Raw genomic sequence first — 57,671 nt, 5'->3', positions numbered from 1 at the left:
CCAAAGCCATCGTTCAGCGTACAGTCGCCCTCACACAAACGATCTTGCGGGCACACGCGGCCACACACTTCCGGCAGCGAGTTGGTTTTGTGTGAAAGCTCGGCTGCTTCAATAATATTGCCTTCCACCACTAGCTGAAGCCAGTTGGGAATGTAGTTATGTACCGGGCACTTCCACTCGCAGTACGGATTGCCGCAGTGCAGGCAACGGTGCGCCTGACTCGCCGCATCGGTGGGCTTAAAGGGTTCGTAAATTTCAGCGAACTCTTTGGAACGTGTATGTGCGGCTTTTTTCTGCGGGTCTTGACGACCCACATCAACAAACTGGAAATCGTTATTTAAACGGTTAGCCATGATTTCTCTCCTCGAAGCGTAGGCTCTGGCGGGTTATTCCGGCTGACGCCGAGATTGATTCAGCAAACTACCCAAACTTGCCGCTTTTGGCTTCACTAGCCAGAAGTGGCGCGCGTAGTCGCCGAAGTCTTCCAGAATCGCCGCGCCTCGAGCAGAGCCTGTCGCTGCAACATAGGCTTCAATCATTTCACGCAAATGACGACGATACGCTTCCATCGCTTCGGTATTGACCCGGTGGATTTCGACCAGCTCGTGGTTGTACTTGTCCACAAAGGTACGGTCTTCATCCAAGACGTAAGCAAAACCACCGGTCATACCCGCGCCAAAGTTAACGCCCGTTTCACCCAATACGCAGACCAAGCCCCCAGTCATGTATTCACAACAGTGGTCGCCTGCACCTTCAATAACAGCAGTCGCCCCAGAGTTACGCACGGCAAAGCGCTCACCCGCGGTACCTGCGGCAAACAGCGTGCCGCCTGTCGCACCATACAGGCAGGTGTTACCAATAATGGCGGTTTTGTGGCTTTCAAACTGGCTAACCTTGGGCGGCACAATCACAATGCTGCCGCCGTTCATGCCTTTGCCCACGTAGTCGTTGGCATCGCCTTCGAGATAGAGGTTTAAGCCACGGGCGTTCCACACCCCGAAGCTTTGACCAGCCACCCCGGTAAAGCGCGCAGTGACCGGGGCTGATTCCAAGCCATCTTCACCGTAGCGTTTGGCAATCGCGCCTGAGCTCAATGCACCTACGCTGCGGTCACAGTTAGTGATGGTGAAATCAAACTCTCCGCCAGACTGACTTTCAATGGCCTCTTTTAGTGCTGCCAGCACTTCCTGGTTCTTAGCGCCTGGATCGTGGGGCACATTACGACTCACCTTACAGAACTGCGGTGCATCTGCAGGCACAAAATCATTCGAAAGCAGCGGGGTTAGATCCAATTTACGCTGAGCGGCCGTATTGCCTTCCAACACCTCAAGCAGATCGGTGCGGCCAATCAGGTCCGTCAACTGACGCACCCCTAGCATCGCCATCAGTTCACGCACTTCTTCAGCAATAAAGCGGAAGTAGTTTTTGACCATATCGACAGTGCCGCGGAAGTGCTCGCCACGCAGGAAGTCATCTTGTGTCGCTACGCCGGTGGCGCAGTTATTCAAGTGACAAATACGCAGGTACTTACAGCCCAGCGCCACCATCGGCGCAGTACCAAAGCCAAAGCTTTCAGCCCCCAGAATCGCCGCCTTAACGACATCCAGACCCGTTTTGAGACCACCATCGGTCTGCAGGCGAATCTTGTCGCGCAGGCCGTTAATACGCAGCGCTTGGTGCACTTCGGGTAACCCAAGCTCCCAAGGAGAGCCCGCGTGTTTGATAGAGGTCAATGGGCTTGCCGCGGTACCACCGTCGTAACCAGAAACAGTGATCAGATCCGCGTAGGCCTTCGCCACACCGGTGGCAATAGTGCCAATACCTGGCTCAGAGACCAGCTTCACGGAAACCTGGGCATCTGGATTGACTTGCTTGAGGTCGAAAATCAGCTGCGCCAAGTCTTCAATCGAGTAGATATCGTGGTGTGGCGGCGGTGAAATCAGCGTCACACCAGGCACCGCGTAGCGTAACCGAGCAATCAACTGGTTCACTTTGCCGCCCGGCAGTTGACCACCTTCACCGGGTTTAGCCCCCTGGGCAACTTTGATCTGCAGTACTTCCGCATTGACCAAATAGGCCGGGGTAACGCCAAAGCGGCCAGAAGCAATCTGCTTGATTTTCGAACTACGGATGGTGCCGTAGCGAGCTGGGTCTTCACCACCCTCGCCTGAGTTGGAGCGCCCGCCCGCCTCGTTCATCGCTTGGGCCAACGCCTCATGGGCTTCCGGAGAAAGCGCACCTAGCGACATACCGGCGCTATCAAAGCGCGGAATCAGCGCCTCAATCGGCTCAACATCCTCTAATGGAATGGGCGCTGCAGCAGGCTTTAGCTTAAGCAAGTCACGAATCGTGGCAACCGGACGCTCGTTGACCAGCAGAGCAAACTTTTTCCACTTTGCGTAGCTGCCTTCTTGCACCGCCGCCTGAAGCGACTTCACGACATCGGGGTTGTAGGCGTGATATTCGTAGCCATGAACATACTTCAGCATACCGCCTTGAGAAATGCCTTTGCGGGCAATCCAGGCATCCTTCGCCAGCAGCTCTTGCTGCATTTGCAGCTCAGCAAAGCCAGCGCCCTGAATGCGGGATGCCATGCCGACAAAGCAGGTATCCATGATCTCATCGGACAGCCCCACCGCTTCGAACAGCATAGAGCCGCGGTATGAAGCTAACGTTGAAATACCCATTTTCGAAAGAATTTTGAACAACCCTTTCTGCAGGCCTTTGCGGTAATTCTCACGAGCATCGGCAGGGTTGCCTGTTAGCTCACCGGTGCGATGCATATCGGCCATGACCTGATAAGCGAGCCATGGGTACACAGCCGTTGCGCCCACGCCAAACAGCACGGCCATTTGGTGGGCATCCCTTGCAAAGCCGGTTTCCACCACAATGTTGGCGTTCGGCCGCAGCGCCAAACGACCAAGATGAGAGTGAACGGCTCCCACCGCCAAAGCCGCCTGGATGGGCAACTGTCCTTTGGGAAGGTCAGCATCGGTCAACACCAGAATCACCTTACCCGCTCTTACCTGCGCCTCAGCTTCCTGGCAAAGCAAGGTGACTGCCCGCTGCAGACTGGTGTGCTCCGGGTCGTACCCGAGTGACAGCGTGTGGCTAGCAAAGGCAGGATCATCCTGGCTGACCAGCGCAGTAAATTTACGCGGTGACAGCACGGGTGTTGTCAGAATCAAGCGGTGGGCATGCTCAGGCGTTGCCTTAAAGACGTTTAGCTCCGCACCACAGCAGGTCTCCAGTGACATAACAATCGCTTCACGCAGGGGGTCGATCGGCGGATTGGTCACCTGGGCAAACTTTTGACGGAAGAAATCAGTTAGCAGACGCGGACGGCTAGACAACACCGCCATGGGGGTATCATCACCCATCGAGCCAACCGCTTCCTGGCCACTTTCTGCCAGCGGGCGCAGCACCTGATCACGCTCTTCAAAGCTCACCTGGAACATTTTCTGCTGAACATTTAGCGCGTCAGTGTCCATTGTCTGGAAACGCGCAAGCTCAGTCAGCGCTGACTCTAGGTAATTGGCTTCCTGCTTGAGCCAGCGCTTGTAAGGGTAAGCTGACTTCAGGCGGTTATCGATATCCTGAGTGTGCAGCACTTCGCCGGTCTGAGTGTCTACCGCCAGCATCTGGCCTGGGCCAACGCGCCCCTTAGCGACGACGTCCTCAGGACGATAATCATAAGTGCCAATCTCAGACGCTAGCGTAATGTAGCCATTCTTGGTAATCACCCAGCGTGCGGGACGAAGGCCGTTGCGATCCAGCATACAAACAGCTTGGCGACCGTCGGTCATTACTACACCGGCCGGGCCATCCCAAGGCTCCATGTGCATGGAGTTGTATTCATAGAACGCACGTAACTCGGCGTCCATGGTCTCAACGTTTTGCCAAGCAGGCGGCACCATCATGCGCACCGCACGATGCAGCTCCATACCGCCAGTTAGCAGCACTTCCAGCATGTTATCCATGCTTGAGGAGTCTGACCCAGTGGTATTAACAATTTCCTCAAGCTCAGCAATATCGGGCAAGCGCTCGTTAACAAAATTGGCTTTACGGGAGTTCGCCCAGCCACGGTTGGCTTCAATCGTATTGATCTCGCCATTATGAGCCAGCAGGCGGAATGGCTGGGCCAGCGGCCAGCGCGGTGCAGTGTTAGTAGAGAAACGCTGGTGGAACACGCAAATGGCGGTTTCCAGACTTGGATCATTCAGGTCTTTGTAGAATGCCGGCAAATCTTCCGGCATGACCAAGCCTTTATAGGAAACAACTTCTGATGAGAGCGAAGCTACATAAAAGTCTTCATCGCTACGTAGCGCTTGCTCTGCATAACGGCGCGCCATAAACAGATCGACATCGAAGCGATCACTGCCTAAATCTCCACGACTAGCTGGCTGAACAAACAGCTGCTCAATTCGCGGCAGACAGTCCAGTGCCATCGGACCACATACGCTAGAGTCAGTGGGCACTTCGCGCCAGCCCAATACCTCTAAACCACGGCTGCTTAGTTCACGCTCAAGGGTTTCTTTAGCATGAGCGGCACGCGCATCGTCATCTGGCAAAAAGATGACACCTACAGCAAAGCGCTCGCCAAGCTCCGCATCAAGCGCTTGCTTCGCGGCAGCGCGCATGAATTGCACCGGCATTTTCAGCAACAAGCCGCAACCGTCACCGGTTTTGCCGTCTGCCGCAATACCGCCGCGATGGGTCATGCAGGTAAGTGATTCAATAGCAGTTTTCAGCAAGTCGTGGCTGGCCTGCCCTTCCATATGGGCAATAAGGCCAAAGCCACAGTTATCGCGAAACTCGCCAGGCTGGTGAAGACCTCTATTCATGGGCGTGCCTCTAGTCAGCGTATTTATTTAGCAGTGTTTTCATGTTATCGTAACGGGTTTTTCTTATTTTTGACTTCTTACTGCCCATTAAAAACAGGGCATTTCCCGCTTCCACCGCTTCAAGAAAAGGTCGCTCAGCATAGCGATTTGCCTACGTGTAGCGCAATCACCCAGAACCTGCCAATCCTTAAAAAACCTTGTCAAATCTTGCATTTGCATTCGCGATTAATAAAAAAACATATTAACTTCAACCACTTGCAAAGCAACTAAACGATGTTTAAACGATCATAGCACGTAATTAGACTTTAGTATCAAACGGCTCAAAAAACCCATGCCGATAGCGCATAAGGCATACGGATTACATACAGAACGATCATCACTTAACGGCCAGACAACAAAAAACCCACGCGATGGTGGGTTTTCCGTGCAGCTTTGCTTGCTAAATCTGTTTAGCAATACGGTCTATCAGTACTGTTTATCCATAAGGGCTGTCGATTGTTTATCTATACGCTAATACGCCTCGGCATTTAGTCGCGCGGATAGTGATGAAGCAGCTCACGCAGCATATCAGGCGGCGTGGCGTCACTTACGCAGGCGTCGCCCAGGGCATTGAGCAGCACCAAACGTAGACGAGTATCAATATTCTTTTTATCTAGCTTCATGCGAGCTAAAAAGTCGTCAGCTGACATTCCGGCAGGCGCCGCTAGCGGCAATCCGGCGCTTTCAACAACCGCCTTAGCACGCGCGAGTGCCTTGCTATCAATCCAGCCAAGCTGATGCGAGAGCGTTGCTGCCATCGCCATGCCTGCACCCACGGCCTCACCGTGTAACCAGTTGCCATAACCTTGATGCGCTTCAATAGCATGACCAAACGTGTGCCCCAGGTTCAGCAACGCGCGAACGCCCTGTTCAGTTTCGTCATCCGCCACAATGTCGGCTTTAATCTGACAACTTTGAGCAATCGCTTCAGCAATCACTGCAGGCTCAACACTGTGTAGCGCCTGCATATGCTCTTCTAACCAGCTTAGAAAGCGCTCATCACGGATTAACCCGTACTTGATCACTTCTGCCAAGCCGGCGGAAAGCTCCCGGCTAGGCAGTGTGGTCAAAGTGTCGATATCCACGATGACGGCTTTTGGTTGCCAAAACGCACCGATCATATTTTTACCCAGCGGGTGATTAACACCGGTCTTCCCACCCACCGAAGAGTCTACCTGGGATAATAACGTAGTAGGCACCTGAATAAAGGCAACGCCACGTTGATAAGCTGCCGCTGCATAACCGACCATATCGCCAATCACACCGCCCCCTAAGGCAATCAGCGTACAGCGACGATTGAAGCCGGCCTCTAACAGCGCATCCCAAATCCGGCTTACCTGCTCGATGGTTTTATATTGCTCCCCGTCAGGCAGCACTACTGTGCGAATGTCTAAATGACCAGGCAGACCGGCGCAAAGCGTTTCTAAATAAAGCGGTGCGATAGTCTCATTGGTGACTACCATCACCTGCTGACCCGCGAGATACGGCTCCAGCATATTGGCGCGCTTTAGCAGCCCAACACCAATATGGATCGGGTAGCTACGCTCACCCAATGCGACGGTTAGCGTACGCTGGGCACTTGTCATTTCAGTCATTGTGATACCTTTTTACTTTGAGCCCGCGCAATTTCCAAAGGGTCCACCATGCGATGGACACGACGCAGAATTTCGTTGACCACCGCACGTGGGCTGCGCCGATCCGTGCGCACCGTAATATCCGATGTCGCTCGATACAGCGGATCTCGTGTGGCGAACATATCGTTCAGCACCTGTTCGCGATTATCACACTGTAATAGCGGTCGATTTCGATCTTTAGCAGTGCGCTTCAGTTGCTGGTCAACGGTGGTCAGCAAATAAACCACGGCGCCTCGCTCACGCAGAGCACGTCGATTCTCTTCGCGCAGCACTGCGCCACCGCCGGTAGCCACTACCACACCAGACAACTGAGTGAGTTCGTCAATCATCTGACTTTCGCGCTGACGAAAGCCGGGCTCACCTTCAACGTCAAAAATCCAGGGGATATCCGCACCACAGCGGTCTTGTATGGCGTGATCGCTGTCAAAGAACGAGCGCGACAACTCAGCCGCGAGTAAGCGGCCTATCGTGCTCTTGCCAGCCCCCATGGGGCCAATTAAAAAAATATTGGGTAACTCTTGCATCAGCGAACCGCCAAACCATCATCAAGTAGTCGTGGAGTAATAAAGACCAATAACTCTACCTTTTCATTGCTCTCTTCGGTATAGCGGAATAGCCGCCCAAGCCAAGGAATATCTCCTAGCAGCGGTGTTTTCGCTATTTGGCTCAACTGCTCTGTTGTCAAAATACCGCCTAACACTACCGTTTGCCCATTATCGACCAGCACTTGGGTCTCTATCTGGTTGGTATCAATCGGCGGCTCACCACCAAACTCACTTTCCCGGAAGCTATCGTTTTTAATCACCAAATTCATAATGATGCGGTTATCCGGAGTAATTTGTGGCGTTACCTCCAAGGAAAGCTCGGCCTCCTTGAACTCTGTATCTGGATTCCCTTCTGTATCTACGCTCTGAAAAGCCCGCTCTTCACCTTGACGAATAATAGCTGTTCGTTGGTTAGCTGTGATCACTCGGGGCTGAGAAATCGTCTGGCTTTTGCCCTCACTTTCCAGCGCTCGCAGCTCAAGATCTAGCAGCACGTCCCCCGATAGATAACCAAAACTAACCCCCGTGTTGGCAGCCGCCGCTGAACCTAGATCTACTGCGAGGCCACCCTGGGCACGGTTAATGTTGTTAGGGTTAATGTTACGCCGAGAAAACGTACCATCATCGTTCTCTAAAAAGCCACGGGTACTCGACACGCCCCAGTTAATCCCTAGCTCCCGGGACGCAGTATCTCGGGCAATGACAATTCTTGCCTCAATTTGCACCTGACGAACGGCGACATCCAAGCGATCTAAAGTACCGATAATAGTGCGCACCTGCTCTGCCGTATCTTGCACCAATAACGTATTAGTACGCTGATCAATACTGACTCGCCCTCGGTCAGTTAACAGCCCAAAGCCGTCGCCACCACGTAACAGCTGAGCAAGGTCTTCGGCGCGGGCATATTTTATTTCAATAAACTCAGTGACTAACGGCGCAAGCGTTTGGCGTTGGTTGCGTGTTTCTATCTCTTGCCGCTCAAGAGCCGCTAGCTCGCTGGCGGGCGCCACTACGATCACATTACCCTGCTCCCGACTTGCCAGCCCTTGGCTTTGTAAGATCAGCGCTAGCGCTTGATCCCAGGGAACATCGTTCAAGTTAAGCGTAATGCGTCCAGCAACGCTATCACTGGCCACTAGGTTTAGGCCAGTAAACTCTGCCAGAGTAGCCAGCACTGCACGCACTTCAATATCTTGAAAGTTCAGGCTTAACCGCTCTCCGGTAAAAGATATTCCCTGCTGCTCTCGCTGCTGTTGTGTAGCTTGACTCACCGGCTGCACTTCAATCGTCAACGTACGCCCGCTTTGCGATGAAGCCATCGCGATGGGGCCGTTCGTTTGTAGCTCCAGCCGCACATCACGCTGTCCAAGATGAGGGGTAATACGGGTAACCGGCGTCACAAAATCAGTGACATCGTAAACTTGGTTAAGCGCATCAGGCAGCACCACATTACGCAGCTCCGCTATAATGCTGCCCTCACTACCTTCACGCACGTTAGCGACCACGCCAGCACGATTAAATGTCACCACGGCACGCCCTGCACCATCACCCCCACGCCGGAAATCAATATCTTCAACACGCAACCCCTGGATGGACGGGGAAGGCTGGGGAACGTTAGTCGCTTGGGGTGCCGGCATAGACACAGAACTACCTGATGCTAGTGTGACTCTTAACTGTTCACCGACTACTCGAGCGGTATAATCAAGGGATTCATTCGAATCAACCACGAGGCGCGTCCGTCCACTACCCTCTAACACCGTCACTTGTTCAACAACACCACTACTGACGCCGATACGGCGTTGGGCAAGCGCACTTTGCGTATCTGCCAAATCCAGCGCTAGACGAGGAGGTGCATCTAGTCGATAGCCACTTAGCTGGGCAACGCCGCCACTGAACTGCAGCACTAGCTCTATGTCACCGCTATGAGTTTGCCGCACATCGACATTAGTAAGCACTGATGCCATGCAGACCGATGGCACTAGCGCAATTAATAACAGCAACGTTCGATAACATATAGCAGCCATAAGCGATATCCATATCTGATAGCGAGTGAAGAAGCTATTCCTCAAGGGTGAGCGTTACCTGGCGTTGTTGCCACCCTTGCTGAGGGCTAAAAACACGTTCAACAATAGTGATTCCTTGTGGTTCAATCTGGTTAATAAGGCCATGGTTGGTGCCTAAATAATCACCTTCTCGAACACTAACAACCTCCCCCTCGGGAGGCTCAATCAATGCAACTTGCTGCGCCCCCATACGTAGCGTACCCACTAAGCGCAACGTCTGGAGTTGAAAACGCTCTAAAGGCTCTTGAGCGCGCTGCTGTTCGGGGGCAAACTCGCTCACTGCCTGCTCCACTTGCAATACGTTTTCGCGCACATCCTCCGGTGCTAAGAAGGGACTGCGCGCATCGCTAAAGCGATAATCGAGCGACTGGTACGTTGGCAATGTCTCCACTACCTCGGGCGCTTTCCCATCAGCAGTACGGCGTATTTCTGCAAGGGTTTGATCTAACTGCCCCAGCTGAGGGTCACTGCAGCCAGCTAAGCCAGCAATACACAGCAGGCCTACCAAACGCTTCATGGTGCAGCCTTTTCGCTGTAAGTGCGTGCAAGCAGCGACATGCGTAGCGTGTCGCCATTCTGCTCAACAGGCGCTAGCGTTAAATCGTGCTGGGTAATAATTCGCGCCAAACCGCTAATGTCCGAAACAAACTGCGCCAATGCATGGTAATCACCGCGTACCTGTATATCTAAGGGGTGCTCTATATAGTGCGTGTTACTCACCGTAGGTCGCAAACGGATAGTTTCAATGGTTAGTCGATTTTCGATAGCGGCATCACTGATGCTATCTAATAAAGAAGGAATTTCTGCACTGGTAGGCAGCATCGCCTGCATCTGCACCATTTGATTTTCAAGAGCAGTCAACTGACTGCGAATATCCGGCAGAAAAGCGGCTTCAGACGCCTTGCGTCGATACTCGACCAGCAGACGCTCCTCTTGACGCTGCTCTGCTGCAAGCGAATCGCGAGCCTCCCCCACCAGCCACCCGTTGATAGCTAATAGAGCAACTAAAAAAGCAAGTACCGCTATCACGGCTTTAAGCAGCCAGGGCCATTCACCTGCTTCTTTGATATCCAACGATTGCCATTCAACGCTGCGCAGACGCAGGCAATCATTTTTTATGCGTTCACGGATAGGCGTCATGGTGCCGCCTCCATGGAAACGGCTTCTTCAGGAGACAGTTGCCTTACTTCAAACTGGAAAACACGCCGACTGTCATCTTGGCCACTAGCAACCTCGGAAAACAGCGGTGCGCCTAACCCTGGTATAGCTGCAATTTGGCGAAGTTGCTCAGAGACCTGACGTTCATTACTGGCAACCGCTGAAAGACTGATTCGCTGTCCGCTACGTGACAGACGCTGATAGACAACCCCATCGGCGACGCTAGCAGCAATATCGTTAAACAGCCTCACTGTACTCATGCGTTCGTTATTAAGCGTGTGGAACAGCGCCAGTTGCTCTTCCAACCGCCCGATATCGCCCTGATAGCGTTGTACATCAGCGATTTCATTGTCTAACTGCTCAATACGAGTAGAGATATGGGCATTGCGCTGCTGCTGGGCAGCTAACTGCTGTTGATATACGTGCAATACCACAACGCCACACGCCACGCCCAGCAGCAACATAAACAACATAACACCGTAAAATTGCCGCGTCCGTCTCTCTCGCCACCCCTCACGCCAGGGTAAAAGATTAATATTAATGCTCATTGGCTAACTCGCATCGCCAACCCACCCGCCGTTAGCATCGCTGGGGCATCGTTTCTTAACGCTTCTTCACTTAGCCGTTTGTTAATGCGCAAACGTTGCAATGGGTTGGCGATACTCACCGACATACCACTATCATCAGCAATACGCTCAGCGAGGCCTGGAATGACACTAGAACCACCCGCAAGTACAGTATGTTGCACCTCATGCTGACGACCCGCGGTGTAATAAAGCTGCAGCGAGCGTCTCCCCTGCTGTACCAGCGTGTCTAGAAAAGGAGTGAGCACTTTCTCTTGGTAGTCGCCTGGAAGACCGCCACGCTTTTTAGCAACTCCGGCCTCAGCGATGTTCATGTGGTAATAGTCGCGGATGGCCTCTGTCAGCTGGCGTCCGCCAAACGCCGTATCACGGCTATAAACAATATGCCCACCCCGCACGACATGGAAAGCGCTCATATTGGCCCCGATGTCGAATAGCCCCACACAAGCAGCTGAGTCGTTTGCCGCGCTTGACTGCTTACGTAGCTCGGCCAATGCGCGCTCTAAGGCGAACGTTTCTACATCGACAGCGACAGGCTCCAGCCCCGCACGCTCCAGCGTTTCGGTAAGCAGAGTCACGTCTTGCTGACGACACGCTACTAAAACAATTTCTTGCTGGCTCTCATCGAAAGGAGCAGGGCCTAGGCACTGAAAATCAAACGCCACCTCACTGAACGGAAAGGGAATATAGCGGTCAGATTCGGCGGTTATTCGCTCTTCGATTTCCTCTTCGCTTAACGAAGCAGGAAAAGTAAGCGTTTTAGTAATGGCAGCGCTCGCTGGGACGGCCACTGCTGCTTTACGAGTAAAGGGCTTTGCACGCTCGACAGTACGCCGAAGCACACTCGCCACTTCATTAATGTCGCGGATGCGGCGCTCAACAACTGCACCTTCGCGCAGCGGTTGAACAGCGTAGCTGTCTACTTGGTAGTTATCGTTAGACTGTTTGAGCTCTAACAGCTTGACGGTCGCCGATGTAATATCGACGCCAATCAACCCTTTACCGGGCTTGAGTAAACGCATCCTGGGTTCGGCTCCGCCTGCCTATCGTGCGAATTTTGAGGTTACATGATTTTTAGTGAAGTCACACGCGAATGGCATTACGGCATATCAACACTGGTGACTGCTGCCTCGCCTTCCTATAATGGCAGCCAATTGCGTGATACGGTCGTTTAGTTACCGTGTCTATTCTCCTTTTCACGGGTGCACTCTGTTCATGACGTTTTTTCGAACCCTCATCCTGTCACTTTTTTCGCTAATCGTTGCGCTCATTGGCGCCACCGTGTTGGCAGTGGTGGGTGCCGCTATCTATTTTTCCCCTGGCCTGCCTGATGTACGCCAGTTGCAAGATTTCGAGCTACATACACCGCTTCGCATCTTCACCAATGATGGCAAACTCATTGGTGAATTTGGCGAAGAGCGCCGTATGCCCGTCGACTTCGCTGATATCCCACAGGACATGATCAACGCGCTGATCGCAGCGGAAGATGCCAGTTACTTTGATCATGCAGGCGTTGATCCTCGTGGTATCGCCAGGGCGGCGGTTGAACTGGTCCAGAGTGGCGGCTCCATTCAGTCTGGCGGCTCGACCATTACCATGCAGGTTGCGCGTAACTATATGTTGACGCTTGACCAGACATTCACGCGGAAAATTCGCGAGATTCTGCTTGCCCTACAAATGGAGCAGATTCTTGATAAAGATGAAATCTTCGAGCTCTACGTCAACAAGATATTTCTCGGTCATCGCGCCTATGGCATCGCAGCCGCATCAGAGACTTATTATGACAAGCCATTGGCGGAATTAACGCTGGCTCAAACGGCAATGATCGCGGGACTGCCTAAAGCACCCTCAGCCTTTAACCCACTGGCCAATTCAGAACGCTCGCTTATTCGCCGCAACTGGATTCTGTTTCGCATGCGCGAGCTAGGACATATTGATAATGATGCTTATCTAGCGGCGGTGCAGGAGCCGGTGACAGCCCGCCGGCACTACACCCAAACTGAAGTCGACGCGGCTTATGTTTCAGAAATGGCTCGCCAATATGCCATCGAACGATTTGGCGATAAGGCGTATACCGGTGGCTACCGAATTTACACCACGATTGATAGCGAAATGCAGCCCTATGCCCACCAAGCATTAGCAAATGGCCTGCTGGCTTACGACCTTCGCCATGGCTGGCGCGGTTCAGAACAGCAAGATATCGCAGCCAGCTTGGTAGAAGCTCAAGAGCAAACCGCTACTCAAGGGCTTGAAGAGGAACTTTCAGAATCACCGGAAATTCGTCAAACCGCTCGCCAAGCAGCTGAGCGTAGCCAAACACAAGTTGAGGGTGTCGATGGTGACGTCAGCAACTGGCTGCAGGTATTAGAGCGCACGCCCAACTATGGCCTGCTTCAGCCAGCGATTGTGGTTGAGAGCAGTGGCCGTGAAATGCAGGTACTTACTCGCGGTGGCGAACTGCAAACGATTGCCTGGAGCGGCCTAAACTGGGCACGCCCCTATTTGAGCCCACGCAGTCGTGGTGCCGAACCAAGTAGCGCGGATCAAATTGCTGTTCGCGGCGACTTAGTCCGCGTGATTGAAAACGAAGATGGATCGCTACGCTTGTCGCAGCGCCCCGACGCCGAAGGCTCTTTGGTTGCACAAGATCCACGCACTGGCGCTATTTTAGCCTTACAAGGCGGGTTTGATTTTAATGCCAGTAAGTTCAACCGTGCTATCCAGGCTCAGCGTCAATCCGGCTCCATCTTTAAACCGTTCATCTATCTGGCAGCCCTAGAAGACGGCGGTATGAACGCAGCAAGCGTGGTCAATGATTCCCCCGTCGTATTAGATGACGGTAGTAATTCATTATGGCGCCCAGTCAATTCAAGCCGTGATTTCCTAGGCCCGATGCGCTTGCGAACAGCGCTTGCTCGTTCGCGTAACTTGGTCACCATTCGTGTGCTTCAAGCCACGGGGTTGGACCATACTATTCGCTACCTAGAAGGATTTGGCTTCTCCCCCGATCGCCTACCACGCGGGCTGTCTCTCGCCTTGGGCAGCGCCAGTTTAACGCCCATGGAAATGACCAACGCGTATTCTGTTCTTGCCAACGGTGGTTTTCAGGTCGCGCCATGGTTTATTGAACGCGTCACGCGTAACGATGATGAGGAACTTGTCGATGAAGCAACACCTCAGGTTGCCTGCCCTAGCTGCGCTGAGGGGCAGGAAACAGTTGAAATCGACGGCAAGGAGTACCCTGTAGCTGCTCGGGTCGCTGACCCTGCTGCTGTCTATATTCTGCGCGACATGCTGCGTGACGTCATTACGTCTGGCACCGGTCGTGGTGCTCTTAGCCTGAACCGCGACGATATCGTCGGCAAAACGGGCACCACCAATAACCAGCGTGATGCCTGGTTCGCAGGCTTTAACAGCGACTTAGTGACCACAGTATGGGTAGGCAAAGATAGCAACGAGTCCACCGCTGAATATGGCTCTAACGCAGCACTACCTATCTGGGTTGACTTTATGGGCGATGCACTAGAAGGCACCCCTTCAGCGATACCCGAACGCCCGGATACTGTTGTTAGCGCACGGGTAGACCCCTCCACCGGATACCGCTTGGCGGATGGTCAGTCAGGGGGCATTTCTGAGCTCTTCCACCGTGACCATCTTCCCGGCTACCAGCAACGTCGCATTAGTCGTGAACTGGAAGAAGCCAGTGGCTCGCAGGGGTCTGGTACCGCAGAGTCCATTTTCTAAGCCGTACCTGCACAAAGCAAAAGCCCGGAGACCTAATGGTCTCCGGGCTTTTTTTATGGCGTACATTAACGCCCTACGATTAGCCGTCCATCGGCAGACGTTCTCGCTTGCTGGCAAACCAGTTGGCACCAATCGCGGCAATCATCACCACCACGCCCGCAATTTCCGTTAGCAGATTTGGGTAGAAAACCCCGAAAATAGCAGCGCCAATCGCCAAACGCGGCAACCAAGACATCTTGGTAAATAGATAACCTTCAAGCGCGGCAGCAAATGCACACAGTGCCAAAATAGCAATCAGCGCATTCCAAACCACCACTGGCACGGGGCCACCGACAATGATTTCTGGATTAAACACCATAAATAGCGGAATTAAATAGAGACCTTTGGCAAATTTCCAAGCTTGGAAGCCAGTCTCCATGGGTTTACTGCCTGCAATTGCGGCCCCCGCAAAACCGGCCAGGGCGATAGGCGGTGTCACATTGGAATCTTGGGAGTACCAGAACACCACTAAGTGAGCAATCAGTAGCGGCACTCCAAACTCAGCGGTCAACGCTGGGCCCACCAGCACAATCAAGACAATATAGCTCGCGGTAACCGGCAGCCCCATCCCCAAAATCAAGCTTGCCAGCAGCACCATCACCAACGCCAACACTAGGTTGCCGCCAGAAAAAGCCAGCATCATTGAGGAAAACTTCAACCCTAGCCCTGTCAGGCCCACAACGCCGACAATAATCCCCGCCACGGCACAAGCCATAGAAACCGCAACGGCATTCCGCGCACCCAGCTCCAACCCCTGAACCAACTTAACGAGCCCCGCCCACACCACACTTTTGGTGCGGCTCATGGTGACCGGCTGACCTTGCTTGGGAGCAATAAAGAAGTACCAAAGCGCATAACGAAGAACCGCCACAGCGATGATGGTGACCACGGCGTAATACCCCACGCGCATTGGCGACATACTCATCGCTAGCAGCCACACTAGTACCGCTAGAGGAAGCAGGAAGTGCCAGCCATCTATCATGACTTGGCGCATTTGCGGCAACTCGCTTTTCGCCAATCCCTGCATTCCCTGCTTCAATGCAATGATATGGACAAATAGATACACCGTTGCAAAGTACATAATCGCCGGCAGAATGCTGACTTTCACGATTTCCAAATAGGGCGTGTTGGTATATTCCGCAATTAAAAACGCCCCGGCCCCCATTAAAGGCGGCATAATTTGCCCACCGGTAGAGGCGGCTGCTTCTATTCCTCCCGCCTGCTTTGGCTGATAGCCCAGCTTTTTCATCAGCGGAATGGTAAATGCCCCGGTGGTCACCACGTTGGCAATCGCACTACCCGAAATAGAGCCCATACCGGCTGAAGCCAGCACGGCAGCTTTCGCAGGGCCGCCCCGCTGGCGGCCAGTGGCAGCATAGGCCATATCAATAAAGAACTTGCCAGCGCCAGTGCTTTCCAAAAAGGCACCAAAGAGTACAAATATAAAGATGTAGGTCGCCGCAACTCCCAAAGGCAAACCAAAGATGCCTTCTTGTCCTAAATAGAGCTGCCCTGCGACGCGCTCCAAGGTATAGCCACGATGCTCTAAAATGCCGGGCATCCATTCGCCTAGCCATGGCAGTTCGCCCCTAGGCCCTGCAAATGCGTAGATAATGGCAAGTAGGCCGATCACCGTCATGCCAAACCCAACGGCTCGACGACTTGCTTCCAACACAGTAACCGTCGCAATACAGGCCACTAAAATATCGGTGTCACTCCAGAAGCCGGCTCGATTGATAATCTCATCCAAAAAGAGCACCAGATAGCCACCGGTAGTCAAAGCCCCAGCAAAGAAAATTAGATCAATGCCCCACCCCAGCACTCCACGTTTGCGCGTTGGCCCAAACACAGGAAACATCAAAAATGCCAGCAGCATAATCAACGCTAAGTGAATACTGCGTTGATAGAAAAGCCCAAGGGGCTGGATACCAGCAGAATAGAGCTGGAAGAGTGAAAGCCCCACCGCAACCACGGTGATACACCACAGAACCATGCGGGGCTGCATCGCATTCGCGCCGGGCATCACAACCGGCGGTGGAGTGGATTCGTTCATGAACGTCCTCGGAAGCGTTAACTACTATCGTTTTTATTCACGCGGAGCGGTGCTAGGTGATAATAATTGGATAATCACACGTTGCCCGGCTGCGTACTCACTTAAACTCACCGGTGAATGCTCACCATTCAGCCACACCACTTGGTGATTGACGGCAGGAGAACCGACTCTTAATGCATAACGGTTATTTGCTACGGGCTCATTAATAGCATTAATCCAATAACCGCCCTCACCATCTGAGACTTGTTCCCCACGGCCAAAGATATGACCAAGCCCTGCGGCAAAGTCTGGTTGATGACTACGCTCAAGTTGCATAACGCCTGCCGCATTACGATAACAATCCAGTACCGTAAAGTGCTCAACAGAGTGTCGCCACTGGATACACCAGCGCCCTTCTGAAGGCACCAGCGCATCCACTAGAACATCGCCTTGTTCAGTCACTACAGCTAAACGCATAGACGCATTCACCGAAGCGGGGGAAGCCCCCACTTCGGTGAGCGGTAGACATGCAAAAAGTAGCGCCATCAGTCGTTGTTGCCACTGCATGGCAATATCCTTATGGCAATGTCTATGGCAAGACCCTTTAACCGTTAAGGGCGCAGACGATCAGGAATATCCGCTCCTACTTCTTCAAAGTAGCGAATCGCTCCCGGATGCAACGGCACAGGCGTAGAGTTCATGGTGAACTCAATGGTAGTGTCGTTGGCGGCCGGGTGAACAGCAATTAGCTCATCAGTGTTTTCAAACAGTAGTTGAGTCAGTTGGTAAGCGAGCTCTTCGTCCATATCAGAATTCACCACCAAGACGTTAGGAACACCGATAGTCTGAACAGACTCGTCCATACCGTCATACATACCCGCTGCCAGCTCGTAGGGCGCGAACACTGCCTCCGCTTCCTGTGCGTTGGCAACTTCTTCATCGGAGAGGCCGATTAAGCGGATATCACGGGTAGCGGCAAGGTTAAGAATAGAACTGGTGGGGGGTCCAACGCTCCAGAAACCGGCGTCGATATCACCATCACGAATGGCATCTGCGGTTTCGTTAAAATTAAGCCGCTGAGGGGTAAAATCTTCATAACTAATGCCGTTGGCTTCCAAAACGGCGCGTGCATTTAGCTCGGTGCCACTGCCTGGTGCACCCACGGAAACGCGTTTCCCAGCCAGGTCAGCAATGGTCTCGATATCCGACTCAGCCAGTGTTACCAACTGCACCGCATTCGGGTAAACAGAGGCCAGAGCACGGGTATTTTCAATCTGACGACCGTCAAAGTCGCCGCTGCCGTTATAAGCCTGATAAACCGTGTCTGCCAGCGCTAGCGCCAAATCGGCGTCGCCACGCATAATCAGCCCCATATTTTCAACTGAGGCACCAGTAACCTCAGCAGTCGCCTGAGCGCCTTCAATATGGTTATTAATCATTTCAGCGAAGCCACCGCCGATCGGATAATAAACCCCGCCGGTACCGCCGGTCGCGATTGAAAGCTGTTGCGCACTGGCTGGAAGTGCAACAGCCAACATGGATGCTGCCACTGTATATTTTAGAGTTCGCATAAGCGGTTCCTCCGTCCTGTTTGGACTTATAAGTATGGTTGACGATAAGGAGGTGTGAAGTCCCAGCCTCTGGTTACCGTAAACGGCAAGCAAACGCGGTGCAATGACGTTAGCACGGCTTTAGCGTGAGATGCTAATGCAACGCTATTCGCCGATGGCATCCGTATAAATGTCGTTACCTGTGCTAAATGTCTAAAATTTATTGATAATAGCGATTAGTTAATGCAGATCGCCACGCCCAACGTTGGCCTAAGGAGATATCATGGAGCACGATGCGCCGCGCCCGAACCTAGCCATCAGTGCCTACCGCGCCCTGAAGCACGACATCATTCGCGGCCGTTATGCGCCTGAAGAGAAGCTTTTAATGAGCCGCCTCAAGGAGTATTACGGCGCCAGTACCGGTCCTCTACGCGAAGCGCTTTCCCAATTAGTTGCCGACCGCTTGGTGATTGCGATTAGCCAACGTGGCTATCGCGTTGCCCCCATGTCGCTGGCCGAGCTGAACGATATTTACGACGCACGCGCTCAGTTAGAGGGCCTGATTTTGCGCCTGGCCATTGAGCGCGGCGACGACGACTGGGAAGCCAATGTCCTCGCCACCGCTCATCGGCTAGCTAAAGTGACCGAGGTCAGCTCCCCCGATGAGCTGCTTGATGGCTGGGATTTGCGCCATAAGGCATTTCATACCGCCATTGCTAGCGGCTGCAACTCGCCACACCTGTTACAGATGCGCGACACGCTGTTTGATCAGGTAGAACGCTACCGCCACCTGTGGTTGCAGGAAACGGTGATGTCGCCCCAGGCACTTGAAATCAAAAGACAAGAGCATGCCGCCTTGGTAGACGTCATCCTGGCTCGTGATACAGAGCAAGCGGCCAACCTCATGCGTGATCACTTAATGACACCGGTCCCGATTATTACCCGTGTTCTCGAGGAACGAGGGATCAATTAAATTGTTTATTTTAAAATGTAGATATTTCAATAAAACGACGATACATTGGATCGTATCAAAATGACTACGTAGGAGTTCACGCCATGACCCGCTTCAACTGGGACGACCCGCTGCTGCTCGAACACCAACTCACCGATGAAGAGCGCCAAATTCGTGATGCCGCTCACGACTACTGCCAGGAAAACCTGCAGCCACGCGTGCTGAGTGCTTTTCGTGAAGAGCGCTTTGATCGTGAGATCATGAGCGAGATGGGTGAGCTTGGCCTGCTGGGTGCCACTGTTGCCCCGGAATATGGCGGCTCAGGCGTGAACCATGTGGCCTACGGACTGATTGCCCGCGAAGTAGAGCGCGTTGATTCAGGCTACCGCTCAGCCATGAGCGTGCAGTCATCACTGGTGATGTACCCGATTGAAGCCTATGGCTCTGAAGAGCAGAAGCATAAATATTTACCTAAGCTCGCCAGCGGAGAAATGGTCGGCTGTTTTGGTTTAACCGAACCTGACCATGGCTCAGACCCTGGTTCAATGATCACTCGAGCAGAAAAAGTTGACGGCGGCTACCGCTTAACCGGTGCCAAAATGTGGATTACCAACAGCCCGATTGCCGATATTGCGGTGGTTTGGGCAAAGTCCGCCGCCCACGACAATCAAATCAAAGGCTTTATTGTTGAGCGCGGTACCGAAGGCTTCAGCACCCCCAAAATTGAAGGCAAGGTGTCGCTTCGCGCTTCCATCACCGGTGAAATCGTACTGGACAATGCCTTTGTCCCTGAAGAAAACCTATTGCCTAACGTTAGCGGTTTAAAAGGACCTTTCGGTTGCTTGAATAAAGCGCGTTATGGCATTGCCTGGGGCGTTATGGGCACCGCTGAGTTCTGTTGGCATGCCGCACGCCAATACACCTTAGACCGCAAACAGTTTGGCCGCCCGCTGGCTGCAAATCAGTTGATCCAGAAGAAACTCGCAGACATGCAAACCGAGATCACCCTGGGCTTACAGGCAGCACTACAGGTAGGTCGCCTGATGGATAGCGGCAATTGGGCACCGGAAATGGTCTCACTCATCAAACGCAATAACTGCGGTAAAGCGCTGGATATCGCTCGCCAGTCTCGCGACATGCACGGCGGCAACGGCGTTTCCGATGAGTACGGCGTTATTCGTCATATGGTGAACTTGGAATCGGTAAACACCTACGAAGGCACTCACGATGTACATGCCTTAATCTTGGGCCGTGCCCAGACCGGTATTCAGGCATTTTTCTAAATAGCGACAAGTGAGGCACTTAATGAGCACAGCAGCCAAGCCACTAGCAGGCATCAAAGTACTCGATATTTCACGTGTACTGGCTGGCCCGTGGTGCGGGCAAATGCTCGCAGACATGGGGGCTGATGTGATCAAGGTAGAGCGCCCCGTCAGCGGCGATGATACTCGCCACTGGGGCCCTCCATGGCTCTCTGGCAGTTCAGAGTCGGCCTACTACCTCTGCGCCAACCGGGGCAAACGCTCGGTCACCGTCGATATGGCCAAGCCTGAAGGCCAGGCATTGATTAAGCAGCTCGTCGCCACCTCCGATGTGTTACTTGAAAACTTCAAAGTGGGCGGTTTGAAAAAGTACGGTCTGGACTATGAGAGCCTGAAGGCACTGAATCCTCGGCTTATCTACTGTTCAATCACCGGCTTTGGCCAGGAAAGCCCTTACGCACACCGCGCCGGTTACGACTTCATGATTCAGGCAATGGGCGGCATTATGAGCCTGACTGGCAAGCCTGATCATGAACCCGGCGGTGGCCCCGTCAAAATCGGCGTTGCCTTTACCGATATTTTCACCGGCCTATATGCCGCCAATGCCGTGCTGGCAGCGCTTTACCAGCGCCGCGATAGCAACGTTGGATGTCATATTGATATGGCGTTGATGGACGTGCAGGTGGGCGTACTGGCGAACCAAGCGCTCAACTACTTAACCTCCGGTCAAGTGCCTCAGCGGCTGGGGAATGCACATCCCAATATCGTTCCCTACCAAGCATTTGCCACTGCCGATGGCCATATGATTGTTGCCGTCGGTAATGACGAGCAGTTTAAGCGTTTCTGCCAAGTGATCGATCAGCCAACGTTGCCGCTGGACCCACGGTTCGCCACCAACGGCGCACGGGTGCAGCACCGCACTGTATTGGCTCCTCTACTGGAGGCTGTATTACTAACGCAGAAAACTGATGAATGGCTGGCTGCCTTTGAAGCCGCCGGTGTGCCTAGCGGGCCAATCAACACCTTGGATCGCGTCTTCGACGACCCCCATGTCAAAGCACGTGGCTTGAAGCAAACGCTTCCCCACAGCCAAGCCGGTCACGTCGATTTAGTCGCGAACCCTATCCGTATCAACGGCGAGTCCATCAGCGCTCAGACTCCCCCACCCTCACTGGGTGAGCACACGCAGCAGGTGCTTGACGAGCTTGGCATTACCAGCGAACAGCGCCACGCACTGCAACAAGCTGGCATTATTTAACGCTCGTTATTCTCCTTTTTTCATATCTACTTAACGATTCATCTTAGCGCCCGCCTGGGCGCTTTTTTGTCGCTACGGCGCACCTATCAATTTCTATACAAAACCTATACGAAAAGTTCACAAGCGACTAAACTGACTTCGTCTATGATTAGATAGTTAAAAAAAATTTTAAATTAACCGGCAACGGCTAACGTAGATTGGCCAGCGAGTAACTTGGCGCACTGCTATAGGGGGATTTCATGGGTCACTGCGCACGGGTAGACGGTAGCTGCAAACGATGCGAGGGGGACCTTCCTTTTGATTTCACTATGGCCTTTCAACCGATTGTAGACGTGTCACTTGCTCGCGTGGTGACACATGAGGCGCTTGCCAGAGGGATTAATGGCGAATCTGCCTGGAGCGTTATCTCTCAGGTGACTGACGGCCTACTGTATCGGTTTGATCAAGCTTGTCGCGTTAAAGCGATTGAGATGGCAAGCGCTTTGAATATGCCAACGGCGTTATCAATCAACTTTTTACCCAATGCTGTCTACGAACCGGAAGCCTGCATTCAAGCAACGCTTGATATTTCTCGACGCGTGGGATGGCCAATGGAGCGGCTAATTTTTGAAATCACTGAAACCGAACGCGTACGTGACCGCCAGCACCTGCGCAATATCATCGAAGCCTATCGCGAGATGGGCTTTAAAACAGCCCTTGATGACTTTGGCAATGGCTATGCCAACCTGGATCTGCTGACTGACCTAACACCGGACAAACTCAAAATCGACCGCGAGCTGGTGATGAACTGTGACCATGATACGCGTCGCCAAGCGCTGTTCAACTCCATCATTTTGCTAGCTAAAGAGTTGAACATGACGCTCATTGCCGAAGGGGTAGAAACACGCGAAGAAGCATTATGGCTAGCGCGGGCGGGCATTGTTCGTCAACAAGGCTTTTTCTACGCCAAGCCGGCTATTAATTCCTTAGGCCCAGACCTAACCTCACAATTATTAGACTTAAGAGAAGAGGTGTACGCAGGCTTAGAAGCATCAAGCTACTGATGCAGACCTGTTATCTACTGCCTATTACCGATTGTCTTTTAACTACCCTCCATTAACTACTATCTTTTAATCAGCGTCTTTTAACGACTGTCTGTCACCTGCTGTCTGTCACCTACTACCCATTACCCCCGTTTTATCGTCTATATAACGAATTTGAAACAATGACGACCGAACCTGTCACATAAACAGTGACACTGCACATTTCTCACAGGCAACATCCAACACCCAAAGGAGTTGAGCCATGAGCAACGCCGAGCTAAACGAACTGAAGCAGAAGTATGTCGCAGCGGGCGCCGCCAGCCCCGCCACTGCTTTTGCGGATCGCGCTGAGAATGCTGAGATCTGGGACGCCGACGGCAATCGCTTTATCGACTTCGCAGGCGGTATTGGCGTTTTGAACGTAGGCCATCGCCATCCTAAAGTGGTTGCTGCGGTGAAAGCCCAGCTGGATAAGGTGATGCACACCTGCCAAACAGTGATGCCTTATGAAGGCTATGTAAAAGTTGCTGAAAAACTTAGCCACCTCGTACCGGTTCGCGGCCACGCCAAAGTAATGCTGGCTAACTCCGGTGCAGAAGCGTTGGAAAATGCCGTTAAAATTGCCCGCGCTGCCACCGGTCGCTCTAACGTCATTTGTTTTGACGGCGGTTATCACGGCCGAACGTTCTACACCATGGCCATGAACGGCAAAGTAGCTCCCTATCAAAGCGATTTTGGCCCGATGCCAGGCACGGTCTTCCGCGCGCCTTATCCGGTGCCCTACCACGGCGTCAGCGAAGACGAAGCCCTTCGTGGTCTGAAAATGACCCTGAAAACCGACGCCAACCCAAAAGACACCGCCGCGATTGTCTTGGAGCCGGTACTTGGCGAAGGCGGCTTCTATCCTGCATCGAAAAGCTTTCTGGAGAAGATCCGCGAAATTTGCGATGAGCATGGCATGCTGATGATCATCGACGAAGTGCAGTCTGGCTTTGGCCGAACCGGCAAAATGTTCGCCATTGAGCACAGCGGCGTTGAGCCGGACATCATGACCATGGCGAAAAGCATGGCTGACGGCATGCCAATCTCTGCGATTGTCGGCACCGATAAGGTCATGGACGCCTCAGGCCCCAACTCGCTCGGCGGCACCTATACCGGTAGCCCTACCGCCTGCGCCGCGGCACTGGCCGTGATGGAAGTATTCGAAGAGGAAAACATTCTTGAGAAAAGCCGAGCGCTGGGTGAAAAGCTAGCGGCTCGTTTTGGCGAGTGGCAGACCAAGTTCGACTGCATTGATAATGTACGCAACATGGGCGCTATGGCAGCGTTTGAACTGGTCTCGAACAAAACGGATCGCACGCCCAATCCAGAACTTGCCGCAGCGCTGTGTAAGAAAGCCCGTGAGGAAGGGTTGATCCTGCTCTCCTGCGGCATGTACGGCAATACGATTCGCTTTTTGATGCCTGTCACGATTGAAGACAGCGTCCTCAACGAAGGGCTGGATATTATCGAATCTTGCCTGGAGTCGCTGGTTTAAAAACTATTAGCGCCAAGATTAACGCCGCCCAAATCGGGCGGCGTTTGACTATTTCTTGTATACGTAGTGCAAGAACCAGTGCAAGGAACCAGCACAAGCCAAAGCCCCCCTCCCAGACCGATTTCAACCGCCCTGTCGCTATTCAGTCCCTTCTCGTCGCTATTAGAAATAGCTGGCTGGTCAATGACTGTAGTTTAAGAAATATCTTCAATAATAAACAGTGGGGAAGATTGCATGATTTCTAAAACTACTATGAAAAACAGCAGTTTTAAACCGGTCAGTAAAGCGTCCATGGTGTTAGGCATGTTGCTGGTTAGCGGCTACTCCTATGCACAGTCAATCAATATGGATTTTTCTAATGAATATAACGCTACGTCAATACATGCTCAGGGAGATGCTTACTTTATTGATAAAGTAAAAGAGCTAACAGATGGCGATATAGGTATTACGCTGCATACGGGGGGAGCATTAGGTTTTAACTCAGGTGACCACTTTTATGCTGTCGCCGATGGAGCCGTTGATATAGCCGATACATTATCGGGCACCATGAGCGGGATCGATTCTATTTTTCTGCTCTCTTCCTTACCGTTTATTGTAGAAGACATCGAAGATGCACGGCGCCTATATGAAATAGCTAAACCCTACTATGAAGAGGTATTTGAAGATAATGATCAAATATTACTCTATGCATCTCCCTGGCCACCCAGCGGTATCTGGTCAAAAACAGCAATAGCCAATCAGAGCGATCTTGAAAATTTGAAAATCCGTACCTTTGATCGCAATGGAACGGAGACCTTTCGCAACGTGGGAGCTTCCCCTGTGAGTCTGTCCTGGGGCGATGTGGTGCCGCAGTTGGCGACCGGCGGCATCAGCGCGGTATTAACCTCGGCAGAAGCCGGCGCCAACGGCAGTTTCTGGGAACATCAAGATCATTTTTCAGCGGTTCAATATGCCATTCCGCTTAATATGGTCCATATGAATAAGGCCGTATTTGATTCATTGAGCGCTGAACAGCAACAAGCCCTTCTTGAAGCAGCCAACCTGACCGACCAGCATAACTGGGCGGCGGTTGAGGTCCGTACCGAAGAAAACTACCAGACGCTTGGCGAGCATGACGTAGCTATCAGTGACCCCGTCTCAGCTGATTTGCTGAATGCCCTCTCTGAAGCATCCACCAGCGTTGTTGAGAACTGGCTTGAAAACACCGGTGATATGGGTCAGTCAATTTTGACTGAGTTCAGAGGCCAGCAATGATCTTGCTAAAAGGCATGGAGCGTATCTCCATGCTGCTTAATAGGATCGGTGCAGTGATTGCTATCATGCTGATTGTTTACATGCTGGGGCATATTCTGCTGGAGATAGCACTGAGGTTCTTTGGCCACTCCACCTATATCCTGGATGAGTATATTGGCTATGCAGTCGCCACTATGTCTTTTCTGGGCCTTCCTTATGTACTTGAAAAAGGGGGGCTTATCAGAGTTTCCCTGTTACTTGAGCGTATCCCGGTGAATAGGCGGTGGCCGCTTGAGTTTTTCAGTAGCCTATTAACTGCCAGCTGCTTTTTATGGATATCTACGTTCTGGTTTCAGAATGTTCAGCGAAGCTTTAGCCGCGGTGTGGTCAGTGAAACACTCGCGGAAACGCCTATCTGGATACCTGAAGGCGCCATACTGATTGGCATGTGGCTGATCTCTTTTTCGCTTCTTGTCAGAGCCTTGAAAATACTGATGCTGCGCTCTCAGTACTTGCCTGTAGCTGAATAAGATTTAACTGATGGGAAGTGACTCATGGACATTTTTTGGACGGCTATCGGCGTTGCGTTTCTGCTGCTTTTCTTACTGACCATGGGGACATGGATTTTTGCCGCCATGTTGGCAGTTTCCATAGGCTCTCTCTGGCTGTTTGGAGATTTCAGTGCAGACCGCATTGGCCTGATTTTATCGCGAATTTTATACCGAGCTAGCAATAGCTGGGAGTTATCTGCGATTCCCCTGTTTATTCTCATGGGAGAACTGATATTTCGCTCCAATATCTCTGAGCGCCTGTTTAAGGGTCTGGTGCCGATTACCAGCCACTTGCCCGGCGGAATTCTGCATACCAATGTTTTGGGCTGCACCCTGTTTGCGGCGGTGAGCGGTTCGAGTGCGGCGACAACGGCCACGATTGGTAAAATTACCACGCAAGAGCTGAAACAGAGAGGCTACGACAGAAACCTATCCATTGGCTCATTGGCGGGTGCCGGTAGCCTGGGTCTATTGATACCACCATCGATTGTGATGATCGTCTATGGTGTTCAGGCCGAAGTATCCATCAGTCAGCTGTTTATGGCGGGAGTTGTGCCCGGGCTGTTGATAGCCTTTCTATACAGCTGCTATATCGGCTTCAGATCATGGATGGCGCCATCATTGGCACCGAAGAGTGTGATATCTGATCAGACGATCTGGCAGTCCTTTGTATTGCTGCTGCCCATATTGGTGCTGATCTCCATCGTGATTGGATCAATCTATAGCGGTATTGCAACGCCTTCAGAGGCGGCAGCGGTGGGTGTCGGCGCCACTTTGCTGCTATTAGGGTTTGAAAGACAGTTAAGCATCAGGCTGTTTGTTGATGCATTTCGTGGAACGCTAATAACGTCGATTATGGTCTGTAGCCTTCTCATCGCGGCCACGCTTTTATCCACGGCGATGGGGTATCTACACCTGCCGCGTGAGTTGGCCGGATGGATTGCCGAGCAGGACTTCAGCCCCATGGTGCTGCTGTTTGCCCTGGCCATTTTCTATATTGTGCTGGGGCTGTTCCTGGATGGCATTTCGATTACCGTGATGAGCCTGCCAATCACGCTGCCGATTGTCTTGCTAGCGGGGTTTGACCCCATCTGGTTCGGTATCTTCCTGATTATCATGATTGAGCTTGGACAAATTACGCCGCCCGTCGGTTTCAATCTCTTTGTGCTGCAAAGCCTGACAGGCGAAAGTATCAGCCGCGTGGCATGGGCTTCGCTACCGTTTTTCCTGCTCATGTGTGTAGCCGCACTGCTTGTCAGTATCTGGCCACAAATAGCCCTATGGTTGCCCAGCGTCATGGCCGGTTAAGTGCAGGTAGCTGTTAAAAAATGCCGCCCGATCCAATCGGGCGGCGTTGCTTTAACGCGGACGTCGGTCGCCTTCGAGGAAATTAGCCGTAAAGACCGCTTTGCCGTGAGTCTCGAACGACCACTTCATCACATCGCTTAAAGCGGTCATCACCGCATCGAACTCTCCGAACACCTGGGTACTCATTCGATTAGGGTGAACTTCTAATCCTGTCGCTTCCAAACGTTTTACCACGTCTTTCACCACTGGCTTAAAATCATCGGCCAGTGGGTAATAGCTTAGCTGTACGGAAAGATACATCCTGCCTCCTTATACGCTTTATGCGCGCTTACTGGCTCCCTGTGAAAAGCTCTGCCATGCCGCCAATATAGCCGCCCGTGTCTCATCAGGATGTTCCATAGGGAACATATGAGTACCGGGAACCTCACTGATAGCTAACCCACGACGCTGAAGCCGCTTGACCCGTGTGGGGGTGAGTAAATGCGACTCCTGCCCTGCTACCAGGTGGATCGGCACACCGACGCGACGTGGCAATCCCGATAGATGATCCGGCAGATGGCGAAATATCTCTACCTCAATACCTGGGTCGAAGGTTAGCTCAGCGCTACCGTCATCCAGCAAGCGCGTGCCTGCTTCAATGTAGTCGTTCAATGCCTCTGGGGTAAAGCGGCGAAATAACCCACGGCGGCGCAGCGAGTCAGCCATGGCTTCTCGGCTAGGCCACACACTGCGCCGCCCCTGGGTTTTACCAGCAGGGGTGATGCGGTCCATAAAACCAAATCGCTTCGCCGCTTTCATCACCCAGGCATCCGGCCCCAGCATCAACGGCGGGTCAAGCATAATGACGCCGCAGAAGCGTTCTGGCTGTTTATCTGCCGCCATGGCCATCAGCGTACCGCCTAACGAGTGACCAACACCCAATAACGGCGCGTCTGTAACCGGCAAGTAGCTCAACAGTTCATCGACTAAATTGCCCCAGTTATGGTTCACCGGGTAATCCGGGTGATGCCCCAATCGATCTAGCGGATGGAGGTCAAACGACTCTGCCAGTGGTTCCAGCAGCGTGCGATAGCTTAAGCCAGGAAAGCCATTCGCATGGGCAAACACTAAACGAGGGCGTTGGGTGGCATGGGCAGACATGGTTAGCTCGCAAGGTAGGAAGACAGGAAAGCAGCGTGGCAGCAGCACCCACGCTAACTAGCTAGCAAGTAGACAAACTATCATACGTCTGTTTTAACGCGCCTTTGTATGAGCGTCAATCGACATAAGTATTAACAGGCTAATTAAAACAGCGAGAGTTGCTGAACGGTGGCTTCTTCTGCCAAACGATAGCCCACGCCTAATAGCCGAACGGGCCTCTCCCCTCGCGCCCAACCAATAGTTAACAGGGATTCGAATTGATCCAGGCTAGGTGCTGGGTCGGCGTGTTCAACCGTGGTTTGGGTAAAGTCGTTGAATTTGACCTTGACCATGACGCCACGCACGCCGGGCGCGGGGTCTAGTCTGGCATAGCGCTGCTCTAAGTCGTTGAGCAGATCTGGTAATTGTCGGCGACAGGCTTCCAGGGTGGGTAAGTCCTGGGAGTAAGTTTGCTCGGTGCTGATCGATTTCCGCTCACGATGAGTTTTCACTGGTCGCTCGTCGCGCCCAAAGCTAAGCTCGAACAGCCGATGACCGAAGCGGCCAAACTGTTCGACCAGCTCAGTGAGCGGACGAGACCGCAAATCCGCACAAGTTTGAATACCCAACCCCGCCAATTTTTCAGCCGTGCGCGGCCCTACGCCGTGGATTTTCTTGACCGGCAGTTGCTGCACAAAGCCATCGATATCGTTCGGCGTGATCACAAACAGACCATCGGGCTTGCGCCAGTCGCTGGCAATTTTGGCAAGAAACTTATTGGGTGCGACACCTGCCGAGACGGTAATGCCTACTTCCTGCTTAACCCGTTGGCGAATCGCTTCGGCCATCCGGGTGGCGCTGCCGTTGCACAGGGAAATATCAGTAACGTCTAAAAAGGCTTCATCTAGCGAGAGCGGTTCAATCAGTTCAGTCACATCGCGATAAATCGCAAATACTTGACGCGCCACCGCTTTGTATTTGGCCATATCACCGCGGATAACGGTCAAATGTGGGCAGCGTTTGAGTGCCTGCGCCATGGGCATGGCCGAGTGGATGCCAAATTCGCGGGCGGGGTAGTTACAGGTAGCGACAACCCCGCGCTGCTCAACGCTGCCGCCTATCGCAATAGGCACATCGTTAAGCGCTGGGTTGTCGCGCATTTCAACCGCTGCGTAGAAGCAGTCACAGTCGCAATGAATAATTTTGCGCACAGGTTGCCCTTGCCTCCGCCCTTACCTGTAGATAATCACAGTTTACCACAGGAAAAGCCGAGGTTACGTACCGCAAAACGTTCTTAGTACCTGCTCGTTTTCCGTTGCGGGGGCTGCAAGGCGGCGTGCTTGTGCGGATTCATCAAAGGGCTGGGTGACCACAGCAAGTAAGCTGTGAAACGGCGCAAAATCGCCCTCGTAAGCCGCATCAATAACTTCCTGAACGCGGTGATTGCGGGGAATAACAACCGGATTGGCTCCCCGCATAGCCGCTAAGCGCTCGCTGTCTTGGCTGGCAACCTGTGCGGCTTGCCACTTATCTAGCCATGCCGCCAACTCATTGGGCTGGGTGGTCAGCGCCAGCAGTGCTTCTTTATGCGTTTCACTTGAGGTGCTGGCGTAATGTGTCAGCGCATCAAAGGTGGCGGTCATATCCATCCGCCCCTGGTGCATCTGGCTTTCCAGCATCTCCATTAGCGGTACCGCTTGGTCGCTGTCTGCTGCAAGGCCGAGCTTATCCGCATGCAGGCGGCGCTGCTCGGCATCAAACAGTGGCCCAAAGCGGCGGATGATATCGGTGGCCTGCTCGACGACGGTATCGCCCTCTTCGCGCATCAGCGGCAGCAGCGTTTCGGCAAAGCGGGCTAGGTTCCATTGAGCAATGGCGGGCTGGTTATCAAAGGCATAGCGCTTGCCTTGATCAATCGAGCTGTAGACTTTTTGCGGGTCAAACTGCTCCATAAAGGCACAGGGGCCGTAATCAATGGTTTCTCCGGCAATGCTGCAGTTGTCGGTATTCATCACGCCATGAATAAACCCAAGGCTCATCCACCGCGCCACCAGCGCTGCTTGGCGAGCAACCACCGCCTCTAACAAGGCTAAATAAGGATCGTCTGCACTAGCGGCTTCGGGATAGTGACGCTCAATCACATGGTCGGCCAACGCTTTCAGGGCAGCTTCATCTCTGCGTACCGCAGCAAATTGAAAGGTGCCCACACGAATATGACTGCTTGCCACGCGAGTAAATACTGCGCCGGGCTCAGGCAGTTGGCGCACGACTCGCTCACCGGTCGAAACAGCAGCTAACGCACGGGTGGTGGGTACGCCCATTGCAGCCATAAATTCACTGACCAGATACTCCCGCAGCACCGGCCCCAGCGGCGAACGACCATCACCACCACGGGAAAATGGCGTGCGCCCGCTGCCCTTGAGCTGAACGTCGCGCCGTATGCCATTCTGGTCGATGACCTCCCCCAGTAACAATGCGCGGCCATCGCCCAGCTGCGGTACAAAGTTACCAAACTGATGCCCAGCGTAACCCAGCGCCCGTGGCTCTGCGCCCGGCGGCAACTGATTGCCACTAAACCACTGGGCAAGGGTGGCATCATCAGGCTTACTCTTCAGCCCTGTCTTAACCCCCAGCGTTTCTGCCAGGCGCTCATTAAATGCAATCAGCGTGGGCTGGCTCACTGGCGTGGGCTGGCAGGCCATCCACAGTGGCTCGGGAAGCGTTGCAAACTGGTGTTCAAATGACAGCACGGGCGACTCCGCTGTTGGTGACAATCGTTGCCTAATACCCTAGCACTTTAGTCAAGTAAACGCTGCTGCAAACAGCCGACAGCATGCTCTAACACTGGTGTTAACGGCGCACGCCACTGATGGGTTAATAGCGCATCGGCGCGAGTGACGCCCAACGACAGCGAGGCCACCGGCAAACCCATGGCGTGGGCATCACGGCAGAAGCGGTAGCCGGAATACACCATCAACGAGGTACCCACAGCCAACACGGCATCGGCGTTTTGCAGCCCTGCTTGGGCAGCCAAGCGCCGCGCTGGCGGCACCACATCGCCGTAATAGACAACCTGGGGCTTTAAGATGCCTTGGCAGCGCGGGCAATCCAGCACCTTAAACGTCGAAAAATCAGTTTCTAAATCCGCATCGCCGTCGGGCGCATGGTGGGCATCTAGCGCTGCAAAACGCGGGTTCATCCTGGCCATTTCGCTGTGCATGGCGTGACGCATAAGTTGATAACCGCATGTCATGCACGCCACCACGTCTGCTCGTCCGTGCAGATCAATGACCTTGCTAGAACCCGCCCGCTGATGCAGACGGTCTACGTTCTGTGTCACCAACAGCTCCACATAGCCCATGCTTTCAAGCGCCGCTAGCGCTTTATGCGCACCGCTCACTTGGGCTTCACGCATGGCTTTGAAACCGATCAGCGCCCGCGCCCAATAGCGCTGGCGCACGGCAAGTGAGGCCATAAAATCGCCATGCTGTACCGGCGGCGGTCGCTTCCACTGCCCGTCGGCATCGCGGTAATCAGGAATGCCGCTGTCGGTGCTTACTCCCGCGCCAGTAATCACCCACAGTTTAGGGTGGCGCTCAATAAACTCCGCCAGCGCTTTCCCCGCCTGCGCGATGCTATCTGTCATTTCCACGGCCTGCGTCAATGGATCACCCTATGCAACACTGCGACAAGTAACCGATACTGTATGACAATAAAGGGGTATGCAATATGCCCTCGTTATTCAACGTAAGGAGTGTCTCATGCAGTGGGATCACGAGATTATCATTGTCGGCGGTGGCATGGTGGGTGCCGCTCTGGCGGCTCGTTTAGGCCATACCGGCATGTCGGTTGGGCTGGTAGAACGCGGCAGCGCCCCCACCCCGCTCAGCGGCGATTATGACCTGCGTATCTCCTCACTCAATGCCCGTTCATTGGCGTTTGTAAAAGCGAGCGGCACCGTACTTCCCGAAGAGCGCTGCTGCCCGTTTCGTCATATTGATGTCGCCAACCAGGATGGCTCCGGCCACTCGCTGTTTTCTGCCCAGGACAGTGGTATGGACGACTTCGGCATTTTTATCGAAAACCGCACCCTGCAATATGCGTTGTGGCAACGTTTAGAGAATCTTCCCAGCGTGACCTGCTACACCCAGTGCGCACCGCTCAGCACCATGGCGGCCAGCACCGGCCGCATGCTGGAGTTAGATAACGGCAAAACCTTAAGCGCCCGCTTGATTGTTGGCGCAGATGGCGCGCATTCGACGCTACGAGAACTTGCTGGCATTGCCGTTAGTAGCTACGACTACCATCAGCGGGCGATGATTATTAACGTGGAAACCGAGCTACCCCAACAGGATATTAGCTGGCAGTGCTTCACCCCCACCGGCCCGATTGCCATGCTTCCCTTACCAGGCCATCGTGCATCGTTGGTGTGGTATGACAGCGACGAAGCCACCAAAGCCCGCGAACAGCTCTCCAACGACGCCCTAAAAACGACCGTTGAAACAGCCTTTCCCAAGCGGCTAGGCAAGCTAACCCGTGTGGTCGCAAAGGCGAGCTTTCCAATTAGACGCCAGCACGCCAAACGCTATATCGGCAAGCGCTTAGCCCTGATTGGCGATGCCGCCCACGTAGTGCATCCGTTGGCAGGGCAAGGGCTGAATATTGGCCTGCACGATGCCGATACCCTGGCAGAGCTGATCATCAAAAGCCGCGACCCAGGTGACGCTATCAGCCTGCACCGCTTCGAATGCCAGCGCCGCTTGGCCAACCAAGCCATGATTGCCGCCACCGACAGCTTCCATCACTTGTTTACCGGTGCAAAACCGCTACGCCAGCTGGGTGATCTCAGCCTACATCTTGCCGAACGCGTACCGCTCGCCAAACGCATGATGATGCAACAAGCTAACGGGCTAAACCCATTTAAAATGCGCTAAAGCCGACTACGCTATGAGGGTGGCAACGCAGCCGTTGCCAACAATAATCATAACAATCCCTCATTTAAGGAAGGCGTATGGTTCTCAAGCAGCGACACTCTTTATTGACCGTGGTGACAGTTACCAGCCTCGGGTTACTTGCAGCATCACCGCTACTGGCCTGGGATGGCGTCGTCGAAAAACAAGTCTTTGAGATGCAAGACTTCACCACCCAAGGCGGCGAAACAATTCCCGAACTTGCGGTGGGCTGGGAAGCCTACGGTGAATTAAACGACGCCCGTGACAATGCTATTTTAATTACCCATTTTTTCTCTGGCACCAGCAACGCAGCAGGTCGTTATGATCCAGATGGCGAGCCAACCGGCTACTGGGATGCCATCATTGGCCCCGGCAAACCACTGGATACCGACGAGTACTACATTATTGCGTCCGATACGCTGGTGAACCTCAACGCCCACGACCCCAATGTCACCACCACTGGCCCCGCCTCTATCAATCCAGACACCGGCGAACCGTGGGGAATGGATTTTCCTGTGGTAACGATTCGTGACTTTGTCGAGGTACAGCGGGCGTTGTTAGAGAGCCAGGGCATTGAATCGCTACACGCGGTCATGGGTGCCTCGATGGGGGCGCTTCAAGCGTTTGAATGGGCCAGTGCTTACCCTGACAAAGTGGATAGGTTGATTCCCGTTATCGGTGGCGGCGTTACCGACCCCTGGTTGCTGGCAACGCTTAGCGCCTGGGCGGCGCCCATCCGCTTAGACGCCAACTGGAATGAGGGCGACTACTACGATGGCGAGCCACCCAGCGATGGCCTAAAAGAAGCCCTCAAGATCGTCACCCTCAACGCCAATCACTGGCAGTGGGCCAATGAAACCTTCAACCGCGATTGGGCCGACGAAGAGCGCGACCCCGCTCAAGATATCAACGCCCGCTACGCCATTGAGCAAACGCTGGATGACGTCGCCGCCGCCCGCGCCGAGCTTTCCGATGCCAACCATCTGCTGTACTTGGTTCGCGCCAACCAGCTCTTTATGGCGGGCCACGGTGACTCGTTAGAAGAAGGACTGGCTGCCATCGACGCCCCGACGCTGATGCTGTATAGCGAAAACGACCTCGTCTTCGCCCCCGAAGGCGTGCGCCGCACTGCCGAGCTGATAGAAGCCGACGGTACCGAAGTGACGCTTGAAACCCTGGAAGGCAACCGCGGTCATTTAGATGGCGTCGTCTCCATCGACCAAGCCAGCGAAACGCTGCGGGAGTTTTTGAAATAGCTTTTGAAATAACGAAGTAAGCACTGGCTTCCCTGGAAGCCAGTGCTTGAAGACTACGAAGCGTTGCTAATCGCCCAGTTTCGGTATCACTACTGATAAACGCGCGGAAAAACTACTCGCCCACCATCTCAGAAAAGTGGCCCGTTTTTTCTAAGGTATATTCGCCAAAATCCCGCGCCAAGAAAAGCGAGCCTGAATAGGCGCCCTCAGCTTCTTTGCGGATGTCCTCGATGGACGGCGACGCATTGGGGCTAAACTGATAACGCGGGCTGAAGTGCGTCAGCACCAAATTAGGTAGCTTTATCGATTCGGCAAAAGCTGCGACAAGCTTGGCGTAACTATGCCCCACATCACCGACCTTCTCAGCCATCTCTTCGGTATAGGTGGCCTCATGCACCAGCACCTGCGCCTCTGCACACGCCTCGTTCAATAAGTCAGGTTGATCATTATCCCCAGCGATCACTACTTTCCTGGGCGTGTTCTTGAAGATTAGGTAGTCATGGCTTTTTAACGGCTCACCTGCAAACTCAATATCAACCCCTTGCTTCAACTGCCCCCACAACGGCCCTCTTGGAATCCCCTTTTGCGCTAGCTTTTCCATGTCCAGGGCAGCATCAACCTTTCGCTCCGTAAATGCATAGGCATAAGACGCCACCCGATGTGAAAGGCTGAATGTCTCAACCGCGATGTTCTCAAACTCAACGCTTGGCAGGTCGTCTGAGGCGATAAACTCCAAGTCAAAAGGTAAGCATAGCTGCGTCACCTCACAGGTTGCCGCCAACCAAGTTTTGATACCTGCGGGCGCAACGATGGTCAGCGGCACTTTCCGGCCCCCCATGGCCGCACTCGCCAGAATGCCCGGCAGCCCGTAGCAGTGGTCGCCGTGCACATGGGTAATCAAGATGGCCTTCAACGAATGGAACGACAGCTTGGTATGCAAGACCTGATGCTGGGTGCCCTCACCACAATCAACCAGGTACCACCCCTTACCTTTGCTTTCACGCAAAGCGATCCCGGAGACATTTCTTTGTTTGGTGGGCACACCGGCGGAGGTACCCAGGAAGAGTAGGTTCATATCGCGTCCGTGCTTTCTCTTTAGAAACCTGAACCTAGTCTGGCGGCATACAGATTTCCAATAAGTTTGGTTGCTCAGCTTTTTACGACAGGATGCCAACGACAACAGTCGCAATCGTTAAGCGGCCTCAAAGTCCAATGGCTGCAGGTCGTCCAAATTAATTGTGCTGCGAGCCACCCATAGGTCATACATGTCCTGCATTGATAGCCAGCTCTCCGGGGTACGTCCGAGAACCTTCGACAAGCGCAAAGACATTTCGGGGCTAATGCCACTATCCCCTTTGAGCAACCGTGACAAGGTGGATGGTGAAACGCCCAAGTTGGAAGCAAGCTGACGGGAGCTGATACCAAAAGGTTCTAGGTACACTTCCCGAATAAATTCGCCGGGATGCGGCGGATTATGCATCGTCATTAGTGATAATCCTCATAATCAAGAATGTACGCATTGCCATCTCGAAATTCGAACGTCATGCGCCAATTTCCGTTGATCCAAATTGACCACCGCGCTTTGTCTCTCCCCTTCAAAGGGTGGAGCCTAAAACCAGGGATATCCATATCTTCTACTGACACGGCCGTGTCCAGAGCGGCAAGCTGCATACGCAATTTCTTGGCATGATCCGCCTGTATACCAGAGGTGCTGCCACTAGCGTAGAACCGCTTGAGTCCCTTGTGGCGGAATGATTTAATCATAAACACATCATAGCTTGTTGCGCACCGCGCAACAAGCAGGCTTATATTATTTGAATTACCCGAGCCCGAGCCCGAGCCAACAACGTACTCTTTCGGGATTTGGAGTAGCGCTAATCTAATTTTTCCAGTGTAGGGAATCGCTCTAGGATTCGTCAGTACATACCTGGCTATACATGGGTTTCCTCTGGAATATGAACCATAAGATCAGTAACCCCGATATCCACACCCGCCTGAGATAGCAAGGTAGAAACTTGCCCACGATGGTGAGTTTGATGATTAAAGAAATGAAGAACCAGGCTCGAATATCGTTTATTTGCAGGAATCCCTTTGCTATTGCGATAGCTGAGAACGACATCCAGGTCACCGTCGGATAGTTCGGCTACCCAATCGATAATCCTCTGATCCAACCAACTACGGTGTTCAGATAGACGACCAAAATCTTCAAAGACAATCTGATCCAACGTAGTCGGCTTTGGAAGATCAGCAACCTCGCGCAAAGAGGCCACACAGGAGGGATGCGTAGCAAACCGTTTGAGCCAGATAGTGTCACCCACTAGGATATGATTCAGGGTTCCTAAGATGGAACCGAAGAAGGCCCCACGGTCTTTGGCTAAATCAGTGGCAGAGAGGTGGCCTGCAGCCTCATAAACCTTTGAGTTCATCCACTGATTGTAGGAAGCCAGCATTGCAAAGTGATCTTTAAGGCTCATCCGAGGTTCCTCTCAGGTATAACGTCGAGTATTGAGGCGCGAGCTTGCGAGCGTCCTGCGCGCGAAGGGCACGTACTGCTGCGCCTAGTCATACTATTTTTCTTTCGGGGTTACCTTCAGCAAGTTAAGTTTGGTGCTCAATACTCTAAGCCCAAGCTCTGACCTGATAAAATTCCTAACCTCAACAACCAACTCAGTATGATTAGCACTTCCTGACAAGGCTATGTCATTCACAAACTTATCGCATAATTCAACTTGTTTGGTATTTCCGTACAAATGAATATAGCTAATCGCTCGCTCAACTTCCCTATAATTACCGAGAATGTCAACATTTCTTCCAAGCTCAATAAAGACATCATATGCTTCAGAAAGGTATTTTAGTCTAATTTCACGCTGCTTATTCCTAACATCACGCGCAGCATTAAGTTTGTGGGCTACAACCCAGCCAATCACTGCCGCCAGAGTGGCAATTGTAGTTGGTATCAATAACTTCCAGTCCATCTTTTGGGTACACCTCACTTAATGTATAACGCCGTGTTAAGTAGTGAGCAACGCTGTCACCAAGCCTAAACCATTGCACCGCAAACACGAAACCCAACCTTGAACTGAAAATACCAAGCGTTGGGTATCACTCTTAAATGCCTTGTTATGTGCTATTTTTACCATCATAGGCTAAAGCAGCACTTTTTAGTTGCTGAATATCTGATGCACACAGATGGCGTTTTAATGCTTCAAATTTTTCTGTAGGCCAATCATATATTTTCAACTGCAAAAGATCATCAATTACAGATATCTCAAAGCGATACTTGACTAGTTTTGCCGGTGTACCACCAACTACACTATAGGGAGCAACGTCTTTAGTAACAACACTATTGGCTGCAACAATAGCTCCTTCTCCGATAGTGACGCCAGGCATTATCATCGCTCTCATTCCAAGCCATGCACCATCACCTATAAAGGTATCCCCTTTACCAACATATGCTTCATCAATGTAGTCCATAAATGGGTATAAACAGAACCAATCTGCTCGATGGGTATGATTTCCGCCCATCAAAATAATGACTTCCGCGCCAATACAGACATAATCACCAATATGAAGCTTATCGATTTCCCAACGCGGCTCCCACTTACGACTCACTTCGTCACCATGTAGATACCTAATAACCGACTCTTCAAAGCCGTTGTCCCAGCAATCACTGTAATAACTGTGAGCACCCTTTATTGAGATATTAGGATTAGTCACTACTTCATGTAGCAACTGATATTTTGACCAATGTTTATTCTGCATACTAAACCTCAAGCTAATATTAAACAATAAAAACTATTGAGTTAACACTTTGCTCGTCAGTGAATTCGAGGTTGATTTAATAGAGGAATAGGTTTCATAAAAACACTCTGAGATAGAAGGTAACTGATGATAGCAAATGACACCAAACTCAGCGGACGATTGAAGCGACGTGTAAACTGTTCCACTGTAGCTGATTGTTTAGTGCCGCACCCTATTCATCGCTGCTGTGTTTATCCTTGTTTTTGCGCATACTCTCGAAGCAATTCGGGAAACTTTTCCTGCGGTGGAAACTTACAAAAACTATGCTCTGCGCCAGTGGTAGCCCACTCCAGTTTTTCATCTGTGTAAGTTTCAATAAATGGTTTGTAGGTTCGAGAATCCTCTAGCAACGTTGAGCGAACATTAACAAAGTTATCCATACCTTCGGGTCGAGTGAACAGCCAGCTCATACAATGCCCGCAGAAATAGTGGCGAGTATTCCCATGCAGCCCACCGATAACAGGCTCTCCGGATTTAATTGAGAATGCCTCGCTCGGATAAAGCGAGCTCAAGCTAAACGCGCTAGATGTCATTTGCTGACATCCTGTGCAGTGACATGCCATGGTGATCATTGGCTTAGCGCCAACCTCAAATTCTACCTGTCCGCAACGGCAATGGCCTTTAACCTTACTTGATGTACTGTCCACTTCAATTTACCTCTTAGCTGGATATGGTTAGCGCTCTCCCCCTTCCCTAGTCCAGAGGTTGGGGAAATGGCTATATGGCGCATAACGCCGCGCTCTGCGGAAAATTTTGAGCCGCGAAACGGTGGAGAAACTGTCCGCCAACCGTGAATTGTTAGAGGGTATGTATACGCTGCAAAATGAACGCAACACGCTCATTAATATTGCCTCGTGGGACTTCTAGTGTTTCGTACCCCCACTGCGAATACCACCTTTTCATACCGTCAAACACCGCTACGGATTCCTCAAACGTTTGATCACGCTCTGAATCTGTATCGTAAATTTCTTTCCATGGAGGCAGAAGAAAGACAACGCTGTTATATGGAAATTTTTGAACGTATTGCGCTATTTCATCTCGCGTTAATGCGCTCTCCGCATCGAGCATATACAGCGCGTCCAGTACTCCGCGATCAAACAACATGACATAGTCGCAGGAGGCTGCATTCTGATACTTTTCGATATCCGCACTAAGTATCTCTTGGGCAAAAGAGACAGGGTCCGGTCGAGGCGATAACCCCGCGGCTAACCGATCTTTGATTATTTTCCTAGCAGACTCCGGTGCGAAGCTATATCCACGCTCCGCTAGAGCACTAAGAATGGTCGTTTTTCCACCGCCAGGACCGCCAGTGACTACGAATCGATGATTCATCTCACTCCTAATGAGGTTGTAGAAAATCCGAGTTCGAGCTGTCTCCACTGCTTAGTAGAAGTCGGTCCCCCCATCACCCGCTCATCCGATTTCAAAAGACGCCACGCCAAACAGGCGAGTTAACGGCAGGGTTGGCGCCTCACCCCGGTACATTCGGGCGGTTTCAAATGACCCCCTCATGCCATGCTGCTCGGCCAATGCCACCGCCGCTGGGTTGATGGCTGGCACATCAAGGAAAATCGGGTCCGATGGCGTCGTGCGGGCCCTCAAGGCGAGAAGAAGCGACTCGGCCAATGCCGGGCTGTCCGCTAACAGGGGACCGACCTTGTAGCCGTTGCGGCATTTCCGGATAACCCCATAGCCAGACAGCCTGTCATGCTGCATCACGCCCAGAGCATGACCATCGGGCTGACTGATCCAGGCGCGGGTGAACTGTTCCCTATTGGCAGGGAAAAAGGGCCGCCCATAGGCGTCAATGGTCTCAAAAGGCAGGCTGGATAGCTCGACGATCCCGGCGTGCTGGGGCGCCTTTCCGCCACCCCTCCCCTCGTAACGAATGTTGCGATAGGCCAGTGTGAAACCGGATTTCCGATAATTTTCCTGCTGATCGACGACACCATCGAGCCCGATGTTAAGGCCTTGAAGATAGCTCATCCCGGCCTGCCAAAGTTGAAGCCCATACCCTTGTCCCCGGTATTCCGGCTTGACGATATAGAAGCCCAGAAAACCAAAGGCGTCATCGTATTTGATCACCGAGATGGTAGCGATAGGCTCGTCGTCAAGCAGACCGACGAGGAAACCCTTCGGGTCGGCGGAAAAATAGCAGTCGGCATCGTGGAGCCCCGGGTTCCAGCCTTCCTTTGCGGCCCACTCCATCGCGAGGTCCAACTCTTCGCGACTCATCGCCCTAATCCTATAGCTGTTATTGTTCATTGGTTACTCTACGGAACATGAAAACGTCTTTATAGATTAGGCCTTATCAGAAAAGCGCGCATTGCTAACTAACAGGCTCGATGAAGGTGCACTAACAAATGTACGCTTAGGCTCGAAACCGATTATTGTCGCCATCTCACCTGCCCCTCCTCCATTCATCCCCTTTAGGGCACAGACAATGTTGGCAAGCTATCCAAACGTCGCTTGTCGGCAAGCCTGTTAGCGGTCAATTAAGGAAGAGCTTGAAATAGTAGAGTTAAGTGACAGCCCTAAGGCTAATGCCAGTCATTTAAGGCTGACTGGCATTATCCCCTAGCCCCATATAGCAAAGCGGCCACCTCCCAAAGCGAGCACCGCACATCATTCCCGAGCCACCGCACTGTCATTCCCGAGTGGGGTTATCGGGAATCTACCTTGACCTTGACCTGGAGCAGCCCGAAATCCCAGGTCAACATGGATTCCCGCTAAGGGCCTGCGGGAATGACGAGGGCGGCTCGGAGGGCTGGGGTGGAGTCATATTCAGGCACTTAATTAAACAAAAAACCCAGCCCATCGGCTAATGCCAGACATTTAAGGCTGACTAGCATTCCCCCCTAGCCCCATAGCAACGCGGCCACCTCCCTAAGCGTGCACCGCACATCATTCCCGAGTCACCGCACTGTCATTCCCGAGTGGGGTTATCGGGAATCCACCTTGACCTTGACCTGCAGCAGCTCGAAACCCCAGGTCAACATGGATTCCCGCTAAGGGCCTGCGGGAATGACGAAGTGGCAGGGCCTGCGGGAATGACGGGGGCGGCTCGGAGGACTTGGGTGGAGTCATTTTCAGGCACTTATTAAACAAAAAAACCCAGCCCATCGGCTAATGCCAGTCAGCCTTAACCGACCGGCATTACAGCCCTAAGACTGCTTTTAACTGAGCGATATACATACTAGCTCCCCTCCAAACCATTGCTGTTTTAGCCCGCGCTGTTTTTCCAGCAGGGCTAAGTATGGGCGTAGGGGGTGGTGGCTGGGCAGCGTAACGTTCCGTTGACGTAGGCGACGTTGGAATGGCAGTTGCTCAGCGGGTTGGTGCAGGGGCGTGACGTGCTGGGTAAGCCACTCGATGTCGGGTAGCAGCAGGTGCGTGGCGCCGCTGTCTAGGGCTAGGGTCACGCCCTTGGCATCGAAGTCACCGGCGTAGAGGTGTGGCCGGTTGGTTTTGCGCCATGCTTCTTTCAGTGCGACAAAGCCACCACCGTAATGGCTGTCACCACGGTAAACGACCAGCGGGTAAGCGTAGCCGCTCAGCGCTGCTATCTCTGGCGAAAACGCGTAGAAGCTATCCAGGTTTTCCACTTGGACGAGCGCACCAAACACCGACAGTTTCAAGCCGCTTACATCAACATCGCGTATGCTGCGCGGCTCTGGCGCAAGCCATGCAGAGGGCTGCGGCGGCAAGTTAATCAGCACGCGTTTTGCACGAGGGCCTTCGCGGCGGCTTTTATCCTCTTCAACCCCTTCAGCTGCTTGGGCGGCACTGCTTAAACCACTTAACGAGCGCCCTAGCGGTGCCAAACGGTCACTCTCCAACATGCTGTTGATTTGCGCCATGAGCGTGGCGTCAAAGCGCAGCGCTTGGTTGGAAATCCGCATGGTCAGATCAATATCTTGCTGATGGCACCATGCCACTACATCTTCGACCCACTTGCCACGGGATTTTTCTACCACGGGCTGGCGGTTAAGCTCTCGAACAACACTGTTAAGCCCGGCACGGGCGCGGCCTGATAACGTCATACTGCCACCGCCAGTGCAACGTCATGAATCAGGCGCAGATCATTAAATGGGCTGGCTGGTGATTCGTCTTGATGTAGGCGAAACGCCTGTTGCTCGCTACGCGGCAAGCCCTGGTATTCGGAGATAACCTGAAACAGCCAAATTTCATCGGGCCAATCGAGCTGGCTGTCATACAGATAAGCGAGGGCGCTGATTGGCTCGGCGGAGGGCTGGTCTAACACCGCGAGGTAAAAGCGTTCGACATCTTGTTTAAGCGCCTGCTGGCGCGCAGCGGCAAGGTTATCTTCCGGTGTGAGCGCAGGCACTGCCGACTCAACGGTTTGCGTGGCATGGCGCGGGGTTGGCAATTCATGCAGCAGTTCTGCCAGCACGCGACTTTCCAGCGCGCGATCTAGCGCTGGCGCAGCGGCGGCATTTAATGGCGCAGCGTGATTGAACAACGCTGGTACGTCGCTGCGTTTGGCGTAATTACTCGGCACAAAGCCTGGATGTTCGCGCATAAGCGCGACCATGCCGCTGATCAGGCGGCTGCGTGCCTGCTGTTTGCGAAAGCGTGCCATTAGCTCAATTAACCGCCGTTGCACTTCCCGCAGGCTGGTGTAATGGTGGCTTAAGCGCTGCTGTAGCTGGCTGATGAGTAGCTTGCGCAGGCTGCCATCGCTGCCTACTAACGCAATCAGCTCGTCGAAGTCGATCAGTGCTAGGCCATCCAGCAACCTAACAATCTGCTTCTGGGCGCGGTCGTTTTCGCGGATCTTATCGCTCAACTGGCTAACAAAGCCGAAATCGCTGTTGAGTCGCTGCCAGAGACTATCAATGGCATCGGCAAAGCGGCCGTTCAGATCGTCGACTTCCTGGCGCAGGCGCAGCAACTGCTGCTCCTGCCGCCAATGTTCACCTAGGCTGCGGGCTTCCCGGTAGCTGTGCACCAACGAACGTACTAACTCAAGGGTTTCGGCAACATCGGCATTTACATGGCGGCGGGTTTCATCGGCGAGCATTTCAGCAATCAGTTCGCGCACCTTGGGGGCGAGCTTTACGCCGCTCTGCTCGTCGGGCCGCCATAACACCCGAGCGGCCAACAGCTTGCGCAGCGCGCTGTCGTTGAGTCCGTCTAACGGCACGTCATCGCGAGTGTAGCCCTGCATCAGCCGTTCGGCATGCTTGCCCAACAGCGCCAGCCGTTCAGCGCCGGTTTTTAGCAGGCGGCTTTCCAGTTCGCTCACAGCAGCGCCTCCTGGGCACCCTCTTCCCGCTCCGCATCGATGGGCAAGTTTTCCTCATCGCGGATAAAGCGCACCACCTCGATTAGGTAATCAATTTTACCGGTGACCACAAACACCTGACGCTCAGTGTGGGGCTGAAGCAAGTAGCCATGCTCTTTCAAGCGCTTGAATAGCTGCTTTACTTGGGCATCCAACTGGTCGCTCTGGGAACCAAAGAAGCTGTCTGTGGCTAGCCGTTCCAAACGCTCACGCAGGCTTTGGTTGTCTTCGCACTTAGCGCTGAACTCGGCAGGTTTGAGCACGTCGCCTGGGGCCGCCAAGGTGTCGCGGCCTAGCGCCTCTTGAACCAGCTGCAGCCATTCCAGCAGCGGCAACAGGCTGTTGACCGTGTCACTCAGCTGGCGCGATAGCTGCTCCCGAGCGGCTTCGTTCAGCTGTCGCCAAGCTAAAAAGTAGACACTGCCTTCATCATTGCTCGCCAGCCTGCGGTTGAGCGGGCGCAGGTAGTCATCAATCGCGTCGCGGGTCTCTTCATTTGCCAGGTGGCGGAAGGCGTTGTCATCACTGACGGCGCAGACAAACTCGCCAGCCAGCAAGCGTTCCAGTAGCGGGCCGTGTTCGATCATGCGGTCACCTCTTGCTGACGCTCCTTGATCCGCTGCGCAAGCGGGCTAAGGCGCGGCTCAATACGTTTTAGCAGGCGCTGGTTGGGCTGGTTAGGGTCCCGCTCAATCAGGTAGCGATTAGCAAACAGCAGCAGCACATCCGATTCTGGGTTGGGGAAAGCCCCCACAATGTGGATACGGTTGCTGTCACAAGCGTCGAACAACTTTTCGACATTGTGATAGGCCAGCGTGCCAATTTCATCAATCGGCCAATGGATAGCGATTTGCGCATCCCCCCGCAGCAGCCGCGTAAACGCTAGCAGGAACTTACACAAAATCAGGTAGGCCATGCCATGGCTGGAAGACTCCAACAACTGGCGGTCGTTTTTGATCACCAGGTCAGTGCCGCCTTCGTTTAGGTGCAGTTCAAGGCGCAGCAGGCTTTCGAAACTGTACTGCTGGTCGCTGCGCAGCAAATCGACCACATCGGCCAGTGCATTAAGATAATCGTCGCTGGGCAGCATCTGGCCAGATTCCCGCCACGCTTTATAACGCTGGGCGAACAGCTTTAAAGGCTCCCAGAAGCCTAGTTCATCAATCGTCGATTGAATGCGCACTTCCGCTTTGCTGATACCTTCTAAACGCAGGTCATCCGCCACTTCGTCGGAAAGCCGACGACTTTGCGCACTGATACGGCGATTTAAATCTCGGAAGACAATAAAGAATTTATCCAGATCATCGCTTAAATTGCGCCCTTCCTGAATCAGCTGCTGCTGTTGATCTTCCAATAGTTTTAGCATGTCGCGCAGCAGCGGCAACACCAGTCGTGGGCTGTCGTTTGGCAGTTTCTCACGTTCGCTTTGCAGTGCATCGGCAAAGCCGCTGCTGGCATCTTTAATCAGCTGGCTTTCTACCTCCAGGCAGCCTCGGCGCAGCTGTTCAAGCTGCTGATGGCGGCTGGTTAACGCTTGGCGAGCACGCTCAATGCGCTCCTCCATGTCACCCACGGCATTCGCTAAGGGCGCACCCTCTGCAACGATGTCCAAGCTTTCCAACTGGGTCAGTAAAGGCTTTAGGGCTTCTACACTGCCGTGGGCATTTGCGCGCTGAATTTTTAGTTCATTAACCGCCGTTTGATGCGCTTCACGTGCGCTATGGAAGTCGTTCTTGAGGCGCGCTTTTTCGCGCTTCAACTGTTGATCAAGCTGAACAAGTTCTGCTTCCTGCGCCACCAGCTGGGGCTTGTGCTGGCTCCACTCCACGCGCATAAAGCGTTGGTACTCGGTGAGTTCTTCCTGGCGAGCGGCGATTTTACGAATGCGTTCACTCTGCTGCTCTAAGCGTTTCTTCGTTTCCTGAAGCTGCGCGGGGTCCACGCCCTGCTCGGCAAGCTCCTGGCTGAAGGCGGCTTCCAGCTCACTACGCTGGCGCTGATGCTCAGCGTTGGCGTCGTTGAGCTGCTGCTTGTACTGGCGTAGCTGCGCATCCAGGCTATCCAGCTGGCTTTGCGCGTCGGCTTTTAACTCCAGCAACTGGCCTTGATGCGTCTCAGCAAGCTCGTCAAGCGCCTGGCGTTTCTCTTCGCGCAGTTCGGCCTGAGCCTGCTCTTGGCGAGTCAACGCCGCTTGGTGCTCGGCTCGGCGAGCCTGCTGACGCTTGGTATGGCGCTCTTGCTGCTGGCGGCGAGCCTCAAGGGCATACTCCACTTCCTGTTCGGCCCGCTGATACCCCATGCGCGCCTGATCTTGCGCCTCATCAGCCTGCTGAACCCGTTCGTTGTGCTGCTTTAGGGCTTTTTCGGCAGCGACACATTCCGTTTGGGCGCGCTGTTTAGCGCCATTCGCCTCTTCAATCGCCGCCAGCAAACTGGCTTCGTCTTGAGCGTAATCCGGCAGCGCAATAGCGCTTAGGTCCAGCGCTAGCCCGAACAGGTCATCGCTGGCGTCTTCAGCAAGCTGCGGGGCGAGATCTCGACGTTCAAGCAGTTCTGGGGCAATGACCTTGCCGAGTTGCTGCTCCCAACCAGGACGGTGGTAGCGCAAGAAGTGGCGCAAGCTGCCCTGTTCGGGGTCGCGCTGTTGATAGAGCGCATAGCAGTGTTGTTCAGCTCGCTCACGCTGCTGACGACACTGCACCAACTGCTGCTCGGCGGCATCGCGTTCACGTTTGTGGCTTTCAAGCTCGCGGCGTAGAGCTTCCAACGTGGCCGCAGCGGCGCTGCGTTCCTGCTGTGTTTGGTCTAAACGCGCTTGGGCAAGCTCGGCTTCTTGAGCCTCTTCAACGGTTTGGGTGGGCATTGCCAGCTGCGCTTTTAATTCGGCAAGCTGCTCAACACCCAGCTCTAACTGCGCTTGATACTCACCCTCTAGCCGTTGGCGCTCTTGCTGATAGCGCTCGTTATGCTGCTGTTCGGCTTGCCATTGCTGCTCTCGGCGTTGGGCTTTTTCCTCGACCAGGGCATCTATCAACTCCTGGTTTTCTTGGGTTTGGCGGGCAAGTGCTTCGGAAAGCTCGCGTAACCGGCCATCTAAGCGCGCCTGGCTCTCTTTTACCGCGTCTTGCATGACCTGCAGATGCTTCTGAAGCTGATCACGCTGTTCACGCCACTGGGGCAAGGCGTTGATGTCTCGCTCCAGGCCAGTCATGTCGGCATCGGCGTAGTGCTCAAACTGGGTTTGCAGATCATTTAGGCGGCGCTGCGTGTGCTGCAAGTCGCTTGCGACTTCACTGTGGCGGTCGTTCAGCTCATCGCGCTGCTGGGTGTAGGCATTTTCACGCTGTTGGAACTCGCGCTGGTGGCGGTTTAACTCACCATCCAGGTCCGCAATGCGCTGCTCTGCCTGCTGATGGTCGGCGCTTAGCTGGGGTTTCAACTGCCAAAGCGTGGTCTCTAACTGGGCCAATTCGCGGTCGATACCGCCAAGCTTAGTCAGCGAGGCTTGCAGCGGCTCCAGGCGCATGGACTGGCGCATCTGGGCAATCCACTCCCGCGCTTTGGCACTGCGAATGCGGGTGACCGGCAGCTCGACGCCATCCTCTTCGAAAATTGCCGCCAGCATGGTTTTGAGGGTGTCCATCTTGCCCTCTTTCGCATGCACAGCAGACACCAGTTTTTCGATATGACGGATACGCCGTTCAGGGTTAACCAAACTAAACTGCGCTGCAATTTGGCGCAGCTTTAATCCATCGCGGCTATTACCGTGCAACTGGGTAAAATCGTTTTGAATCACCGAGCGAAACTCGGAGGTGGCTCCCAATTTGGAAGAGACAGCAATCCCGCTGCGGCGCAGTCCGCTAGACCACTGCGGGTACTCCAGCGCCAAGGGGCCTTTTTCAGTTTCGATCAGATAGTCTTCTGGCCGATAAGGGGCACCGACAAAACGGTATTCCACGCCGCCTTCTTGCTTGCGCGTCAGTACTACTTGGCAAACATTGCCTGCTTCGCGGCGGTATTCGTAAACGAGATAGCTTTGACGAGTGGGCAAGTAGAAGGCATCAAACTTCATGCGGGTTTTCGGCACCACCTTATTGGGCAGCTCACCGTAAAACACCGGCACTAACCGCTGAAGCGTGGTTTTGCCTGACGCGTTGGTGCCGCAAATATTGGTGTGGCCATCCACATTGAGTTCAACCACCCCCGACAAGTGGCCGTGAATCATAACGATGCGTAGCAAATGCGCCATGCCGTGTCCTTGGTCGTCAAACGTCCGAAAACGCTATCTTGCCAGACCTGGAGCAAGGCGACATCTGTTCAGGTGTGAACTATTGATTTATCTAATGGCAGTGCACATTGTGATCGGCTGCTGGCCCATCTGCATTTCGTCCTAGCTCTCTTTCATTCGCCCTCTTAGTCACTGTCTTGGTCACTCCCCCACGCCGTTGACCACAAAATCCCTAGCAACGCCTATATGGTAGTCAATGGCCTCACGGCAAGCCTCGGAACTGCCGCTACCTAATGCATCCAGCAGCTTAAAGTGACTGGTGGCAATGGTGTCGGGGGCTTCGTGGGTTTTGGTGATCAGCGTAATGCACAGGCGAAGTTCGTGGGTTAAGCCATCAAATGCCCGCAGCAGCCGCTCATTACCCGCGTGATGAATCATTAAGCGGTGAAACTGCAGATCCTCCTCAATACGGCGTGTTCCATCATTGCTGACTGCCGCGTCGCACAAAATCTCTACCTGCTGTTTTAGCGCGCGCTCAGCGTCGCTGCTGTAGCGCTCCGATAAGCGCTGGATAGCATGGCGCTCAAGACATAGCCGCAAATCGAAGACATCCTCTAATTCAACGGCATTCAACGCCCTAACAAAAAAACCGCGTCTTGGTTTTGAGATTAAAAGCCCACGACTTTCCAATAAGCGAGCAGCTTCGCGAACCGGCGCGCGGCTGACGCCTAAATCCCGGGAAAGCTGCACTTCTGAAAGCCGCTCTCCAGGCAAAAAATGTTGCTGGATAATCGCTTGCGTCAAATAGTCGGCCACCTGCTCAACAAGGTTTTGCTGTTGAATAAAGCCGCCAGGAGCCACTGGGGAAGAGGCCATAGAGTTTACTCTTATTAGGTATTACGTACTTTTAGTATGACGCAAAAAAGTATTCTGTCGACGGCCGATTGACGACTGTCGACAGTTTTACAAACCAATGCTATGTTCAAAAAGGCCTCATATAACGATCTATAACCAAAATCCATAACAACAACTGGGCTGTTTTGTATCACGCCTCGCTCGCCTAACAATAACGTAAATCCATTACGTGACAGGCTTTGGCCTAGTAACCGAGGAGCAGAAACAAAATGAGAACACCTTTGGCTTTGGCAATTTCCGCTGCAGCACTCGCTTTTTCGTCGGCTGCCCTGGCAGACGACCCGAAACAAGGGGGTACGGTTAACACTATTATTCAACCAGAACCGCCAGGCTTAGTGCTGGGAATGGTGCAAAACGCGCCTACACGCACCGTGGCAGGCAATATCTATGAAGGGTTGCTGCGCTACACCACGGATCTGGAACCCATGCCACAGTTGGCTGAGTCATGGGACGTCAGCGACGATGGCCGCACCTATACTTTCCACCTTAGGGAAGATGTTACCTGGCACGACGGCGAACCCTTCACCGCTGACGACGTGGTATTTTCTGCCGATGTTTTCCACCGCGAACTGAACCCCAGTGCGCGGGCCGTTTTACAACATGTGGAAAGCATCGAAGCAACGGATGACCACACGGTGGTATTTACCTTAACCGACCCCTTCGGCCCATTCCTGATCTCCTTTGAGGCAGGCACCTTCACCATGGTGCCTGAGCACCTGTATGCGGGCACCGACTTCCGCAACAACGAACACAACGACCATCCGATTGGCACAGGCCCTTTCAAGTTTGCTAATTGGGAACGCGGCACCGTGATCGAGCTGGTTAAAAACGATGACTACTACGAAGACGGGCTCCCCTATCTGGATGGCGTCAACTGGCACATCATCCCAGACGGTGGCTCCCGTGCAGTTGCCTTCGAGAACGGCACCATCGATGTACTGCCCAGCGGCACCGTTGAGAACTTCGATATCCCGCGCCTATCTGCCATGGATAACGTCTGTATGACAGAAGAAGGCCACGAATACTTCAGCCCCTTCGCCATGCTGTGGATGAACAACCGTGAAGGCCCCACCGCCGACAAACGCTTCCGCCAAGCAGTGATGTATGCCATGGATCGCGAGTTTGCCAAAGATGTGCTGTGGAATGGCTTAGGCAATGTGCCGCTCTCAGCCTTTGGCTCCAACGCGCGTTTCCAACATGACGGTTTAGAACCCTACGATCACAACCCAGAGCGCGCTCGTGAACTGTTGGCAGAAATGGGTTACGACGGTGAAGAGATCACTATTCTGCCGCTTCCTTACGGTGAAACGTGGACCCGTTGGGCTGAGGCCGTACAACAGAATCTGCGTGAAGTGGGCATTAACGTAAGCACCCAAGCCACCGACGTGGGCGGCTGGAACCAGCGCCTGGGCGATTGGGATTACGACCTCGCCTTTACCTACCTATACCAGTACGGCGACCCGGCACTGGGTATTTCACGCACCTACCTGTCCGACAATATTGCCAAAGGCTCGCCCTGGAATAACGTCGAAGGCTACGAAAACGAGCGTGTCGACGAGCTATTCAACGAGGCCGCCACGGCTTTCCCCGACGAAGAGCGCGAAGCGCTTTACAGTGAAGTTCAGGAAATCCTGCACGAAGATGTGCCCGTTGGCTGGCTGATGGAACTGGGCTTCCCGACCCTGTACCGCTGTGATGTGCAGAACCTCGTCACTTCCGGCGTGGGTGTCAACGACGGCTTTAAAGATGCTTGGCTAGATCGCTAAACCCAAGCCACCCAGGTAGCGAGAGCTACCTGGGTTTTTTAGCTATGTCTTGAAGGTATTAGCCAGGAAACGACTTATGGTTTACGCGCGCCTCATTCTGATGCGGCTGTTTAAAGCCGTGATTGTGCTGTTTTTAATCGTTATTTTTAACTTCCTGCTGATTCAGTTAGCCCCCGGTGACCCGGCCGCGATTCTGGCTGGCGAAGCGGGTGCCGCGGATCAGGAGTTTCTCAACCAGCTGCGCGAGCGGTTTGGACTCGATCAGCCGATGTACGTGCAGCTGTGGCGCTACGTATCGGGTATCGCCATGCTCGACTTTGGCTACTCCTATCGGCTTGGTGTGCCCGTCTTTGATCTGATTATGGATCGTTTGCCCGCCACGCTGCTGCTAACCGGTACGGCGTTTGTGCTCTCGCTGGTACTCGGCATTGTGGCAGGTTCCATGGCGGCGGCGCGGGTTAAAAAGCCCTCTGGCTCACTGATTATGGCGCTAGCCCTGGTGTTTTATGCCACACCGCTGTTTTGGGTAGCGCTGATGTCGGTGGTGGTGTTTTCCGTTTACCTCGGCTGGTTGCCCGCTTACGGTCTTTACACGGTTGGCGCTGACCACACTGGCTTCGCGCTTGTGCTTGATGTCGCCACGCATTTAATACTGCCTGCCACCACGCTGGCGCTATTTTTTATGGCGATTTATACCCGCATGACGCGCACCTCGATGCTCGATGCAGCCCAGCAGGACTTCGTTAAAACCGCCCGTGCGAAGGGTTTAAAACCTAGCGTCATTCAGCGCCGACACATTCTTCGCAATGCCTTACTGCCGATCATCACCCTGGCAGGCTTGCAGGCTGGGCAGATGGTTGGTGGCGCTATTTTGACGGAAACCGTGTTTGCCTGGCCGGGTATCGGGCGGCTGATGTTTGAAGCGTTACAGCAGCGTGACTACAACCTGCTGCTGGGGATTTTCTTCTTCTCGGCGGGGTTAGTGATTGTCTTCAATATTATTACCGACTTGGTTTACCGCCTGGCTGATCCGCGCATCAAGGGGGCCTCATGAGCTTTTTCGCACGCTTTGCGCAAAACCGTGGCGCCCTGGTAGGGCTGATTATTCTGCTGCTAATTATCGTCATGGCGATTCTGGCGCCGCTGCTATTTCCTGAATCTCCCTGGCGCATGGTTCAGCGGCCCTTTTTACCGCCGCTATCCCAGGAAGGTTTCCTGCTGGGCACCGATACCATGGGGCGCAACGTCGCTGCAGGATTAATGCATGGTGCCTGGGTATCGCTGCTGATTGGTTTGGTATCCACTAGCGTTGCCCTGCTGATTGGCGTGCCACTGGGGGCGATTGCGGGGTACTACGGAGGCCTGATTGATGACGTACTCATGCGCTTTACCGAGTTTTTTCAAACCATCCCCAACTTTGCCCTGGCAATAGTGCTGGTAGCGATTATGCAACCCAGCATCACCTCCATTGTGCTGGCGATTGCGCTGGTCAGCTGGCCCCCGGTTGCCCGTTTGGTAAGGGCAGAGTTTATGTCGTTGCGGCACCGTGAATACGTTGAAGCGGCTCGCTTAGTCGGCCAAACCAACAGCACCATTATCCTGCGCCAGATTCTGCCTAACACGCTGTCGTCGATTATTGTGCTGGCCTCATTAATGGTCGCCACCGCTATTTTGCTGGAATCGGCGCTGTCGTTTTTAGGCTTGGGCGATCCCAATGTGATGTCCTGGGGCTACATGATTGGCGCGGCACGTACGGTTATTCGCCAAGCGTGGTGGCTGAGTTTCTTCCCTGGTGTGGCGATTCTACTCACCGTTCTGGCGTTGAACTTAGTCGGTGAAGGGCTAGACGATGCGCTTAACCCCAAACTTTCCCGCGAGCGCTAGGAGCCCTTCATGACGGTCACTATTGATTCTAAAAAACAGCACCCATCAGTTGAAACAGTGCTTAGCATTCGTGACTTAAGCGTGGCGCTACCCAAAGGGGCCGACCGTGCCTTGGCGGTGGAAAACGTTAGCTACGACGTTAATCGCGGCGAAATCATGTGCGTGGTAGGGGAATCCGGCTCGGGTAAATCGATGGCTGCTAACACCGTGATGGGCTTGCTCCCTAAAGGCGTGCGCCCCGTTCAAGGTGAGGTTAACTTTCTCGGCCAAGACGTCATCACCCTAACCGAGAAACAGCATCGCGCCCTGCGCGGCCTCAAAATCGGCATGATTTTTCAGGAGCCCATGACCGCGCTTAATCCGTTAATGCGAGTGGGCGCCCAAATCGCCGAGGTGTTTGAAGCGCATGGTCAACTGACCCCGAAACAGCGCCAGGAACGTGCCCTGGAGCTGTTGATTGAAGTGGGTATCCCACAGCCAGAAAAAGCTATCAGCGCCTACCCTTTTGAGCTATCCGGTGGTCAGCGGCAACGCGTAATGATCGCCATGGCATTAGCCCTTGAGCCCGTGCTGTTGATCGCCGACGAGCCCACTACAGCGCTGGATGTGACTACCCAGGCGCAGATCCTTGAGCTTATTCGTGATTTACAGCGCCGCCGTGGTATGGCGGTGATGTTTATCACTCATGATTTTGGGGTCGTGGCTGAAATCGCCAACCGCGTCTGTGTCATGCGCCATGGTAAAATTGTCGAAATCGGAGAAGCCAAAGAGGTGCTGGAAAATCCGCAAAACACCTACACAAAAGCACTGATTGCCGCCATTCCCAGCAATGCAGTGCCACCCCACCGTGAAACAAGCCAGGTAGCTCCGCTGCTAGAGATCAAACAGCTTAATAAAGTCTTTCGTTCACGCGGAGGCTGGTTTAAACCTGCCCGAGAAGTCCGCGCACTGGATGATATCTCGCTAACTCTGGCCCGCGGCGAGACTATGGGTATTGTTGGTGAATCGGGATCGGGGAAATCCACCCTTGGCCGCTGTGTGGTGCGCCTTGAACACCCAGACAGCGGTGAACTGTTGCTCGATGGCGTTAATCTTTCACAGCTAAAAGGCGACGCGCTGCGTCGTGAACGCCACCGCGTGCAGATGATTTTTCAGGACCCCTACGCCTCGCTTAACCCACGCACTCGGGTCGGCATGGCGATTGCGCAAGGACCGATGGCCAATGGCACACCCAAAGATGTGGCACTCAAGCAGGCAGGAGAACTACTTGATCTAGTGGGCCTTGGTGCAAGCGCCGTGGAGCGCTACCCACATGAGTTTTCCGGCGGGCAGCGTCAGCGCATTGGCATTGCCCGTGCGTTAGCGCTAAACCCTGAGCTTATTGTGGCAGATGAAGCGGTCTCGGCACTGGATGTGTCTATTCAAGCCCAGGTGCTTGAACTGCTTGAAGAACTGAAGCAACGGCTTTCGCTTTCACTGCTGTTTATTACCCACGATTTACGCGTCGCCGCGCAAATTTGCGACCGCATCGTGGTGATGCAGCATGGCCGTATTGTTGAACAAGGCAGCGCTGAACAAATATTCCTTCAGCCGAAAGAGGCCTATACCCAGTCACTGCTTGATGCGATTCCTGGTCGTCAAGCGCCAGTGGCTGCTACCGCCTAATCACTGAACCGTTAACCTCTTTATCAAGGAACACCCATGCAGATACCCCTGGAGGCGCTGCGCACACTTGTTGGTTCTGCCCATGTGCTCACGGGCGATGATGTCACTAGTCGCCGTGTTGACTGGATGACCGGCGCGCCCTGCCAAGCAGGCGCCATCGTGCGTCCGGCAGACACCGAACAGTTAGCGGCTGTCATGCAGGCATGCCATGCGCTTAAACAGCCCGTCGTGACCCACGGTGGCTTAACCGGTTTGGTCCATGGCGCGGAGGCGAGCCCAGAAGAGTTGGTCATTTCCCTGGAGCGCATGACCGCTATCGAAGAGATTGATCAGGTCGGCGGTACGATAACGGTGCAAGCGGGCGCCCCCCTTCAGCGGGTTCAAGAAGCCGCTAACGAGGTAGGTCTGCAGTTCCCGTTGGATTTAGGCGCACGGGGAAGCTGTACGATTGGCGGCAATATCGCGACTAATGCTGGCGGTGTCAGGGTGATTCGCTACGGCATGATGCGCCAGCAGGTGTTGGGGCTTGAAGCAGTGATGGCCGACGGGCGTGTTGTCAGCTCCATGAATCGCATGCTGAAAAACAATGCAGGGTTTGATTTAAAGCAGCTGTTTATTGGCAGTGAAGGCACCCTGGGGATTATTACTCGCGCCGTGCTGCGGCTTCAGCCGCCTACCCCTAGCGAGCAAACGGCACTGGTGGCTTGCCACTCGTTTGACGCGCTAACCGGGCTATTAAGCCATATGGGCAAAGCGCTTGGGGGTGGCCTGGGTGCGTTTGAGGTAATGTGGCAAAACCACTATCGCCTGCTCACTGAAACGCTGGCGAGGCACACGCCCCCGATTCCACCAGAACACCCCTTTTATGTGATTATCGAGTCACTCGGCAACGATGAAACTCACCATGCAGAACAGTTCCGCGAAGCGCTTGAACAGGCATTTGAACACGACTTAATCGTCGATGCGGTGATTGCCCAATCAAGCACGCAACGCGATGGTCTTTGGGCGATACGAGAAGATATTGAAGGGCTAGTCAAGGGGCTGGCCCCCGTCCTGACCTTTGATGTCAGCCTCCCTATTGCCGATATGCAGCGCTATACCGATGCATTAGAGAAGCAGCTGACACAACGCTGGCCAGATGGCCGCCTAGTGGTATTTGGCCACCTTGGCGACGGCAACCTGCATATTTCGGTTAGCGTTGGTAGCGATGCACCAGAAGAGCGACACGCGGTAGAAACACTGGTTTACGAGCCGCTTAAAGCCCTGGGAGGCTCTGTTTCAGCAGAGCATGGCATTGGGTTAGAAAAGCGCCCCTGGCTTAGCACCTGCCGCTCTCAGGCGGAAATCGAATTAATGCACACATTGAAGCAGGCGTTTGATCCACACCAGTTGCTTAATCGCGGTAAAATTTTGAGCTGAAAATTTTCACTATTAGGATATCGATATGCCCTCCTACCCCCATCATCTTACGGGTGAAGGTCCCCTTAATCCGTTTCCTGGGATTAAAGTTTTGGAGCGCCGCATTGGTCGCGAGATCCCTCATCGCTTGGGCTCCAATGAAGGCTTGGACATGCCCCATCGTGCACTACGTGAACATTTTGGCGATGCTGTCGCCGAGCATGTGTATTGTTACGGCGATGCGGAAGCTCTCGGCGTTCGCCAGCGGCTTAGCGCCCAGCAGGGCATACCGCTCGATCATCTGCTGGTAGATGCTGGCGCCGATAGCCTAATCGCGTTAGCGCTACGCACCACCTGCACACCGGGCGACACCGTGGTTAGCACGGCAGGTACTTACCCAACCTTTGGTTACTTTGCCAAAGGCCAGGGTTGCCACTTAGTAGAACCTAGTTATGTTGAAGCCCCAGGGCTACTTGCCCCTGACTTAGAAGCGCTAGCGGCGGCAGCACACCAGGAAAACGCTCAACTGGTCTATTTAGCCAATCCCGATAACCCTAGCGGCCATCTGCATAGCGACAGTGCCATTCTCAAGCTGCGCGACGCACTGCCGGACACTTGCTGGCTGCTGCTGGATGAGGCGTATGGCGATTTTCGTGATGACGCCAACAGTGACTTCGCCGCCAAGGCACTGCCGGGTGTCATTCGCCTACGCACGCTGTCAAAAGCCCACGGCTTAGCGGGCTTACGCATTGGCTATGCGATTGCTGACCCTGACGTGCTCGCTTTAATGATGAAGGTACGCATTCACTACGCGGTATCCACCTTTGCCCAGGCCGCTGCAGAAGTTGTGCTCGATCACCCAGCCGAAGTCCAGCAACATATTGCGGAAGTAAAAGCACGGCGAGAACAGCTAACGGCCCATTTCCAAGCACTGGGTGCCGACGTACTGCCGAGCGCGACTAACTTTATCGGCATTCGCTTACCAACTGCCGAACTGGCCGAGCGGGTAAACCGTGAGCTACTGGAAGCCGGCAGATTAATCGCCCGCCCCGCTCACCCAGCGCTTGGTCATGTCTTACGCATCACCGCCGTCGCGGATGCTCTGGAGCCAGGGCAGCTAGCGATTCTTGAGCAGGCCATTAAAGAGAATGCCTGACGGCTGTCAGGCATTCTTCAAACGCTAGCGAATAGTGGGCAACGAACCTAAGCGGGCGTTAACCAGTGCTTGAACGCGGCCAGCTCGCCACGCACTGCTTGGCGATACAGGCGCTGCAGACGCGCGGTCACACTGTCGTCAGGAATCGGCGCGTCGACTGCCGGGGCGCCCGCCCTTACCCCGATTCGGCGGCCATCCAGTTCACGCAGAGGAAGAATTTCCGCAGCGGTACCGGTTAAGAACGCTTCATCGGCGGTATACAGCTCATCGCGAGTGATGCGACGCTCGCGCACTTCAATGCCCAGCGCCTCGCGGGCCAACTGAATCACACTATCGCGGGTGATGCCCTGCAAGCAGGACGTCACTTCGGGCGTGTGCAGTACACCATCGCGCAATAAGAAAACATTAGCGGCGGACGCTTCGGCTACATAGCCTTCCGGATCGAGCATAATGGTTTCATCAAACCCTGCTTTCACGGCGGTATTCAGCGCCAGCATTGAATTCACATAATGACCGCTGGTCTTGGCACGGCACAGGCTGATATTGACGTGGTGGCGCGCCCAGGAAGACGTCAGCGCACGTAACCCACAGCGTGTTGCCTGCGGCGACAGATACGGCCCAAGATCCCAGGCAGCAATCATCACATGGGTGCTTAACCCTTTAGCCCGTAGACCAAGGCCTTCCGCGCCAAGAAACACCGTTGGCTTCAGATAAGCGTTAGTCAGCTGATTTTTACGCAAGCACGCCTGCTGAGCCTCAATCAGCGCCTCTTCGCTAAAAGCGATCGGAATATCTAAGGAGTGGGCGCTCTCTGCTAAGCGACGGGTATGCTCAGCAACCCGAAACAGTGCCGCTCCCTGCTCCCCTT

General features: G+C 53.6%; 49 protein-coding genes (2 of these 49 running past the window's edge). 17 read left to right on the top strand and 32 right to left on the bottom strand.

Features of this window, described 5'->3' with window-relative positions:
• The 9 genes from NDQ72_03825 to NDQ72_03785 form a co-directional block, all read right to left on the bottom strand.
• Window positions 1-353, bottom strand: the 5' portion of a protein-coding gene (locus NDQ72_03825; protein WKD29087.1) for an FAD-dependent oxidoreductase. Its footprint begins 1,066 nt before the window's first position; the window shows 353 of its 1,419 coding nt (coding positions 1-353); its start codon is at window positions 351-353; its stop codon lies beyond the left edge, outside the window.
• Window positions 354-386: 33 nt separating this feature from the next.
• Window positions 387-4,844, bottom strand: coding sequence for a glutamate synthase large subunit (gltB, locus tag NDQ72_03820; GenBank protein ID WKD29086.1), 4,458 nt, complete (start codon window positions 4,842-4,844; stop codon window positions 387-389).
• Window positions 4,845-5,371: 527 nt separating this feature from the next.
• On the bottom strand, window positions 5,372-6,478 hold the full coding sequence (gene aroB, locus NDQ72_03815) for a 3-dehydroquinate synthase (GenBank protein ID WKD29085.1): 1,107 nt from the start codon (window positions 6,476-6,478) through the stop codon (window positions 5,372-5,374).
• A complete protein-coding gene (gene aroK, locus NDQ72_03810; protein ID WKD29084.1) occupies window positions 6,475-7,041 on the bottom strand; it encodes a shikimate kinase AroK in 567 nt (188 codons plus the stop codon). Before aroK ends, aroB begins: the two co-directional genes overlap by 4 nt.
• Entirely contained in the window at window positions 7,041-9,086 is a 2,046-nt protein-coding gene (gene pilQ, locus NDQ72_03805; GenBank protein ID WKD29083.1) for a type IV pilus secretin PilQ, read from the bottom strand. The genes aroK and pilQ overlap by 1 nt, the downstream gene beginning before the upstream one ends.
• Before the next feature lie 34 nt (window positions 9,087-9,120).
• On the bottom strand, window positions 9,121-9,642 hold the full coding sequence (locus NDQ72_03800) for a pilus assembly protein PilP (GenBank protein ID WKD29082.1): 522 nt from the start codon (window positions 9,640-9,642) through the stop codon (window positions 9,121-9,123).
• On the bottom strand, window positions 9,639-10,265 hold the full coding sequence (locus NDQ72_03795; protein ID WKD29081.1) for a type 4a pilus biogenesis protein PilO: 627 nt from the start codon (window positions 10,263-10,265) through the stop codon (window positions 9,639-9,641). Before NDQ72_03795 ends, NDQ72_03800 begins: the two co-directional genes overlap by 4 nt.
• The gene (locus tag NDQ72_03790) at window positions 10,262-10,831 is read right to left on the bottom strand and encodes a PilN domain-containing protein (protein ID WKD29080.1); all 570 of its coding nucleotides are present in this window, start codon (window positions 10,829-10,831) and stop codon (window positions 10,262-10,264) included. The genes NDQ72_03795 and NDQ72_03790 overlap by 4 nt, the downstream gene beginning before the upstream one ends.
• Window positions 10,828-11,889, bottom strand: coding sequence for a pilus assembly protein PilM (locus NDQ72_03785; protein WKD29079.1), 1,062 nt, complete (start codon window positions 11,887-11,889; stop codon window positions 10,828-10,830). The genes NDQ72_03790 and NDQ72_03785 overlap by 4 nt, the downstream gene beginning before the upstream one ends.
• 193 nt (window positions 11,890-12,082) lie before the next feature.
• Between NDQ72_03785 and NDQ72_03780 the strand changes: the two genes are divergently transcribed.
• Window positions 12,083-14,611 (top strand): PBP1A family penicillin-binding protein, encoded by a 2,529-nt coding sequence (locus tag NDQ72_03780; GenBank protein ID WKD29078.1) that lies wholly within the window; start codon window positions 12,083-12,085, stop codon window positions 14,609-14,611.
• Window positions 14,612-14,690: 79 nt separating this feature from the next.
• Here the strand turns inward: NDQ72_03780 and NDQ72_03775 are convergent, their stop codons facing one another.
• The 3 genes from NDQ72_03775 to NDQ72_03765 are packed head-to-tail and all read right to left on the bottom strand — an operon-like array spanning window position 14,691 to window position 18,253.
• Window positions 14,691-16,703 carry a TRAP transporter permease gene (locus tag NDQ72_03775; GenBank protein ID WKD29077.1) on the bottom strand — a complete coding sequence of 671 codons (2,013 nt, stop codon included), beginning with the start codon at window positions 16,701-16,703 and terminating at the stop codon, window positions 14,691-14,693.
• Window positions 16,704-16,736: 33 nt separating this feature from the next.
• Complete coding sequence (locus NDQ72_03770) at window positions 16,737-17,249, bottom strand: DUF1850 domain-containing protein (protein ID WKD29076.1); 513 nt, start codon at window positions 17,247-17,249, stop codon at window positions 16,737-16,739.
• Window positions 17,250-17,293: 44 nt separating this feature from the next.
• Window positions 17,294-18,253 carry a TAXI family TRAP transporter solute-binding subunit gene (locus NDQ72_03765; protein ID WKD29075.1) on the bottom strand — a complete coding sequence of 320 codons (960 nt, stop codon included), beginning with the start codon at window positions 18,251-18,253 and terminating at the stop codon, window positions 17,294-17,296.
• A gap of 262 nt (window positions 18,254-18,515) precedes the next feature.
• Here NDQ72_03765 and csiR point away from each other — a divergent pair, with 262 nt between their 5' ends.
• From csiR to NDQ72_03725, 8 genes are all read left to right on the top strand, one after another.
• The gene (csiR, locus tag NDQ72_03760) at window positions 18,516-19,205 is read left to right on the top strand and encodes a DNA-binding transcriptional regulator CsiR (protein ID WKD29074.1); all 690 of its coding nucleotides are present in this window, start codon (window positions 18,516-18,518) and stop codon (window positions 19,203-19,205) included.
• A gap of 83 nt (window positions 19,206-19,288) precedes the next feature.
• Window positions 19,289-20,467 carry an acyl-CoA dehydrogenase gene (locus NDQ72_03755; protein ID WKD29073.1) on the top strand — a complete coding sequence of 393 codons (1,179 nt, stop codon included), beginning with the start codon at window positions 19,289-19,291 and terminating at the stop codon, window positions 20,465-20,467.
• A gap of 22 nt (window positions 20,468-20,489) precedes the next feature.
• Window positions 20,490-21,704 (top strand): CoA transferase, encoded by a 1,215-nt coding sequence (locus tag NDQ72_03750; GenBank protein ID WKD29072.1) that lies wholly within the window; start codon window positions 20,490-20,492, stop codon window positions 21,702-21,704.
• Window positions 21,705-21,943: 239 nt separating this feature from the next.
• Window positions 21,944-22,747, top strand: a complete 804-nt coding sequence (locus NDQ72_03745) for an EAL domain-containing protein (GenBank protein WKD29071.1) — start codon at window positions 21,944-21,946, stop codon at window positions 22,745-22,747.
• A gap of 241 nt (window positions 22,748-22,988) precedes the next feature.
• Complete coding sequence (gene gabT, locus NDQ72_03740) at window positions 22,989-24,263, top strand: 4-aminobutyrate--2-oxoglutarate transaminase (GenBank protein ID WKD29070.1); 1,275 nt, start codon at window positions 22,989-22,991, stop codon at window positions 24,261-24,263.
• A 234-nt stretch (window positions 24,264-24,497) separates the two neighbouring features.
• Window positions 24,498-25,517, top strand: coding sequence for a TRAP transporter substrate-binding protein (locus NDQ72_03735; protein WKD29069.1), 1,020 nt, complete (start codon window positions 24,498-24,500; stop codon window positions 25,515-25,517).
• A complete protein-coding gene (locus tag NDQ72_03730) occupies window positions 25,514-26,026 on the top strand; it encodes a TRAP transporter small permease subunit (GenBank protein ID WKD29068.1) in 513 nt (170 codons plus the stop codon). The genes NDQ72_03735 and NDQ72_03730 overlap by 4 nt, the downstream gene beginning before the upstream one ends.
• Before the next feature lie 24 nt (window positions 26,027-26,050).
• A complete protein-coding gene (locus NDQ72_03725) occupies window positions 26,051-27,355 on the top strand; it encodes a TRAP transporter large permease subunit (GenBank protein ID WKD29067.1) in 1,305 nt (434 codons plus the stop codon).
• A 51-nt stretch (window positions 27,356-27,406) separates the two neighbouring features.
• Here the strand turns inward: NDQ72_03725 and NDQ72_03720 are convergent, their stop codons facing one another.
• The 5 genes from NDQ72_03720 to NDQ72_03700 all read right to left on the bottom strand — a co-directional run bounded on the left by NDQ72_03720 (window position 27,407) and on the right by NDQ72_03700 (window position 32,120).
• A complete protein-coding gene (locus NDQ72_03720) occupies window positions 27,407-27,655 on the bottom strand; it encodes a thiamine-binding protein (protein ID WKD29066.1) in 249 nt (82 codons plus the stop codon).
• 18 nt (window positions 27,656-27,673) lie between these two features.
• Window positions 27,674-28,495: an alpha/beta hydrolase gene (locus NDQ72_03715; protein ID WKD29065.1), complete on the bottom strand. Its 822-nt coding sequence runs from the start codon at window positions 28,493-28,495 to the stop codon at window positions 27,674-27,676.
• 143 nt (window positions 28,496-28,638) lie between these two features.
• Window positions 28,639-29,685 carry a DNA polymerase IV gene (dinB, locus tag NDQ72_03710; GenBank protein ID WKD29064.1) on the bottom strand — a complete coding sequence of 349 codons (1,047 nt, stop codon included), beginning with the start codon at window positions 29,683-29,685 and terminating at the stop codon, window positions 28,639-28,641.
• Window positions 29,686-29,748: 63 nt separating this feature from the next.
• Window positions 29,749-31,224 (bottom strand): YdiU family protein, encoded by a 1,476-nt coding sequence (locus NDQ72_03705; GenBank protein WKD29063.1) that lies wholly within the window; start codon window positions 31,222-31,224, stop codon window positions 29,749-29,751.
• Between the two features lie 47 nt (window positions 31,225-31,271).
• A complete protein-coding gene (locus NDQ72_03700; GenBank protein ID WKD29062.1) occupies window positions 31,272-32,120 on the bottom strand; it encodes an NAD-dependent protein deacetylase in 849 nt (282 codons plus the stop codon).
• 115 nt (window positions 32,121-32,235) lie between these two features.
• Here NDQ72_03700 and NDQ72_03695 point away from each other — a divergent pair, with 115 nt between their 5' ends.
• Both NDQ72_03695 and NDQ72_03690 read left to right on the top strand, forming a co-directional pair.
• Entirely contained in the window at window positions 32,236-33,408 is a 1,173-nt protein-coding gene (locus NDQ72_03695) for a UbiH/UbiF/VisC/COQ6 family ubiquinone biosynthesis hydroxylase (GenBank protein WKD29061.1), read from the top strand.
• A 77-nt stretch (window positions 33,409-33,485) separates the two neighbouring features.
• Window positions 33,486-34,682 carry a homoserine O-acetyltransferase gene (locus NDQ72_03690; GenBank protein WKD29060.1) on the top strand — a complete coding sequence of 399 codons (1,197 nt, stop codon included), beginning with the start codon at window positions 33,486-33,488 and terminating at the stop codon, window positions 34,680-34,682.
• 112 nt (window positions 34,683-34,794) lie between these two features.
• On the opposite strand, the gene NDQ72_03685 is transcribed toward NDQ72_03690, so the two are convergent.
• The 14 genes from NDQ72_03685 to NDQ72_03620 all read right to left on the bottom strand — a co-directional run bounded on the left by NDQ72_03685 (window position 34,795) and on the right by NDQ72_03620 (window position 48,895).
• Window positions 34,795-35,757, bottom strand: coding sequence for a ribonuclease Z (locus tag NDQ72_03685; GenBank protein WKD29059.1), 963 nt, complete (start codon window positions 35,755-35,757; stop codon window positions 34,795-34,797).
• Window positions 35,758-35,874: 117 nt separating this feature from the next.
• Complete coding sequence (locus tag NDQ72_03680; protein WKD29058.1) at window positions 35,875-36,168, bottom strand: HigA family addiction module antitoxin; 294 nt, start codon at window positions 36,166-36,168, stop codon at window positions 35,875-35,877.
• On the bottom strand, window positions 36,168-36,446 hold the full coding sequence (locus NDQ72_03675) for a type II toxin-antitoxin system RelE/ParE family toxin (GenBank protein ID WKD29057.1): 279 nt from the start codon (window positions 36,444-36,446) through the stop codon (window positions 36,168-36,170). Before NDQ72_03675 ends, NDQ72_03680 begins: the two co-directional genes overlap by 1 nt.
• Window positions 36,447-36,613: 167 nt before the next feature.
• Window positions 36,614-37,156, bottom strand: a complete 543-nt coding sequence (locus tag NDQ72_03670; protein ID WKD29056.1) for a DinB family protein — start codon at window positions 37,154-37,156, stop codon at window positions 36,614-36,616.
• 93 nt (window positions 37,157-37,249) lie between these two features.
• The gene (locus NDQ72_03665; protein WKD29055.1) at window positions 37,250-37,657 is read right to left on the bottom strand and encodes a hypothetical protein; all 408 of its coding nucleotides are present in this window, start codon (window positions 37,655-37,657) and stop codon (window positions 37,250-37,252) included.
• A gap of 145 nt (window positions 37,658-37,802) precedes the next feature.
• Window positions 37,803-38,444 carry a CatB-related O-acetyltransferase gene (locus tag NDQ72_03660; protein ID WKD29054.1) on the bottom strand — a complete coding sequence of 214 codons (642 nt, stop codon included), beginning with the start codon at window positions 38,442-38,444 and terminating at the stop codon, window positions 37,803-37,805.
• 230 nt (window positions 38,445-38,674) lie between these two features.
• Window positions 38,675-39,016 carry a GFA family protein gene (locus NDQ72_03655; protein WKD29053.1) on the bottom strand — a complete coding sequence of 114 codons (342 nt, stop codon included), beginning with the start codon at window positions 39,014-39,016 and terminating at the stop codon, window positions 38,675-38,677.
• A 265-nt stretch (window positions 39,017-39,281) separates the two neighbouring features.
• Window positions 39,282-39,815 (bottom strand): AAA family ATPase, encoded by a 534-nt coding sequence (locus NDQ72_03650; GenBank protein WKD29052.1) that lies wholly within the window; start codon window positions 39,813-39,815, stop codon window positions 39,282-39,284.
• Between the two features lie 81 nt (window positions 39,816-39,896).
• On the bottom strand, window positions 39,897-40,718 hold the full coding sequence (locus NDQ72_03645; GenBank protein ID WKD29051.1) for a GNAT family N-acetyltransferase: 822 nt from the start codon (window positions 40,716-40,718) through the stop codon (window positions 39,897-39,899).
• Window positions 40,719-41,659: 941 nt separating this feature from the next.
• A complete protein-coding gene (locus NDQ72_03640) occupies window positions 41,660-42,526 on the bottom strand; it encodes a hypothetical protein (protein WKD29050.1) in 867 nt (288 codons plus the stop codon).
• A complete protein-coding gene (locus NDQ72_03635; GenBank protein WKD29049.1) occupies window positions 42,523-43,752 on the bottom strand; it encodes a hypothetical protein in 1,230 nt (409 codons plus the stop codon). Before NDQ72_03635 ends, NDQ72_03640 begins: the two co-directional genes overlap by 4 nt.
• A complete protein-coding gene (locus tag NDQ72_03630; GenBank protein WKD29048.1) occupies window positions 43,749-44,378 on the bottom strand; it encodes a hypothetical protein in 630 nt (209 codons plus the stop codon). The genes NDQ72_03635 and NDQ72_03630 overlap by 4 nt, the downstream gene beginning before the upstream one ends.
• Window positions 44,375-48,040, bottom strand: a complete 3,666-nt coding sequence (locus NDQ72_03625) for an ATP-binding protein (GenBank protein ID WKD29047.1) — start codon at window positions 48,038-48,040, stop codon at window positions 44,375-44,377. Before NDQ72_03625 ends, NDQ72_03630 begins: the two co-directional genes overlap by 4 nt.
• A 180-nt stretch (window positions 48,041-48,220) precedes the next feature.
• Window positions 48,221-48,895, bottom strand: coding sequence for a GntR family transcriptional regulator (locus NDQ72_03620; protein ID WKD29046.1), 675 nt, complete (start codon window positions 48,893-48,895; stop codon window positions 48,221-48,223).
• Between the two features lie 248 nt (window positions 48,896-49,143).
• Between NDQ72_03620 and NDQ72_03615 the strand changes: the two genes are divergently transcribed.
• The 6 genes from NDQ72_03615 (at window position 49,144) to NDQ72_03590 (ending at window position 56,803) form a co-directional block, all read left to right on the top strand.
• Window positions 49,144-50,700: an ABC transporter substrate-binding protein gene (locus tag NDQ72_03615; GenBank protein WKD29045.1), complete on the top strand. Its 1,557-nt coding sequence runs from the start codon at window positions 49,144-49,146 to the stop codon at window positions 50,698-50,700.
• 76 nt (window positions 50,701-50,776) lie between these two features.
• On the top strand, window positions 50,777-51,754 hold the full coding sequence (locus NDQ72_03610) for an ABC transporter permease (GenBank protein WKD29044.1): 978 nt from the start codon (window positions 50,777-50,779) through the stop codon (window positions 51,752-51,754).
• Window positions 51,751-52,584 (top strand): ABC transporter permease, encoded by an 834-nt coding sequence (locus tag NDQ72_03605; GenBank protein WKD29043.1) that lies wholly within the window; start codon window positions 51,751-51,753, stop codon window positions 52,582-52,584. Before NDQ72_03610 ends, NDQ72_03605 begins: the two co-directional genes overlap by 4 nt.
• Before the next feature lie 9 nt (window positions 52,585-52,593).
• Window positions 52,594-54,249: an ABC transporter ATP-binding protein gene (locus NDQ72_03600; GenBank protein WKD29042.1), complete on the top strand. Its 1,656-nt coding sequence runs from the start codon at window positions 52,594-52,596 to the stop codon at window positions 54,247-54,249.
• A 36-nt stretch (window positions 54,250-54,285) separates the two neighbouring features.
• Complete coding sequence (locus NDQ72_03595; protein WKD29041.1) at window positions 54,286-55,668, top strand: FAD-binding oxidoreductase; 1,383 nt, start codon at window positions 54,286-54,288, stop codon at window positions 55,666-55,668.
• A 25-nt stretch (window positions 55,669-55,693) separates the two neighbouring features.
• The gene (locus tag NDQ72_03590) at window positions 55,694-56,803 is read left to right on the top strand and encodes an aminotransferase class I/II-fold pyridoxal phosphate-dependent enzyme (GenBank protein ID WKD29040.1); all 1,110 of its coding nucleotides are present in this window, start codon (window positions 55,694-55,696) and stop codon (window positions 56,801-56,803) included.
• A 47-nt stretch (window positions 56,804-56,850) separates the two neighbouring features.
• Here the strand turns inward: NDQ72_03590 and NDQ72_03585 are convergent, their stop codons facing one another.
• Window positions 56,851-57,671 carry the 3' portion of a branched-chain amino acid transaminase gene (locus tag NDQ72_03585; GenBank protein ID WKD29039.1) on the bottom strand. It continues 136 nt past the right edge of the window, so only the last 821 of its 957 coding nucleotides appear in the window; its start codon lies off the right edge, out of view; its stop codon occupies window positions 56,851-56,853.

The sequence above is a fragment of the Halomonas sp. KG2 genome, assembly GCA_030440445.1.
Lineage (GTDB): Bacteria > Pseudomonadota > Gammaproteobacteria > Pseudomonadales > Halomonadaceae > Vreelandella.
The sequence above is the reverse complement of the archived record's forward strand: the minus strand, read 5'-3'. Positions and strand labels throughout refer to the sequence as shown.

What these genes read in the sequence shown, in the direction of transcription:
- gltB (WKD29086.1), bottom strand. Translation starts at nt 4,844, where the DNA reads ATGAATAGAGGTCTTCACCAGCCTGGCGAGTTTCGCGATAACTGTGGC.
- aroB (WKD29085.1), bottom strand. Translation starts at nt 6,478, where the DNA reads ATGACTGAAATGACAAGTGCCCAGCGTACGCTAACCGTCGCATTGGGT.
- aroK (WKD29084.1), bottom strand. Translation starts at nt 7,041, where the DNA reads ATGCAAGAGTTACCCAATATTTTTTTAATTGGCCCCATGGGGGCTGGC.
- pilQ (WKD29083.1), bottom strand. Translation starts at nt 9,086, where the DNA reads ATGGCTGCTATATGTTATCGAACGTTGCTGTTATTAATTGCGCTAGTG.
- NDQ72_03800 (WKD29082.1), bottom strand. Translation starts at nt 9,642, where the DNA reads ATGAAGCGTTTGGTAGGCCTGCTGTGTATTGCTGGCTTAGCTGGCTGC.
- NDQ72_03795 (WKD29081.1), bottom strand. Translation starts at nt 10,265, where the DNA reads ATGACGCCTATCCGTGAACGCATAAAAAATGATTGCCTGCGTCTGCGC.
- NDQ72_03790 (WKD29080.1), bottom strand. Translation starts at nt 10,831, where the DNA reads ATGAGCATTAATATTAATCTTTTACCCTGGCGTGAGGGGTGGCGAGAG.
- NDQ72_03785 (WKD29079.1), bottom strand. Translation starts at nt 11,889, where the DNA reads ATGCGTTTACTCAAGCCCGGTAAAGGGTTGATTGGCGTCGATATTACA.
- NDQ72_03780 (WKD29078.1), top strand. Translation starts at nt 12,083, where the DNA reads ATGACGTTTTTTCGAACCCTCATCCTGTCACTTTTTTCGCTAATCGTT.
- NDQ72_03775 (WKD29077.1), bottom strand. Translation starts at nt 16,703, where the DNA reads ATGAACGAATCCACTCCACCGCCGGTTGTGATGCCCGGCGCGAATGCG.
- NDQ72_03770 (WKD29076.1), bottom strand. Translation starts at nt 17,249, where the DNA reads ATGCAGTGGCAACAACGACTGATGGCGCTACTTTTTGCATGTCTACCG.
- NDQ72_03765 (WKD29075.1), bottom strand. Translation starts at nt 18,253, where the DNA reads ATGCGAACTCTAAAATATACAGTGGCAGCATCCATGTTGGCTGTTGCA.
- csiR (WKD29074.1), top strand. Translation starts at nt 18,516, where the DNA reads ATGGAGCACGATGCGCCGCGCCCGAACCTAGCCATCAGTGCCTACCGC.
- NDQ72_03755 (WKD29073.1), top strand. Translation starts at nt 19,289, where the DNA reads ATGACCCGCTTCAACTGGGACGACCCGCTGCTGCTCGAACACCAACTC.
- NDQ72_03750 (WKD29072.1), top strand. Translation starts at nt 20,490, where the DNA reads ATGAGCACAGCAGCCAAGCCACTAGCAGGCATCAAAGTACTCGATATT.
- NDQ72_03745 (WKD29071.1), top strand. Translation starts at nt 21,944, where the DNA reads ATGGGTCACTGCGCACGGGTAGACGGTAGCTGCAAACGATGCGAGGGG.
- gabT (WKD29070.1), top strand. Translation starts at nt 22,989, where the DNA reads ATGAGCAACGCCGAGCTAAACGAACTGAAGCAGAAGTATGTCGCAGCG.
- NDQ72_03735 (WKD29069.1), top strand. Translation starts at nt 24,498, where the DNA reads ATGATTTCTAAAACTACTATGAAAAACAGCAGTTTTAAACCGGTCAGT.
- NDQ72_03730 (WKD29068.1), top strand. Translation starts at nt 25,514, where the DNA reads ATGATCTTGCTAAAAGGCATGGAGCGTATCTCCATGCTGCTTAATAGG.
- NDQ72_03725 (WKD29067.1), top strand. Translation starts at nt 26,051, where the DNA reads ATGGACATTTTTTGGACGGCTATCGGCGTTGCGTTTCTGCTGCTTTTC.
- NDQ72_03720 (WKD29066.1), bottom strand. Translation starts at nt 27,655, where the DNA reads ATGTATCTTTCCGTACAGCTAAGCTATTACCCACTGGCCGATGATTTT.
- NDQ72_03715 (WKD29065.1), bottom strand. Translation starts at nt 28,495, where the DNA reads ATGTCTGCCCATGCCACCCAACGCCCTCGTTTAGTGTTTGCCCATGCG.
- NDQ72_03700 (WKD29062.1), bottom strand. Translation starts at nt 32,120, where the DNA reads ATGACAGATAGCATCGCGCAGGCGGGGAAAGCGCTGGCGGAGTTTATT.
- NDQ72_03695 (WKD29061.1), top strand. Translation starts at nt 32,236, where the DNA reads ATGCAGTGGGATCACGAGATTATCATTGTCGGCGGTGGCATGGTGGGT.
- NDQ72_03690 (WKD29060.1), top strand. Translation starts at nt 33,486, where the DNA reads ATGGTTCTCAAGCAGCGACACTCTTTATTGACCGTGGTGACAGTTACC.
- NDQ72_03685 (WKD29059.1), bottom strand. Translation starts at nt 35,757, where the DNA reads ATGAACCTACTCTTCCTGGGTACCTCCGCCGGTGTGCCCACCAAACAA.
- NDQ72_03680 (WKD29058.1), bottom strand. Translation starts at nt 36,168, where the DNA reads ATGACGATGCATAATCCGCCGCATCCCGGCGAATTTATTCGGGAAGTG.
- NDQ72_03675 (WKD29057.1), bottom strand. Translation starts at nt 36,446, where the DNA reads ATGATTAAATCATTCCGCCACAAGGGACTCAAGCGGTTCTACGCTAGT.
- NDQ72_03670 (WKD29056.1), bottom strand. Translation starts at nt 37,156, where the DNA reads ATGAGCCTTAAAGATCACTTTGCAATGCTGGCTTCCTACAATCAGTGG.
- NDQ72_03665 (WKD29055.1), bottom strand. Translation starts at nt 37,657, where the DNA reads ATGGACTGGAAGTTATTGATACCAACTACAATTGCCACTCTGGCGGCA.
- NDQ72_03660 (WKD29054.1), bottom strand. Translation starts at nt 38,444, where the DNA reads ATGCAGAATAAACATTGGTCAAAATATCAGTTGCTACATGAAGTAGTG.
- NDQ72_03655 (WKD29053.1), bottom strand. Translation starts at nt 39,016, where the DNA reads ATGACATCTAGCGCGTTTAGCTTGAGCTCGCTTTATCCGAGCGAGGCA.
- NDQ72_03650 (WKD29052.1), bottom strand. Translation starts at nt 39,815, where the DNA reads ATGAATCATCGATTCGTAGTCACTGGCGGTCCTGGCGGTGGAAAAACG.
- NDQ72_03645 (WKD29051.1), bottom strand. Translation starts at nt 40,718, where the DNA reads ATGAGTCGCGAAGAGTTGGACCTCGCGATGGAGTGGGCCGCAAAGGAA.
- NDQ72_03640 (WKD29050.1), bottom strand. Translation starts at nt 42,526, where the DNA reads ATGACGTTATCAGGCCGCGCCCGTGCCGGGCTTAACAGTGTTGTTCGA.
- NDQ72_03630 (WKD29048.1), bottom strand. Translation starts at nt 44,378, where the DNA reads ATGATCGAACACGGCCCGCTACTGGAACGCTTGCTGGCTGGCGAGTTT.
- NDQ72_03625 (WKD29047.1), bottom strand. Translation starts at nt 48,040, where the DNA reads ATGGCGCATTTGCTACGCATCGTTATGATTCACGGCCACTTGTCGGGG.
- NDQ72_03620 (WKD29046.1), bottom strand. Translation starts at nt 48,895, where the DNA reads ATGGCCTCTTCCCCAGTGGCTCCTGGCGGCTTTATTCAACAGCAAAAC.
- NDQ72_03615 (WKD29045.1), top strand. Translation starts at nt 49,144, where the DNA reads ATGAGAACACCTTTGGCTTTGGCAATTTCCGCTGCAGCACTCGCTTTT.
- NDQ72_03610 (WKD29044.1), top strand. Translation starts at nt 50,777, where the DNA reads ATGGTTTACGCGCGCCTCATTCTGATGCGGCTGTTTAAAGCCGTGATT.
- NDQ72_03605 (WKD29043.1), top strand. Translation starts at nt 51,751, where the DNA reads ATGAGCTTTTTCGCACGCTTTGCGCAAAACCGTGGCGCCCTGGTAGGG.
- NDQ72_03600 (WKD29042.1), top strand. Translation starts at nt 52,594, where the DNA reads ATGACGGTCACTATTGATTCTAAAAAACAGCACCCATCAGTTGAAACA.
- NDQ72_03595 (WKD29041.1), top strand. Translation starts at nt 54,286, where the DNA reads ATGCAGATACCCCTGGAGGCGCTGCGCACACTTGTTGGTTCTGCCCAT.
- NDQ72_03590 (WKD29040.1), top strand. Translation starts at nt 55,694, where the DNA reads ATGCCCTCCTACCCCCATCATCTTACGGGTGAAGGTCCCCTTAATCCG.